Here is a 55,421-nt window from a genome sequence, read left to right as displayed (position 1 = left end):
CGAGGACACGAACGGAATAATCATCACGCCCATCACCAGGCCGGCGGCGAGGGCGCTTTCGCTCGAGGGATTGGACATGCCGGCGGCGAGCGCCAGGTCCCGGATCGCAGGCGCGACGGTCAACGCCGCGAAATAGCCGTAAACGACGGTCGGAACCCCGGCGAGGATTTCCAGCGCCGGCTTGACCCATGCGCGCAAGCTGGGCTTGGCATACTGGGTCAGATAGATCGCGCTCATCAGCCCGAGCGGGATGGCGACGACCATCGCGATGATCGCGCCGATGTAGATGGTGCCCCAGAACAGCGGGATCGCGCCGTAGCGGCTCGCATCGGGGTTCACCGCACTCGACATCGGATCAGGGCCCCAATGCGTTCCGAACAGGAAGTCGATCGGATTGACCATTCCGAAGAAGCGGATGGTTTCGAACACCAGGCTGACGAAGATCCCCAGCGTCGTCAGGATCGCGACGAGTGAGGCGAGCAGCAGGACGACCATGATCGTCCGTTCCACACGGGTGCGGGCGGTGAAGTCCGGCTTGATGCGCAGGAACGCCCATACGCCGCCGAGAAAGCCGAGAACGAGCACTGCGGCGATGCCGATGAACTGATAGCGCCCGATTGCCTCCCGATAAGGTTCGATCAGCGCGCGCGCCTCCTCGTTGAATACGCCGGGCGCCGTCCCCATCGCCACGGCGCGCGCTTCGGCCAGCATCGATTCGCGCTTGAAGCCGAACGCCGGAAGATCGGCCGCTGCCGGGGAGGCGAGCACGTGCTGGCTCACGAGATGCGGGCCGACGACGCTCCACAAGGCGATGAAGAGCACCATCGGAACCACGATCCACAGCGCCACGTACCAGCCGTGATAGCTGGGAAGGGCCGCCATCGCGCTCGCGCCGCTCGTCCGGCGGAAGGCCCAGGCGCGCGATCGTGCGGCGAGCCATCCGGCCAGCCCCAGTCCCAGCGCCAGAAGAAGAAGAATAGTGAGAGACACGCCTGTTGCGACCTAGCTCGGGAAGGCTTCGAACGGATACAAGCGCGCGGTCCACGAGCTTGCCACCGAGGCTTTGTTGAACTTTCGTGACAATTTCATGACACTTCCTCGGCAGTCTGGGCGACGGTCGGAATGCGCACGGTGATGGTCGTGCCTTGGCCAAGCTTGCTGGCGATGTCGAGGCGTCCGCGATGCCGTTCCACAATGTGCTTGACGATGGCGAGGCCGAGGCCGGTCCCGCCGGAAGCGCGGCTGCGGCCCGGATCGGTGCGATAGAACCTGCGTGTCAGGTGAGGGAGGTGCTCGGGCGCGATGCCTTCGCCGCGATCGGTGACGGTCAATTCGGCATCGCCCTCAGGCAGCCGATGCAGGGCGACCGTAACCCGTTCCTCAGGCGCACCGTACTTCAGGGCGTTGTCGACGAGATTGCGGATGAGCTGTTCGATCTGGCGCGCATCGCCCCTGATCTCGATATCGCCTTCGCAGTCGAGATCGAGGCGGTTCTGCCGCTCGGGCCCCGCGGCATCGCGCGCGGCGCTTTCGATCAGTTCGCGCAAGGGAAGGTGCTCCTGCGGCAGATCGTGCTTTTCCGCTTCCACGCGCGAAAGCGACATGAGGTCGTCGACGAGGTTCTTCAGACGCCGCGCCTCGCCAAGGACGGTGTCGAGAAACTTCGCGCGCGTTTCGGGCGGGGCCTTGCCGCCATCCTCGCGCAAAGTCTCGACATAACCGATGATCGAAGAGAGCGGCGTCCGCAGTTCGTGGCTGGCGTTGGCGACGAAATCGGTGTGCGCGCGGCTGATGTCGGCTTCAGCCGTCTGGTTGAGCAGCTCGATCACGCCGAGTTCCTCGCCGAGCCGCTGATAGTTGAGAATCCAGATGTCGCGCCGGCGGACGAGCCCCTGCACGGTCGCCTGCCCGCTCGCGTCCCGCTCGAGCAGCGCGACGGCCTCGGGATGGCGAAACGCGACCCGGATGTCCTGCCCCAGAATGTGAGCGCCGAGAAGATTACGCGCGGAGCGGTTGGCGATCGAGATCCGGCGGTTCTCGGTAACCAGCAGCGGCGTCCCCGCATGTTCGATGAACTGGCCCATGTCGTCGCGATTGAATGAGCCGTTGGTTGCCGATTCGAGCGGCGGCGGAGGGGATGCGACCGCGAGCCAGAGCGAGCCTGCCCAGACGAGAAGCACTGCCAATGCGAGCCACAGGGGCGCCCCGGCGATTGCCATACCCACCGCGGTGACCACGGCCAGCACGAGCGCGGCGACGGGGTAGGTGCGATCCTGCTCCATAGCGCGCGGGGCCTTAGCTGCGTGAAACCGCTCCGGCCAGAAAATTGCGCCAATGTTCGGGTGATACTTGGAACATGGTGACAGCCCCCTTCACGCGATCGCAGTTGCCGGACCGTAGCCCAGCACCAGTGCAAGGATGAACAGCGCCGACGCGAGGCCGGCCCCGATGGTTCGGACGGTATTCCAGACCGTCCATCGGCGCAGAAACTTCCGCCACAGGGCATCGCCGCTGCCGGCGGCGAGCTGACGGTTGAGCGGCACGTTGAACGCTATCGTCACGCCGAAGCAACCGATCAGGTAGAGCAGCGAGGCGGCAAGAACGAGCTGGCTCCCGAGGCTTTCAATCGAGAACAGCGACCGGACGGCGACCACGGCGGACAGCAGCGCCGTCCCCATGAAAAGGATCATGAAGCTGGGCGTATAGACCGCCACGTTGATCGCATTCATCGCATTGCTGCCCTGCTCATCGGGAATGCGGCCCAGCGCAGGCATGACGAACGAGGAGAAGGCGTAGAAGATGCCGGCAACGAGCGCGGAGGAGACGGCGCCCACGAAGAGCATGATCGGGTAACCCCAGGTCACGGCGGCTGACCTCCTCCCCGGCACAGGTCGAACTCAGCGCAAGACGGTAGAGGTTCGGGTGGCGCCTGTCATCCACCCGATCGAAAAGCCGCGGCAGAGCGCTCATGCCTCTGGCCTTCAAGCGGTATCCGTCGATTGAGCTGGTGACCCCTACGGGAATCGAACCCGTGTTTCAGCCGTGAGAGGGCCGCGTCCTGACCGCTAGACGAAGGGGCCATACCATGAAGCATGGCGCGCCACGGCGACATTTCGTCGGTGGTGACCCCTACGGGAATCGAACCCGTGTTTCAGCCGTGAAAGGGCCGCGTCCTAACCGCTAGACGAAGGGGCCGAACCGTCAGGTGCCGGTGGCGTGGCGGCGCACTTAGGGGTGCCGCGCGGCGCGGTCAACCCTGTGCGTTGCGTGAGAATGTCAGTCGGCCCAGGCCGCGTCCTCCAGATGAAGCTCCGCCTGCGGGCGAGCGCCCCAATCGTCGATCTTCGCACGGCCCGCCAGCCACAGGCGCCGCCCCTTCGCCCCGTGAAGCAGCGATTGGCCGAGATCGCTTTCCGCCATGCGGAAGCCGATCGCCTTGAACGAGCGCCCGTCGTCGCCATTGGCGATCACGCGGACATGATCGGTGCCGACGACATCCGCTTTGACCAGTCGGACCGGCCCGACCGCGAGCTTCGGCCCCGGCCACCCGACGCCGAACGGTCCCGCCCGGTCGAGCGTTTCCACCAGCTCCGGCGTCAGCCCGCCGGGCGCGAGGGAGAGATCGAGCGACAGGACTTGCTCGGCACAGGCGCGCTGCACCGCGCCAGCGAGGCGTTCGTCGAGCCAGTCGGCAAGCGAATCGAGCTTGTTCGCATCCAGCGTAAGGCCCGCGGCCATGGCATGCCCGCCGCCGGCGACGAGGAGCCCCGATTCGCGCGCCGCGATGATTGCCGCGCCGAGGTCCACGCCCGAGATGGACCGTCCGGAGCCTTTGCCCTGGCCGGTCTCGCCATCGAGGGCGATCACGATCGCGGGCCGGCCGGTCTTCTCTTTTATCCGTCCGGCGACGATCCCGATCACGCCCGGGTGCCAGCCTGAGCCCGCGAGGACGAGCACCGCGCGGTTGTGCTGGCGTGCGAGCTGCGCTTCCGCCGCCTCCTGCACCGCCATTTCAATCGCGCGCCGCTCTTCATTGAGCGTGGAGAGTTGCGCGGAAATCTCCCGCGCTTCATCGGGATCTTCGGTGGTCAGCAGGCGAACGCCGAGTGTCGATTCGCCGACCCGGCCGCCGGCGTTGATCCGCGGCCCGAGCGCAAAGCCCAGATCGCTGCACACCGGTGCCCGCGACAGGCGGCTCGCGTCGATCAGGGCCGACATGCCGACGTTCTGGCGCTTGGCCATGACTTTCAGACCCTGCGCCACGAACGCCCGGTTGAGCCCATGCAGGGCCGCGACGTCCGCCACGGTGCCGAGTGCCACCAAGTCGAGCAGGGCGCGAAGGTCGGGCTCCGGCCGCGCCGTGAAATATCCGCGCTCCCGCAGCGTGCGCACAACCGCGATCGCCAGCAGGAAAGCCACACCCACGGCCGCAAGGTGGCCATGCCGTGCGCCAAGATCGCTTTCGTCGAGCCGGTTCGGATTGACCAGCGCCGCGGCCTTGGGAAGCTCGGCCGCGCATTTGTGATGATCGACCACGATCACGTCCACGCCGGCATCGTGCGCCATGCTCAGCGCCTCGTGCGCCATCGCACCGCAATCGACCGTGACGATCAGGCTCGACCCTTCCTCGGCCAGCCTGACCAGCGCCTCACCGCTGGGGCCGTAGCCTTCGAGAAGGCGGTCGGGGATGTAGTGGCCGGCGTCGTGACCGAGCATGCGCAGTAGCCGGATCAGCAGTGCCGAACTGGTCGCGCCGTCCACGTCGTAGTCGCCGTAGATGGTGATCGTCTCGCCGCCGAGCACGGCCTGGGCGATGCGTTCCGCGGCCGCATCCATGTCGCGAAAGGCGGACGGATCGGGGAGGAACTCGCGCAAGGTAGGGGTCCGGTGCCGGTCCAGCTCATCGCGGGCGACGCCGCGCGACAGGAGGAGCTGCGCGACGATATCGTCCTCGATCGAGGCGGCGTTGTCTGCCAGCGCCATGTTCCCGCCACGCCAGCGCCAGGCCTTGCCGGAGAGCGACCGTTCGATGCCAAACACGCAGGAAAGCGATTGCGACCCCATGGGCTGCATCTACCGCAGCCGTTCCGCTTGCGCAAAGCACGCGGTTTGACAATCGACAGCTATCCGCGATGGTCGCCGGCATGAGCGAGGATGGAAAACGCCTGCTGATCGCCTGGCACAGCCGGACCGGGGCAAGCCGCGCCATGGCCAACGCTGCAGCCGAAGGGGCGGGGGAGGCGGCCTGGCTCCTGCGGGCGGGCGACGTCTCGCCTGACGACATCCTCGCGGCCTCGGCCTACCTCTTCGTGTGTCCCGAGAACCTCGCGAGCATGAGCGGCGAGATGAAGGAGATGTTCGACCGCTGCTATTATCCCGTGCTCGGCCGGATCGAGGGGCGGGCCTACGCGACCTTGATCGCCGCCGGCTCCGACGGGGAAGGCGCGCAGCGCCAGATCGACCGCATCGCTACCGGGTGGCGCCTGCGGCGGGTGGCCGATCCGGTGATCTTCTGTTTCGACGCGCAGACGCCCGAGACGATCATGGCTGAGAAGACCGTTTCCGCAGAGCGCCTGTCGCAGTGCCGCGACCTCGGCGCTGCCCTCGCTCAAGGTCTCGATCTCGGCATGTTCTAGCGGGGCATTGCGGTTCTCTCCAAAGCGGACGCATCTCTCGCCGCCTGCGACTCGACGGGCGATGCCTTTCGCGTCAGGATTTGCGCACTACCACCGAGGGACGCACCGATCGCGATCAGAACCGACATTACCGGGCGCGAAGCTCCGCCCGGCCTGCTGCTCATGTTCCGTGCCGGGGCGCGCCCCGACATCGCAGCGGTTCGCCGAGCGGTGGAGGCCATGGAAAAAGTGGCGATCAGCCACGCCGGTGATGAACAGGGTGCCGGCGCAGACGAGCATGGGCCCTGGCTCGAACTGCTGATCGACGGGATGACTTTCGATCTGAGCGGGATGGCGCCTGGGGCGGGTTACGTCGCGGCGGATCTGCGCAACCGCTACGAGGTTCCGGCCGATTTCGGCGAGGCACTGGGGGAAGGCCTCTGCCTATTGCCCGGGCCACATCTTGCGGGCGGCCGCGCTACGGTTCCCGTGGTCCGCGCGCAGGCCGCGCTCGGGGCTGAGCTCGTCCGCCGCCTGCCGGGGGCGCTGGTCGTATCCTGGACTCCCGCGCGAACGCTCGTGGGGCGGGAGTTCTATCTGTCGATGGTCGAAGCCTGGCTGGCGGGCGGTTCGTTCCCGGCACTCGGCCTGTGTGCATTCCGACAGATGCTCGGAGGCGCGGTCCAGTCCGAAGGGCTGGCGTTCTTTACCGGGCAGGAGCTCCATTTCGACAATGCGCAGTTCCCCGATCCCGCAGCGGCGGTGCAACTCGGCTTGCGACTGGTGAACGAGCTGGTCGGGGGCGGGCGCATTGCCGAAACCGTGTCGCTGACCGGCCCGGACGGTGCAGGCGTGACGCTCCGGCCTTCGGGAAACGGCCGGTTCCTCAGGGTCGAGCGTGGCTGATCGTGGGGCGCCCGGCTTCGGCGCTGTGCGCCGCAGCATCCGGACTTGCAGCGAGCTCGTCGCTCAGCGGGGGGGCAGATCGAGCGCGGGGGTCGGCGGCGCGGCTGCGCAATCCGGAAAGCGCGGTCGGAGAAGCGCTGATGCGGCTCGCCCTCCTGCAGCGCGGATTGCGGCGGCGGCTGCTCGATACGCACCGGAGGCTCAATCTCAATCGTCGCGATCCGATCGGGCAGGGTTCGACTTCACCGCGATGGATGCGATGGCGGAAGCCCTTTGGTCGGCGACTCAGCCGACGACTTTGGCCGTGAGTTCCTCCCGCGCTGCCTGATACTCGCGCTCGAGCCGCGCGACGCGGTCGGCGACGCTTTCGACCTCGTCGACCATGCCGACGCCCTGGCCGGAGCCCCAGATGTCCTTCCACGCCTTGGCCTTGCTGTTGCCGCCCGAGCCGAAGTTCATCTTGCTCAGATCGCTCACCGGCAGGTTCTCGGGATCGAGCCCGGCCGCAACGATCGAGCCGCGCAGATAGTTGCCGTGAACGCCGGTGAAGAGGTTGGTGTAGACGATGTCCGCCGCCCGGCTCTCGACGATGCTCTGCTTGTAGCGCTCGTCGGCATTCGCCTCTTTCGTGGCGATCCAGGGTGAGCCGATATAGGCGAAATCCGCGCCCATGGCCTGCGCTGCCAGCACCGAGCGGCCATGAGCGATCGAGCCGGAAAGCGCGACCAGCCCGTCGAACCACTGGCGAATCTCCTGCATCAGTGCGAAGGGCGATTGCACCCCGGCATGCCCGCCGGCACCGGCCGCGACCGGGATCAGGCCGTCGGCGCCTTTCTCGATCGCTTTCCGGGCAAAGCGGTCGTTGATCACGTCGTGCAGCGTGATCCCGCCCCAACCGCGCACCGCGGCGAAGATCTCCTCCCGCGCGCCGAGCGAGGTGATGACCAGCGGCACCTGCCACTTGGCGCAGACCTGCATGTCCTCCTCGAGGCGGTCGTTCGACTTGTGGACGATCTGGTTTACGGCGAAGGGTGCGGCCGGTCGATCGGGATTGTCGCGATTGTGCGCCGCGAGTTCCTCGGTGATCCGGTGCAGCCATTCGTCGAGCACGCCAGAGGGCCTGGCGTTGAGCGCGGGGAATGAGCCGACGATCCCTGCCTTGCACTGCGCGATCACCAGTTCGGGGCCGGATACGATGAACAGCGGCGATCCGATTACAGGCAGGCGCAGGCGGTCGAAAGGGGCGGGAAGGGGCATCCGGTTCTCCGTTGTCGATTGCAACTTATTGCGCCGGGCTATCCGGGTGCCGCCGCCTTGTCGAGATTGCCGTTACGTAAGGGTCAGTCGAGGATGTGCTCGATACCGTAGATGCGTGCCGCGGTGCCGGCGAAGAGGCAGCGCTTCTCGTCCTCGCTCGCGCCGGCGGCGAGCCGCTTGAAGGCGTTCCACAGCACCGGGTAGCTCGCGCCCCAGCGGTCAACCGGATAGTTGCTCTCGAACATAGCGCGATCGGCGCCGAACGCCTCGATGCAGGTGTCGATGTACGGTTTCCACAACGCAGCCAGCTCTTCGGAGCCACAGCCCTTGGCCGGGCCGTCCTCCGGCATGCCGCAGAAGGCCATCGCGAGGCCGCCGAGCTTCACGGTGACGTTCGGGCATTCCGCAATCGCGCGAATGCTGGTGCGCCAACGCTCGAAATGCGCGCCGAGCGTACCGCGATAGCAGGCGATGTTGAGCGGGGTGCCGCAGTGGTCGAGCACGATCGGCTGATCGGGAAAGGCGCGTGCCAGATCGAGGACGTCGCCGAGCTGAGGTTCGAGCACCCAGGCATCGAAGGTCAGCCCACGCTTGCCGAGCTCGGCGAAGCCCTTGCGGAAGGCCGCGTCGCGATAGAGGCCTTCGGGTGCGTGAAAGGGCGGGCCCAGCACATCAGGATCCGCGTCCCACGCCGCCTGATGACGAATGCCGACGAAGCGATGCGATGCGGCCTGGAGCGCATCGAGCACTTCCCCGGCCGTCGCGCCCAGCCGCAAGTCCGCATGGCCGACGATCGCGGCACAGGGGCGATAGGCACCATAGAGCCCGCTCGCGCCTTGCGCGGCGACACCATTGACGAACTCGACTTCCCCGACCGGCTTCAAGGCATCGTCGCGGCTCATGTCGTAGAACGCCCCGCATTCCATGAACACGGTGGCGACGACGTTATGGCCGCTTTGCGTATCCGCCTGGAGCTGGTCGAATGTGTAGTGGGCCGCGCCCGCGATCGCCTCGAGGAAGGCGTGGCGCGGCTCGGGGAAGGCCGGCAGGAGCGGGCGCAAGTCCCACAGGTGGTGATGCGGATCGACGATCGGCAGATCGGGTTCGATGATCTCTTCGGTCATGGCGGCTCCTCCCGGAGCGCCACGCTAACCGCGCCGCCGCTTGTGGCAAGCTAGATCGAAGCCGCCGAGTTCGCCGCGCTCAGCACAGCGCGCACGCTGGCGGTGGCTACGTCCTCGTCGATGCCGCAACCCCAGACGCGCTCGCCGGAGGGCAGGGCGCATTCGAGATAGGCGGCAGCGCGCGCATCGGAACCGGTCGAGAGTGCGTGCTCGGTGTAGTCGCACACTTCCAGCTCGACGCCGAACGCGTCCTTCAGTGTCGCGACGACCGAGGAGATCAGGCCGTTGCCGCGGCCGGAAACGGTCTGCGCCTTGCCGTCGACTTCGACCGTTCCCGCGAACACGCGCGTGCCGTCCGCCGCACGGCTCTCCTCGTAGTCGACGAGTTGGAAGCGCTTCGGCCGGACCTGCACGTGATAAGTGCGTTTGAAGACGTCCCAGATGTCGGCCGCGTTGAGTTCGCGCCCGAGCTCGTCCGCCATGCGCTGGACCTGCTTGGAGAAGTCCGCCTGCATCTTCTTGGGCAACTTGAGGCCCTGGTCCTGCTCGAGAACCCAGGCGAAGCCGCCCTTGCCGGACTGCGAGTTGACGCGGATCACCGCCTCGTAGTCGCGGCCGAGATCGGCGGGGTCGATCGGCAGGTAAGGCACGCGCCAGAACTCGTCGTTCTGCTTGCCGTGCGCTTCGAAGCCCTTCTTGATCGCGTCCTGATGGCTGCCGGAGAAGGCGGTGAACACCAGCTCCCCGCCATAGGGATGGCGCTGGTGGACCGGGATCTGGTTGCAGTACTCGACCGTCTCGATGATCCGGTCGATGTCGGAGAAGTCGAGCCCCGGATCGACGCCCTGCGTGTACATGTTGAGCGCCACGGTCACGAGGCAGCAGTTGCCGGTCCGCTCGCCGTTGCCGAACAGGCAGCCTTCGACGCGGTCCGCACCGGCCATGAGGCCGAGCTCCGCCGCCGCAACGCCGGTGCCGCGGTCGTTATGCGTGTGGAGGCTGATCACCGCGCTCTCGCGGCTCGGCAGATTGCGGCAGAAATATTCGATCTGGTCGGCGTAGATATTGGGCGTCGCCGCTTCGACCGTCGCCGGCAGGTTGAGGATGATCGGCCGCTCGGGCGTGGGCGCGAGCATTTCCATCACCGCCTCGCAGACCTCGATCGAGAAATCGAGCTCGGCGGTCGAGAAAGTCTCGGGGCTGTACTGGAAGTGCCATTCGGTCCCGGGGCGGCTCCCGGCCTCATCGCGCATGACTTTGGCGCCCGCGACGGCAATCGCCTTCACTTCCTCGCGGCTCATGCGGAACACGATGTCGCGCCAGGCAGGGCTGACCGCGTTGTAGAGATGGACGATCGCTGCCTGCGCACCCTCGAGGCTGGCGAAGCTGGTGCGGATCAGGTCCTCGCGGCTCTGCGTAAGGACCTGCACCATCACGTCGTCAGGAATGCGCCCGGAACGGACGAGGCCCTGAATGAAGTCGAATTCGGTCGCGCCCGCGCTGGGGAAGCCGACCTCGATCTCCTTCACCCCGATCTCGACCAGAAGGTCGAAGAAACGGTTCTTCTTCGCCGAATCCATCGGATCGACGATGGCCTGGTTGCCGTCGCGCAGGTCCGTCGAGAGCCAGCGCGGCGCGGCCTCGATGGTGTGCGCGGGCCATTGGCGGTTGGCCAGCGGCACCTGGGGGAAGGGGCGGTACTTGCGCGACGGTTCGCGGAGCATGGTCATTGTAGGAAATCTCGCAACGGAAGGTTCTGCTGTCTGGTGGCCTTGACCCCTTGGGCGCATCGCGCACCCACAAGGCACGCGTCAGATCACGCCCAAGGGCGAGTAAGTCGAAGCAGAATAAGTCCGTTGCGCGTCATGGCGATCCCAATGACCTAAAGTTGCCTCGATGGCAAGCGATCGAGGCCGGATTATTCCGCCGGCCGTTTCTCGAATGCCGCGGTGAACTCCAGTTCGACATCGTCGGACACCACCGGCACGCCGAAGCCGATCCCGAAATCCGAGCGCTTGATGACACCGTGTCCTTCGAAGCCGACCGTCTCGGCTTTCGTCATCGGGTTGGGGCCCGTGCCGGTGAAGCGCGCGTAGAGCTTCACTTCCTTCGTAACGCCGTTCAGCGTGAAGTCGCCGACCACATCGGCGGTCATGCCGCCGGGGCTGACTTGGACCGACTTCGAGACGAATCGCGCCGGTGCCGGCCCCGGCCCGAAGAAGTCGGGCGCGCCGCCGTCCTTGCCCGGCCGCAGCAGGTGATCGCGCAGCCCCTCGCTTGCTACGGTGACGTTAGCAACCGGGATCGTGACGTCGACCGACGACTGGCCCGGACTGGCGGGATCGAGCTGCAACGTTCCTTCGACATCGCCGAAGATGCCGAAATAGTCGTTGAAGCCGAAGTGGTTGACCCGCCACTGGACGAGGCTGTGCGCCGGATCGGCCACATATGTGCCGCCCGTCACCTTGCTCGGATCGACGACACCCGGCACCTCCGGCGGTGCATCCTGCGCGCCGAGCGTGGTCAGGGCCGAGAGGCCGAGCGTTGCCGCGCCGATTGCGGCGATCCAGGTCGTCTTCGTCATCTCGCGTCTCCAAATACTGTCGGCGCGAAGGATGCCGTCAGTTCTTCTCCTTGTCGACCAGCTTGTTCTTGCCGATCCAAGGCATCATCGCGCGCAGCCGCGCACCGGTCTGCTCGATCGGATGCGCCTCGGCCGCCTTGCGCGCGGCCTTCAACTCGGGCTGGCCGGCCCGGTTGTCGAGGACGAAATTCTTGACGAAACGGCCCGATTGAATGTCGGCAAGCACGCGCTTCATCTCGGCCTTGGTCTCCTCGGTGATGATCCGCGGGCCGGTGCTGATGTCGCCGTATTCGGCCGTGTTGCTGATCGAATAGCGCATGTTGGCGATCCCGCCTTCGTAGAGGAGGTCGACGATCAGCTTGGTTTCGTGGAGGCATTCGAAATAGGCCATCTCGGGCGCGTAACCGGCCTCTACCAGCGTCTCGAAGCCGGCCTGGATCAGGTGCGTGATACCGCCGCAAAGCACGGCCTGTTCACCGAACAGGTCGGTCTCGCACTCTTCCTTGAAGTTGGTCTCGATGATTCCGCTGCGCCCGCCGCCAACGCCGCTCGCGTAGGCGAGGGCGATATCGTGCGCGTTGCCGGTTGCGTCCTGGTGGACCGCGATCAGGCAGGGCACGCCGCCGCCGCGCTGATACTCGCTGCGCACGGTGTGACCCGGGCCCTTCGGCGCAATCATGATTACGTCGATGTCCTTCGGCGCTTCGATCAGGCCGAAGTGGATGTTGAGCCCGTGCGCGAAGGCGATCGCGCTACCGGGCTTCATGTTGCCGGCGAGATCGTTTTCCCAGATCGCGGCCTGATGCTCGTCGGGCGCGAGGATCATCAGCACGTCGGCCCACTTCGCGGCTTCGCTGTTCGACATGACGGTGAAGCCGGCGCTTTCCGCCTTCTTGGCGGTGGCCGAACCTTCGCGCAGCGCAATCGCGACGTCCTTCACGCCCGAATCGCGCAGGTTCTGCGCATGCGCGTGACCCTGGCTGCCGTAGCCGAGCACGGCGATCTTCTTGTTGGCGATCAGGTTCAGGTCGGCATCGGCGTCGTAGTAGACTTTCACGTCGGTTTCCTCGTTCTCTCGAATGTCGTCGTCCCAGCGCAAGCTGGGTCTGCTGTCCACATAGTCTCACTTGGCTGCGCCCGACCCCAGCTTGCGCCGGGGTGACGGCAAACGTCTAGGCTCCTTGCGCCCCGCGCATCATCCCCACGATCCCGGTGCGGCCGACTTCAACGAGGCCGAGCTCGCGCATCAGGCCGACGAAGCTGTCGACTTTCTCCGGCGTGCCGGTGATCTCGAAGATGAAGCTCTCGGTGGTCGTATCGACCGGGTGCGCGCGGAAGATGTCGGCGAGGCGCAGCGCCTCGACTCGCTTCTCGCCCGTGCCGGCAACCTTGACCAGCGCCAGCTCGCGCTCGACGTGCGGGCCTTCCTCGGTCAGGTCGACGACCTTGTGCACCGGCACCAGCCGGTCGAGCTGGGCGTGGATCTGGTCGATCACCTCGGGCGGACCGTTGGTGACGATGGTGATCCGGCTGACCGCGTGGTTCTCGGTGATGTCGGCCACGGTCAGGCTATCGATGTTGTACCCACGCGCGGTGAACAGCCCGGCGATCTTGGCGAGAATCCCGGCCTCGTTGTCGACGGTGATCGCCAGCACGTGGCGCTGCGATTCGGCTTCCTTGATCAGCATCACACCAGCGCCTTCGCTTCGTCGTCCATCGTGCCGCTGACACGATCGCCGTAGAGCAGCATGTCGGTGTGCGCCGCACCGCTCGGGATCATCGGGAAGCAATTCGCCCCCTTCGACACGCGGCAGTCGACCATGACCGGTCCGTCATGTTCGATCATCGCCTGGATGCCCGCGTCGAGGCCCGCGTCGTCTTCGATACGAATACCCTTCCAGCCGTAAGCTTCGGCGAGCCGAACGAAGTCGGGCAGGCTGTCGGAATATGAGTTCGAATAGCGGCTCTCGTAGGTCAGTTCCTGCCACTGGCGGACCATGCCCATGTACTCGTTGTTGAGGATGAAGATCTTGACCGGCAGGCGGTACTGGCTCGCAGTGCCGAGTTCCTGGATGTTCATCTGGATCGAGGCTTCGCCCGCGATATCGATCACCAGCGCATCCGGATTGCCGAGCTGCGCGCCGATCGCGGCGGGCAGGCCGTAGCCCATCGTGCCGAGGCCGCCGCTGGTGAGCCAGCGGTTGGGATCGGAGAAGCCGAAATACTGCGCGGCCCACATCTGATGCTGGCCGACTTCGGTCGAAATGATCGGATTGCGATCGCGGGTGAGGGCGAACAGACGCTCGATCGCCTTTTGCGGCATGATCTCGGTCTTGCTTGGCGGATAGGCGAGGCATTCGCAGGCGCGCCAACCCGCGATGCGTGCCTTCCATTCGCCGAGATCGCGCGCGCGGCGATCGCCCCAGGCCGCAGTCAGTTGACGCAGAACATGCGTGCAGTCGCCCAGAATGGCGAGGTCGACCGGCACCGTCTTGTTGATCGAGCTTCTGTCGATGTCGATGTGTATCTTCTTGGAATCGGGAGAAAACGCATCGAGACGCCCGGTCACGCGGTCGTCGAAACGGGCGCCGATGCAGACCATCAGGTCGCACCGGTTCATCGCCATGTTCGCCTCGTAGGTTCCGTGCATGCCGAGCATGCCCAGCCAGTCGGGATGATCGGACGGAAACGCGCCCAGCCCCATCAGCGTGCTGGTGACGGGCGCACCGGTCAGGTCCTGCAGACGGCGCAGCAGCGCGCTCGCTTCCGGGCCCGAGTTGATGACGCCGCCGCCGGTGTAGAAGATCGGGCGCTCGGCCGCGGCCAGCATCTCGATCGCCTGCGCGATCTCGTCCGCTTCGCCTTCCACCGGCGGCGCATAGCGCGACGAGGGCAGAGGAGCGGTGTCCTGATCGTCCCAGCTTGCGAGCGCGATCTGGACGTCCTTCGGAATGTCGATCACCACCGGGCCCGGGCGGCCGGTCGTGGCGATGCGGAAGGCTTCCTCGATCGTCGCACGGAGCTGTGTCGGGTCCTTCACCAGATAGTTGTGCTTGGTGCAGTGGCGCGTGATGCCGACCGTATCGGCTTCCTGGAACGCGTCCGTCCCGATCAGCGCCGTCGGCACCTGGCCGGTGATGACGACCATCGGAATCGAATCCATGAACGCGTCGGCAATGCCGGTCACCGCATTGGTCGCACCGGGGCCGGAGGTGACGAGCACCACGCCCGGCTTGCCGGTCGAGCGCGCATAGCCTTCGGCCGCGTGCGCCGCGCCGGCTTCGTGGCGGACAAGAATATGGCGGACGCGCGTATCGGCGAAGAGCTCATCGTAGATCGGTAGCACCGCGCCGCCGGGATAGCCGAAGACGAATTCGACACCCTCCCGCACCAGGCATTCGATCAGGATGGATGCGCCGCTGCGCTCCTCCGCCATTGTCCGACCCTTTCCTTCTCAACTTCGTCATACGCCGAAAAAAGATCGACCCGGCGCGGAGGGGGTATTCGCGCCGGGCCAAACTTTTCACTTCGGCCCGCCTATGCGACAGAATATGATATGTCAAGAGCTATTGGTGAAACAATGATGCGAATTGAGCCTCGATATCATTCCGAAGTGACTCGGTGCGCATCCATTCTTGCGGAGGCTGGCGACGGAACCAGGTGTACTGCCGCTTGGCGTAATTGCGCGTGGCCTGCTGCCCGGCGGCGATCATCTCCTCGCGAGAGAGCTCATTCGCCAGCCATGCGGCGATCTCGCGCACGCCGATCGCACGCATGACGGGCAGCATCGGATCGAGCCCGCGCGCCAGCAGCGCCTCGACTTCCTCTACCGCGCCCGATTCGATCATCGCCTCGAAGCGCCTGTCGCAGCGTTCGTAGAGCCACGAACGATCGGGCAGCAGGACCAGCGGATGGAGCGTGACCGCCCCCTCGATCCCGCCTTCGCGGAGCATCTGCCAGTGCGCGAGCGTGCGGCCCGTCGATCGGACGACTTCGAGCGCCCGGGCGACGCGCGTCGTATCGGCCGGAGCGAGCTGCGCTGCGCGTTCGGGATCGAGCGCCGACAGCTCTGCATGTGCTTCGCTCACCGGCATGGCACGGACGGCTTCGCGGACTTCGGGTGCGATCGGCGGCACGGGCGCGATCCCGTCGATCAGGGTGCGCAGGTAGAGCCCGGTCCCCCCGACCAGGATCGGCACGCCGTCTCGCGCGTGCATCTCGGTGATCTCGACTTTCGCGCGCGCGGCCCAGTCGGCTGCTGAGCAGGCTTCGGCCCCGTCCCACGCGCCGAACAGCCGATGCGGCACGCCGGCCATCTCTTCTTCGCAGGGCCGCGCGCTGAGCACGCGCAAGTCGCGATAGACCTGCGCGCTGTCGGCGTTGATCACCGCAGCCGGTCGCCCGCGCTCCCCCAGCGCATGCGCGAGGCGCACGGCGAGATCGCTCTTGCCGCTCGCGGTCGGCCCTGCGATGAGCGCCACCGGCGGCCGTTCGCGGCGGGATTTCGGAGAATTTGCGGTGCTCATCGCCCGGCTGATAGCAGACCCGGTACACCTTGAAACGCGCCTCGATCGCGCCACTGCTGCGCTCGAGCGCGAAGGGATGCGGGTGGCCGTAGCGCAGATGCTCGACTTCTGCAGTGACGTGCTGGAAATCGGATTGCCCGAAGGCGACGCAGCGGCACTCCGTGCGATTCTCGACGAGCATTTCACGCCTGCCGACCTACTCGTCTCGGCCCGCGAGATCGCCGTGCCCGACCTGTTCGTATCGGACATGGACTCGACTATGATCGGGCAGGAATGCATCGACGAGCTGGCCGACTTCGCCGGGTTCAAGGACCGTGTCGCGGCGATCACCGAGCGGGCGATGCAGGGGGAGCTCGACTTCGCCAGCGCGCTTGCCGAACGGGTCGGGCTGCTCGCCGGCCTTTCGGAAGAGACGATCACGACTTGCCTGACCGAGCGCATTCGGCCGATGGATGGCGCGAGAACGCTCGTCGCGACGCTGAAGGCGAAAGGCTGCCGCACCGTCCTGGTGACCGGCGGCTTCCATCATTTCGCCGACCCGGTGGCGGAGGACATCGGTTTCGAGCAAGTCGTCGGTAACCGGCTCGCGGTCGCCGATGGCAAGCTCACCGGCGCGCTCGCGGGCGCGATCACCGACAGTTCGGTGAAGGAGCGCGTGCTGCGCGAGGAGGCGGCGAAGATCGGCCCCGACGCGATCAGCCTTGCCGCCGGGGACGGAGCGAACGACATCCCGATGCTGCGCGCCGCGACCTGGGGTCTGGCCTACCGCGCCAAGCCGAAAGCGCGGAAGGCGGCGGACGGGTGGATCGATCGGGGGGATCTGACGGCAGTGTTGGAACTGCTCGGCATCCCGCATGAGGAATGGGTGAGCGGGTAGGGCGCGAACTGCTCCGCGTTCTGTGTGGGACTCACGATGGTGAGACCACCAGAACTAGCTTTCAATTTGCAACTGAAATGCTACATTGACAGGCGTGTCAGTAAAGGGCGACGCGATGACCGAAGTGCAGACCCTGCAGCATGCCGACCCGAACGCCGCCTGCGCGAGCGACGGCACGCTGTTCCGCAATCCGGTGCGGCCCGAGGTCAGGCGCGACGTCGGCAAGGCGCTTCATCACTTCCGCGAGCTGTTGAAGGACAAGGAGGACACCGAGCAGGTCTTCCACATCTATGAAGCCCTGCCGTCGGAGACCTTCCTGCCGCGGGCCCGTGCGCTGACACTGAGCGCAGAGGGCGAGGAATTGCGCGCGAACGAGCCTTTCCTGCCACCGATCCTCGACGACCACGATGCACTGCGGCGACTGCCCGCCGGCAGCGTGGCGCATGCCTATATCGAGTTTATGGAGCGCGAGGGGCTGACCGCTGCGGGCCTCGTCGCCGAATCGGACAAGATGGGCCGGCCGAAGTACGGTGATCTGATCGAGTGGTATGGTTTTCGCCAGCGCGATACGCACGACCTGATGCATGTCCTCACCGGCTACGGCCGCGATGCGCTGGGCGAGCAGTGCGTGCTGCTGTTCACCCACGGGCAGAGCCCGAGCCACGGGCATCTGCTGCTCGGCTACGCCGGCGCGCTCAACATCAAGAAGCAGGTCAAGAGCAAGGCGCCGGTCTACCGCGCGGTGCGCGAGGCGCATCGGATCGGCAAGGCCTGCCCCTCGATTGTCGAGATGTCGGTCCGTGAACTGCTCGCCATGGACCTGCAGGACGCGCGACAGAAGCTGCGGATCACCGAGCCGAAATGGTATCGCCACTGCCACGAGGTGTGGCGCAGCGAGGGTGTCGATCCCTATGATCTGCTCGGCAAGGAACTAACGGAGAAGCTTGCCGCATAGCGGACTTGTGTGTCCGCCTTCGTTGGAAGGCGGTGATCCGGTCTTACGATCGGCTTTTCAGCCAGGCGGCGAAACGAACGCCCGCCGCGGCAAGGGCGATGCTGCCGAAGATTGCCCCGATCCACATCGTGTCGGGATTGAATACGCGCCCAAGGTAGCTCTGGGCGAAGATCAGCCACAGATAGTGAATGCCGAAGCGGTGCAGCCGCTTCCACCAGCGCCCCATCGCGCGCTGCGCGGCGTTGCTCGAGGTCAGCGCCATTGCGTAGAGCAGGGCATAGGCCAAGCCGCCACCGACAAGCGTAACCGCCGATGGCGTCTCGCCGGCCAGCCGAAAGGCCATCGTCAACGAGATGAGATGGACAGTGTGGCTGCACGCGAAACCAAGGCCGATCCACCGCCGCCGCGCGAGCGCGGCCCGGGTGAAACCGTTCGGCGCAAGCTGGTGCAGCGGACGCGAGATGTAGGCAAGGATCAGCAACGGAAAGCCGACGCGCGCGGTGTAGCGGGTCGCAAGCTGCCATTGTTCCTGCGCGGTTTCGCCCCAGGCAAAGCCGGTCGCGACAGCAGCCAGCCCTGCCACCAGTCCGAACCACATCGGCCAGCGCGTGTGCATGCCCCGTTTCCCTCTGTTGCTGGTGCTACAGCCAGTTGATGATTTGCTCCATCGGCTTCTTCCTCAGCGCATGTTCGGGCATGGCAGCATCGGGCTTGCTCATACCCGCTGCGAGCGAGCCGTGATCCAGGCGATCGGAATGCCCACCAGGATGCAGTGCGAGAATAGCGCGTTGCCGACGCTCCATGCGATCTCGCTTACGCTATCTCCCGTATAAGCTTCCGGCGGCCACAGTTCGGGCCAGCGCAGCGGGCGGACGATCCAGTACATGATCACCCACAGCAGCAGGCCGTAGAGCAGCCCGGCCACGATCGGATGGCGCAGCACCGCGGAGAAATTCGGCGCGATCGCGACGTAGGCAGCCGCCATCGCCAGCATGATCGCGAAATGGGTCAGCAGCCCCAGCGACGCCCCGACTGCGCTCTCGTACATCCCGTCGCCAAACGGACCGCTGGCGACGAATTGCAGGACTCGCGTGGGTGTGGCACCCGCCATTCCGGCAAAGACGAAAGCCGAGATGATGTCGAGCGTCCCGGCGACGAGCCATGCGATGACAATCGTGCGCGCCATTCCAGGGCTCCCCTCCCGTTACCGCACCTAGCACACCCCTTTACGCATTCGGGTCGAGCTTGTCGAAGCCGGTTCTTCGGGTGTGGCAGCGGACCCTAACTCTCCATCCAGTCGCGGAAGAAGCTCTGATGCGCCTCGCGCAGATCGGCCAGCGAAACGCCCAGCAGCTTGTCGCCACCGACGGTGCCGAGGCGGCGGAAACCGATCATCGCGGTCTCGGCGTTCTCGGTGCCCTTGGCGAGTGCTTGGTTGAGCGCGTCGGTATCGGGCACGGTCACGACATAACGGCCCTGATCCTCACCGAACCACCACTGCGCCGCGGTGTAGGCGTCGTTGCCGCCGACCTCGGCGCCGATACCGCCCGCGAGCGCCATCTCCGCCAGCGCGACGGCGAGGCCGCCGTCGGAAACGTCGTGCACGGCGTTGACCAGCCCGTCGGCGATGAGCTGGCGCACAATCTCGCCCGCGTTGCGCTCGATGGTCAGGTCGGTGGGCGGCGTGCGACCTTCGTCGCGGCCGTGAATCTCGCGCAGCCACAGCGACTGGCCGAGATGCGAGCGCGTCGGGTCCGGTTTGGCCCAATATTCCGCCGCGACGAGGTAGATGACGTCGCCCTCGTTCTTGAACGGCATCGTCATCATGCGGCCGTAGTCCTCGATCACACCGACGCCGCCGATTGCCGGGGTCGGAAGAATCGCGCTGCCGCCGCCGGTCGCCTTGCTCTCGTTGTAGAGGCTGACGTTGCCGCTCACGATCGGGAAATCGAGCGCGCGGCAGGCGTCGCCCATGCCTTCGAGGCAGCCGGTGAACTGGGCCATGATCTCGGGCCGCTGCGGATTGGCGAAGTTGAGGCAGTTGGTCACCGCTAGCGGCCGCGCGCCGACCGCGCAGAGGTTGCGATAGGCTTCGGCGATCGCCTGTTTGCCGCCCTCGTAGGGGTCGGCGTAGCAATAGCGCGGCGTGCAGTCGGTGGTCATCGCCAGCGCCTTGCGAGTGCCGTGGACCCGGACCACGCCGGCGTCGCCGCCAGTCTGGAGCGTGTCGGCACCGACCTGGCTGTCGTATTGCTCGGCGATCCAGCGGCGCGAGGCGAGGTCGGGGCAGGCCATCAGCTTCAGCAGATCCGCGCCGACGTCTGCGCTCTCGGGTAGGTCGGCGAGCGGCTTGATCTGTGCCCAGGCCTTGTAGTCCTCGCGGTTCATCGCCGGGCGGTCGTAGAGCGGCGCGTCGGCGGCGAGCGGGCCGAGCGGGATGTCGCACACGACCTCGCCGTCGAACTCCAGCACCATGTGCTGCGTGTCGGTGACTTCGCCGATAACCGCGAAGTCGAGCTCCCACTTGCGGAAGATTTCCTCGGCCTGCTGCTCGCGGCCAGGTTTGAGGACCATGAGCATCCGCTCCTGGCTCTCGCTCAGCATCATTTCGTAGGGCGTCATGCCCTCTTCGCGGCAGGGCACCTGGTTCATGTCGAGCCGGATGCCGGCCTTGCCGTTGGTCGCCATTTCGACGCTGGAGGAGGTGAGGCCCGCAGCGCCCATGTCCTGGATCGCGACGATCGCGTCGGTCGCCATCAGCTCGAGGCAGGCTTCGATCAGCAGCTTTTCGGTGAACGGATCGCCGACCTGCACCGTGGGGCGTTTGGCGTCTGCGTCATCGCCGAAGTCCGCGCTCGCCATGGTCGCGCCGTGGATGCCGTCGCGTCCGGTCTTGGAGCCAACATAGACGATCGGATTGCCGACGCCCGTCGCGGCCGAGTAGAAAATCTTGTCGCTATCCGCGACGCCCACGGTCATCGCATTGACGAGGATGTTGCCGTCGTAGGCCGGATGGAAGTTCGTCTCCCCACCCACCGTTGGCACGCCCACGCAGTTGCCGTAGCCGCCGATGCCCGCGACGACGCCCTGTACCAGGTGCTTCATCTTCGGGTGGTCGGGCCGGCCGAAGCGCAGCGCGTTCATGTTTGCTACCGGCCGCGCGCCCATCGTGAACACGTCGCGCAGGATGCCGCCGACGCCGGTTGCCGCGCCTTGGTAGGGCTCGATGTAACTCGGGTGGTTATGGCTCTCCATCTTGAAGATCGCGGCCTGGCCGTCGCCGATGTCGATCACGCCCGCGTTTTCGCCGGGCCCGCAGATGACCCACGGTGCCTCGGTCGGCAGCTTCTTCAGATGGATGCGCGAGCTCTTGTACGAGCAGTGCTCGGACCACATGACGGAGAATATGCCGAGTTCGACGAGGTTCGGCTCGCGGCCCAGCGCGTGCAGGACGCGCTCGTATTCCTCGGGGCTGAGGCCGTGCTGCTCGACGACTTCGGGGGTGATCGCGGACATGGTGCGAGACTCGGGAGTAGCCATGCGCGCGCCCTTAGCCTTGGTATGCCCGCGCCGCCAGTCCTACATCCGCGGTGGCCCCCTGCGAAGGCAAGGGGCCTCAGGCCACCCGCGCTTCGATCGATAACACGAGGTCTCGGCCTTCGCCGGGACTCAGAAATGAATCCACATCATCCGCCTTCTCCCCCGCCTGTCGCCTTGACCAAGCGGGGAGTGCCCGCCAATGCTCCCGCGTCATGACCGAGGCTGCGCCTGAAATCGCCGAAATGTCCTTCGAAGATGCGCTCCGCGCGCTGGAAGAGATCGTAAGGAAGCTGGAGGGCGGCGAAGTGCCGCTCGACGATTCGATCACGCTCTACGAACGCGGCGAGCAGTTGCGCCGGCACTGCCAGGCGCGGCTCGATGCAGCGCAGGCACGGATCGAGAAGATCGTGACCGGGCCCGACGGCCAGCCGCGCGGAACGGCACCGTTCGGCGCGGACGGCTGACGTGCAACTGGTCGGCGATCGGACGGACATCATTTCCGGAAACCTTGCGCGGGTTCAGCGTGAGGTCGACGCCGCTTTCGAAGAGTTCCTGCCTGTCCCCGACGATACCCGCGCGCGCCTGATCGAAGCGATGCGCTACGCCGCAATCGGCGGCGGCAAGCGCGTTCGTCCGCTGCTGGTGACGGCAACAGCGAGCATGTACGGCGTGGCCCGCCAGACGGCGGTGAAGGCCGGATGCGCGGTCGAGGCGATCCACGTCTATTCGCTGATCCACGACGACTTGCCGTGCATGGACGACGACGATCTGCGCCACGGCAAACCGACGCTGCACAAAGCTTACGACGAAGCGACCGCAGTGCTGGCCGGCGATGCGCTCCACGCGCTCGCGTTCGAGATCCTCTCGATGCCCGAGACGGTGAGCGATCCGTTCGTTCGCGCAGAGCTGATCGCCACGCTGGCCGGTGCCAGCGGCATGGGCGGCATGGCGGGCGGGCAGATGATGGACATGGTCGCCGCTGAGAAGAACTACGATCTTCGCGCGATCACGCGGCTCCAGCAACTCAAGACGGGCGCCCTCCTGACTGCGGCCGTGGAGATGGGGGCGATCTTGGGCCGCGTTCCGGTCGATTCCCGGAACCATCTGCGCAACTACGCCCGCGATGTCGGCCTCGCCTTCCAGATCGCCGACGACCTGCTCGACCACGAGGGCGACGAGGCGAAGGCGGGCAAGGCGCTGCGCAAGGACGACGAGAAGGGCAAGCAGACTTTCGTGACGCTGATGGGCGCCGACAAGGCGCGCGATCAGGCACATGCGCTGGTCGAGCAGGCGGTCGGCCACCTCGCGCCGCACGGCCGCGAGGCCGATCTGCTGCGCGCGCTGGCACGGTTCATTGTGGAGAGAGACAGGTGAGTCCCAAGAACGATTCGGAGCGCATCGGCGTCTATCCGGGCACATTCGACCCGATCACGCTCGGGCATGCCGATATCATTCGGCGCGGGGCGAAGCTGGTCGACCGGTTGATCATCGGGGTGACGACCAATCCGTCGAAGAACCCGATGTTCTCACCCGAAGAGCGGATGGAGATGGTGCGGCGCGAGGTCGCCTCGCTCGGGCTCGGCAACGTCGACGTGGTCGGGTTCAATGCGCTGTTGATGAAGTTCGCACGGACGCAGGGCGCGAGCATGATCGTACGCGGCCTGCGGGCTGTGGCGGACTTCGAATACGAATACCAGATGGCCGGCATGAACCAGCAGCTTGACGACGAGATCGAGACGGTGTTCCTGATGGCCGACGTCTCCCTCCAACCGATCGCGTCGAAGCTGGTCAAGGAGATCGCGCTGTTCGGCGGCGACATCTCACCCTTCGTCAGCCCCGCCGTCTGTGACGAGGTAATCGCGCGGGTGGAGAAGATCGGGCGTCGGGGGGATTACTGACCGCTCCTTTGAAATATCCCGCTGCGCATCATTCATTGAACCGACAGTCCCCCGGCGCTAGACGCTGCCGCCGAAGCTGCCTGAAAGACGGAATACTCATGATCAGACGCCTGATTGCCGCCGGCGCCCTACTGTCGCTTATTGCCGCCCCCACCGTCGCCGCCGCACAGGACGACGATGCGCTGGAAGACTCCGCGGCTGCGATGGAGGAGGATGCCACTGCGCAAGCAGCGGCCGCGCCGGTCTACGCGCCGATCAATTACAACGTCGAGGAAGATCGGGAGAACATCCTTCTGCTCGACCTCTCGACCGGACAGCGCGTCGCGATCCGCCTGATGCCGAGCTGGGCCCCCAACCATGTGGAGCGGGTCAAAACGCTCGCCCGGCAGGGGTTCTACGACGGCGTGATCTTTCACCGCGTGATCGACGGCTTCATGGCGCAGACGGGCGACCCGACGGGAACGGGGCAGGGCGGTTCCCAGCTCCCCGATCTGGAGGAAGAATTCAATCCGATGCCGCACTTGCGCGGCACCGTCGCGATGGCCCGCGCCCAGTCGGAAGACAGCGCCAACAGCCAGTTTTTCATCGTCTTCTATCCACGCTTCAGCCTCGACAAGCGCTATACCAATTTCGGCCGCGTGATTGCGGGGATGGATGCGGTCGATGCGATCGAGCGGGGCGAGCCGCCGGCCAATCCGACCAGGATTCTCCAGGCCTCGATTGCCGCCGACAACAAGCCGCAGCGCATGCCGCAGCCGCAGTTGCCGCAGCCGCAGGAAATCACTGCCGATATGCTGAGCGCGCCGGTAGGGGAGAGCCCGCCGGTCAATGAGGACTCTCCGGCAGATCCGGTGGATCGGTAACATTTCAGGCATTTCCGCGGGGTGACGAACGCCCTTTGCGCGACTAAGCGCGCGCCATGCGTGTCGACCTCTTCGATTTCGATCTTCCTCAAGACCTGATCGCGTTGCGCCCGGCTGTGCCGCGGGATTCCGCGCGCATGCTGGTCGTGCCGGGCGAGGGCGCCTTCGCCGACCGGGTGGTGCGCGATTTGCCGGACCTTCTCGAACCGGGCGACGTGCTCGTGTTCAACGATACCCGCGTCATTCCCGCACAGCTCGAAGGACGCCGGGGCGAGGCGCGGATCGGCGCGACCCTGCACAAGCGGATGGACCTCAGGCGCTGGCAGGCCTTCGTGCGGAATGCCAAGCGGCTGCGCGAAGGAGACCGCGTCGAATTCGGCGCGGGCGTGACGGCCATCGCCGAGGCACGTCACGACGACGGCAGCTTCACGCTTGCATTCGAAGGCGACGAAGCCGTCGAAGTGCTGCTCGAACGCGCAGGCCGCATGCCGCTCCCGCCCTATATCGCCCAGCGCCGCGAGACCGACGAGCGCGACCGAACCGACTACCAGACGATGTTCGCCGCGCGCGACGGCGCTGTCGCGGCACCGACCGCGGCGCTCCATTTCACGCCCGACCTGCTTGCGCGTCTCGAACAGCGCGGCGTCGCCACCGAGACGCTGACGCTGCATGTGGGCGCGGGCACGTTCCTGCCGGTCAAAGCCGAGGATACCGACGAGCACCGGATGCATGCGGAATGGGGGCGCATCGACGCGGCGACTGCAGATCGGCTCAACGCCGCACGGCAAAGCAGCCGGCGTGTGATCGCCGTCGGCACCACCAGCTTGCGTCTGCTGGAGAGCGCGGTCGGGGAGGACGGTACGATCCACGCCTTCGAAGGCGACACGGCGATCTTCATTACCCCCGGCTACGCCTTCCGTGCGATCGACGGCCTGATGACCAACTTCCACCTCCCCAAGTCGACCCTGTTCATGCTGGTCAGCGCGCTGATGGGGCGGGAGCGGATGCAGGCGGCCTACGCGCATGCGATTGCGGAAAAGTATCGCTTCTACAGCTACGGGGATTCCTCGCTGCTGCTGCCCTGATTAACACTTGGCAAGTGCGGCCGTTGCGGCAATGTTCCGCAGCCCATGGAACCGATTCCCCAACCCATTCTCGACATCCGCGGGCTGACCAAGGTCTATCCCGGCGGCCTCAAGGCACTCGACAACGTCGATCTGGAGATCCGCAAGGGCGAGATCTTCGCGCTGCTCGGCCCCAACGGGGCGGGCAAGACCACGCTGATCGGCGCAGTCTGCGGCATGGTCCGTATCAGCTCCGGCACCATCAACGCGTTTGGCGAAGACCTGGCGCGCCACTGGCGCAGTGCGCGCCAGCGGATCGGGCTGGTTCCGCAGGAACTCGGCTTCGACATGTTCGACACGGTCGAGCGCCAGGTCGGCTATTCGCGCGGCCTGTTCGGCCGTGCGCCCGACGCGAAGCGGATCGAGGAAGTGCTGCGCTCGCTGAGCCTATGGGACAAGCGCGGCGAGGAAATCCGCAAGCTCTCGGGCGGGATGAAGCGCCGCGTGTTGATCGCGAAGGCGCTCGCGCACGATCCCGAGCTTCTGTTCCTCGACGAGCCCACCGCCGGCGTCGACGTCGAACTGCGGCGCGACATGTGGCGTCAGATCGGAGCGCTGCGGGAGCAGGGCGTCACGGTGATCCTCACCACGCACTATCTCGAGGAGGCCGAGGAGATGGCCGACCGTGTCGGCGTGATCGACAAGGGCCGCCTGCTACTGGTGGACGAGAAGGATGCGATGATGCGGCGGCTTGGCCGCACCGAGGCGCATTTCGCACTCGCCGCGCAACTGGCCGAAATCCCGTCTGCGCTTCGCGACTACCCGGTCACGCTCTCCGAGGATGGACGTACGCTGTGCTACCGCGGCGGCGACGGAACCGGGAAAGGCAAGGCGGAAGTCGCCGCGGTGGCGACCGCCCTGGTTCAAAACGGCGTCGTATTCACCGCGCTGGATCAGAAGGAATCGAGCCTGGAAGACATCTTCGTCGACCTGGTCGAGCGGCAGGGGCTGGCAGCATGATCAACTGGCGTTCGACTTTCGCAATCTACCGCAACGAGCTGTCGCGCTTCCGCCGCACGGTGTTCGGCTCGATCGTCTCGCCCGTGCTGACCACGAGCCTCTATTTCATCGTCTTCGGCGCTGCGATCGGCGGGCGGATCAACGAGGTCGGCGGGGTGGGCTACGGTGCGTTCATCGTACCCGGTCTGCTGATGCTGACGCTGCTGTCCGAGAGCACCAGCAACGCCAGCTTCGGCATCTACATGCCCAAGTTCACCGGCGCGATCTACGAGCTTCTCTCCGCGCCAGTGGGCGTCGCCGAGACCCTTCTCGGCTTCGTCGGCGCGGCGGCGACCAAGAGCCTGATCCTCGCCGCGATCATCCTCACCACCGCGATGCTGTTCGTCGACTACACGATCGCGCATCCGCTGTTCGCATTGGTCTATGTCATGCTCGTGGCGGCGAGCTTCTCGTTGCTTGGTTTCATCCTCGGCGTCTGGGCCGAAGGGTTCGAGAAGCTGCAGATGGTCCCGCTGCTGATCCTGACCCCGCTGACCTTCCTCGGCGGTACGTTCTACTCGATCGACATGCTGCCGAGCCCGTGGGACAAAATCGCGCTGGCCAACCCGATCGTCTATCTGGTCAATGGGTTGCGCTGGACGTTCTACGGCCAGTCCGACGTGTCGATCGGCGTCTCGCTCGGCCTGACTCTGGCATTCCTCGCAATCTGCGTGGTAGTCATCGCAGTGATCTTCCGCACGGGCTGGCGCCTCCGGTCATGACACGCTAACCCGATTTGGCGATGTTCCAACGATCCCCCTTTTGTGTCGCGGCGGGCGTCGCCGCTGTTGTTCTCGCGTCTTCGCCGGCTGCGGCCCAAACCGCAGCGGTGCAGAACGACGGGATGATGCTCCCGCCTGTTGAGTCCGATCCCTTGCCGGTGGGCGAAATCCAGCCCGTCGTCGAATCTGCACCCACTGCCGAGGAGGTTTCCAACATCCCCGGCGGCGTGCGCGCGATGATCAACGCCGCGATGAAGACCAACGACAAGAGCAAGATCGAAACCGTGCTTGCCCTCGCTCAGCAAGCCGCACCCCAGGGCGAGGAAGAGATCGAGGTAATCGAGACCGCCTGGCGAGCGGACGTTGCAGAGAAGACGAGACTTGCGCGCGAGGCAGAGACACGCAAGATTCGCGAGGCCGGCGTGTTCGAGCTGTGGAGCGGAGAGGGACAGCTCGGCGGCTTCCAGGCCAGCGGCAACAGCAACAACGTCGGCCTTTCCGCCGGGCTGAAGCTCAAACGCCAGGGGTTGGACTGGAGTCACTCGCTGCGCGCAACCGCCGACTACCAGCGTTCAAACGGCGTAACGAGCCGCGAACAGTTCCTGTTCGCCTACGAACCTCGCTACCAGGTCAAGGACGAGCTGTTCGTCTATGGTCTCGCCCAGTACGAGCGCAACAAGCTGCAAGGCTTTACCGGCCGTTACGCGATTTCCGGAGGGATCGGCTATCAGATCGCGAACAGCGGCGATCTCAAGCTATCGGTCAAGGCCGGTCCGGCACTGCGGGTGACGAATTTCACGGTCGAGGAGGACGAGACCCGTCTCGCCGCGCTGTTCGGATTCGATTTCGACTGGAAGATCGCCGAGCGGCTCTCGTTCACGCAGGATGCCAACATGGTGACCGAAACCGGTGGCCAGGCGACGGTCATCGTCGATTCGTCCCGCACGACACTCAATCTGGTTAGCGGGCTTGATGCGAAGGTCAGCGACCGACTGCGCTCGCGGATCACTTATGCGGTGGACTACGACAGCAAGCCGCCGGAAGGCAAAGTCTCGACCGACACGGTCACGCGCCTGACGCTCGTCTACGACTTCTGATGACCGGTCCCCGGTTCGATTTTCGGGTCGACGCCGTCGACGGCAAGGCGCGTACCGGCCGTATTGCGATGCGGCGGGGCGAAATCCGCACGCCCGCCTTCATGCCGGTTGGCACGGCGGCGACGGTCAAGGCGATGAAGCCGGAGACCGTGCGGGCGACGGGCGCCGACGTTATCCTCGGCAATACCTATCACCTGATGCTTCGTCCCGGCGCAGAGCGCGTCGCACGGCTCGGCGGTCTGCACACCTTCATGAACTGGCCGCGGCCGATCCTGACCGACAGCGGCGGTTATCAGGTCATGAGCCTTTCGGACCTGCGCAAGCTGACCGAACAAGGGGTAGAGTTCCGCAGCCATATCGACGGGTCGAAGCATATGCTCACGCCGGAACGGTCGATGGAAATCCAGCGCCTGCTCGGTTCCGACATCGTGATGGCATTCGACGAATGCCCGCGGGTCGATCGGCCTTACGACGAGATCGCCGCCTCGATGGAGCTTTCCATGCGCTGGGCGAAGCGGAGCCGCGATGCCTTCGACGCGGGCGGTGAACATGCCGCTGGGGCAGCGTTGTTCGGTATCCAGCAGGGTGCGCTCGACCCGGAACTGCGCCGCCGGTCGGCCGAGGCGCTGACCGAGATCGGCTTCGACGGATACGCCGTCGGCGGCCTGGCGGTGGGCGAGGGGCAGGAAGCGATGCTCGCCACACTCGACTTCGCGCCGGACATGCTACCTGCAGACAGGCCGCGCTATCTGATGGGTGTTGGCAAGCCGGACGATCTCGTTGGCGCGGTCGAGCGGGGGATCGACATGTTCGACTGTGTCCTGCCGACCCGCTCCGGCCGCAATGGGCAGGCGTTCACCTGGAATGGCCCGCTCAATCTGCGAAATGCACGGCATGCGGAGGATACCGACCCGCTCGACCCGCGCTGCACCTGCTCGGTCTGCGAGACCTACTCGCGCGCCTATCTTCATCACCTGCAGAAAGCGGGTGAAATCCTCGGGGCCATGCTCGTCACCGAGCACAACCTGGCATTCTACCAGCAACTGATGCAGGCCATGCGTGAAGCAATCGCGGAACGGCGCTTCGCGGCCTTCGCCGCCGCGTTCCGGCGAGACTATTTCGCCGACTGATCCGGAGCCTCGAGCGCTTCAAGGCTGGTGCCGGGATAGGCCACGAAGCGGCCGGTCATCCGTTCCAGGAAACCTGCGCCGATGGAGCTGGCGAAGAGCTGAGCCTGCTTGAGATCAGGGTACCACTTGCCCTTGCGGTGAGGAGTTATGAAACGGTACTTTGTCATAGCTCCAGGGAAATTCGCAAACCCGCGCCGGGTTCCTAAGCTTCTGTAATCTTGCGACGAATAGAAAAAAGGCGGCCCCGCGGGACCGCCTTTTTCTCGTTCGAAGCCGGAAGTCGGATCAGCGCGAGTAGAACTCGACGACCAGGTTCGGTTCCATGGTCACCGGGTAAGGGACCTCGTCCAGCGTGGGCACGCGGGTGTAGGTGATCTTGTCGGTGCCGTCAGGGGCCACGTAGTCGGGGATGTCGCGCTCGGCCAGGCTCTGCGCCTCGATCACCAGCGCCATTTCCTTGGCCTTGTCGCCCAGGCTGATGACGTCGCCGACGTTGATGCGCCGGCTCGCGATGTTGCACTTCACGCCGTTCACGCGAATGTGCCCGTGGCTGACGATCTGGCGCGCGGCGAAGATCGTCGGCGCGAACTTGGCGCGATAGACGACCATGTCCAGACGGCGCTCGAGCAGGCCGATCAGGTTCTGGCTGGTGTCGCCCTTCATGCTCGACGCTTCCTGATAGGTGCGCTTGAACTGCTTTTCGGTCACGTCGCCGTAGTAACCCTTCAACTTCTGCTTGGCGCGCAGCTGAAGGCCATAGTCGCTCATCTTGCCCTTGCGGCGCTGGCCGTGCTGGCCGGGGCCGTAAGAGCGCCTGTTGATCGGGGAATTCGGACGGCCCCAGATGTTTTCGCCCATCCGGCGGTCGAGTTTGTGCTTGGCGCTCTTGCGCTTCGACATGTGTCGTGTCCTTCGATTTGCTGTCGCCATCCCAGTGATGGCGCTTCAACCCGGCATCGCCCGCCTGACCCATTCGCCAGGCGCGGCCACCGCTTCACCGGGATGCGGGGCCAAATTCGCGAAGGCGCGCGTCTAGCAGGATTGCGCTACGCGTCAAGCACGCGATGGCGCTCGACAAAATCGGTCTCAGGGGGCAGGGCGCGCGCATGACCGAAGACTTCAAATTGCCCGATGAATGCGCCGATATGCGCGATGTGCGGATCGGTGTCGACGCGACTGACCGCGAACTGATGGCGCTGCTCGACCGGCGTTTCGGCTACATGCGCGCCGCGGCCCGGATCAAGCAATCCCGCGACACCGTGCGGGACGAGGAGCGCAAGGCTGCGGTTATCGCCGCGGTTGTCGCCGATGCGCAAACGCGGAACCTTCCTGGAGAGAAAATCGCGGAAATCTGGAATCTTCTGGTCGAAACCTCGATTGCGTACGAACTCGCGGAGTGGGACCGGCTGCGTAGTTAGGCGCCGTCCCGTCGAGGTTTGGACAGGCTCGACAACACCCCGCGCATGGTCCGTACCTCTAGGTGGTTCCAGCCTGGCTTGGTCAGCATCGTTCGGAGGGTCCGTCGCGTTGCCGCGGCTCGGCTTTCAGGTTGGAAGTAGCCGCGCGGTTCGAGCATCGCCTCGAGTTGCTCTATCATACTATCTAGCTCCTCCTGCGGCGCGGGCGGGAGGAGGTCTTCCCCGGTGGGCTGCACGAGCGCGCCGCCATCCCACTGCGTCTTCGACCACTCGTAGGCGCAGAGGATCACAGCCTGCGCCAGATTGAGCGATCCGAACTCGGGATTGATCGGCACCGTCACGATCGCGCGGGCGAGTGCGACGTCCTCGGTCTCGAGGCCCGAGCGCTCGGGCCCGAACACGATGGCGGACCGTCCCTGCGCGCGCGCGATTTCAGTCGCGGCTTCCTCGGGCGTCACGACCGGCTTGGTCACGCCGCGCTTGCGAACGGTGGTAGCGTAAACATGCGCACAGTCGGCGACCGCGTCTGCCAGAGTGTCGTGTACCGTGGCGTTCTCCAGCACCCCATTGGCACCGGCTGCCGCCGGGCCGGCGCTGGGGTTCGGCCATCCGTCGCGCGGGGCGACGAGCCGCATTTCGGTCAGTCCGAAATTGAGCATGGCCCGCGCGGCCTTGCCGATGTTCTCCCCCAGCTGGGGGCGGACGAGAACGATGACGGGCGCGGTGCTTTCCAATTCCAGCGATCTCCATATCCGTTCGTCGAGCGACTACGCGCGCGACGAACGGTAATAGTGCAGCGCACGCGTCCTAGTCGCCACCCGCATCCCGCACGGTACTGGCGAATTCCTCGAAGTCCTTGGCTTCGCTGAAATCGCGATAGACGCTGGCGAAGCGGATATAGGCGACGCTGTCGATCTGGCGCAGACCGTCCATAACCAGCTCGCCGATCCGGGCTGATGGCACTTCGGTGTCGCCTGCGGTCTCCACCTGGCGCTGGATACCGGAGATGAGCTGGTCGATCCGCTCCTGTTCGATGCCGCGCTTGCGGCAGGCGAGGGCTACCGAGTGCTCGAGCTTCGACCGGTCGAACGCTTCGCGCCGGTCGCCACTCTTCACGATGGTTACATCGCGCAACTGCACACGTTCGAACGTGGTGAACCGCGCGCCGCAGCTCGTGCACTGGCGGCGGCGGCGGATCGTGGTGCCGTCTTCGGTGGGGCGGCTGTCTTTTACTTGGCTGTCGTCATGCGCGCAGAAGGGGCATCGCATCGCGCATCACATTCCCGGATAGACGGGGAAGGCATCGCACAGCTCGTTGACCCGGCCGCGCACGCGCTCCTCAATCTGGGCATCGCCATCGGGCCCGTTCTTGGCAAGCCCGTCGACGACCTCGGCGATCAGCGCTCCGACTTTACGGAACTCCGCCGGGCCGAAGCCACGCGTCGTGCCCGCGGGAGTGCCGAGGCGCACGCCGCTGGTGACAAAGGGGCTGCGCGTGTCGAAGGGAATGCCGTTTTTGTTGCAGGTGAGCCAGGCCCGATCGAGACCCTTTTCGGCCGCCTTGCCGGTCACGTCCTTGGCCGTGAGGTCGACCAGCATCAGGTGGTTATCGGTTCCGCCCGACACGATCCGCAGGCCGTTCTCCTCCAGGCTGGCCGCGAGCGCCTTCGCATTCTCGACCACGCGGGCAGCGTAGCTCTTGAATTCGGGCCGCAGCGCTTCGCGGAACGCGACCGCCTTGGCCGCCACCACGTGCATCAACGGGCCGCCCTGCATACCGGGGAAGACCGCACTGTTGACCTTCTTCGCGATATCCTCGTCGTTCGTGAGGATCACGCCCGAGCGTGGGCCGCGCAGGCTCTTGTGCGTGGTGGTCGTCACCACGTGCGCGTGCGGGAAGGGGGAGGGGTGCGCACCGCCGGCGACGAGGCCGGAGAAGTGCGACATATCGACCAGCAAGTAGGCGCCCACAGCATCGGCGATCTCGCGGAACTTCGCGAAATCCCACTGGCGCGAATAGGCGGTGCCGCCGGCGATGATGAGCTTCGGCTTGTGTTCGTGCGCGAGCCGCTCGACCTGTTCCATGTCAAGCAGCTCGTCGTCCTTGCGCACACCGTAAGGCACGACATTGAACCACTTGCCGCTCATGTTCACGGGTGAGCCGTGGGTCAGGTGCCCGCCCGAGTTGAGATCGAGCCCCATGAAGGTGTCGCCGGGCTGGAGCAGCGCGAGAAACACAGCCTGGTTCATCTGGCTGCCGCTGTTGGGCTGAACGTTCGCGAAGTCGCAACCGAAGAGCTGCTTCGCGCGCTCGATCGCCAACGTTTCGACGACGTCGGCATAATCGCACCCGCCGTAGTAGCGCTTGCCCGGGTAGCCTTCGGCATACTTGTTGGTGAAGACGCTGCCAGTCGCCTCCAGCACGGCGCGGCTCGCGATGTTCTCGCTCGCGATCAGTTCGATCTTGTTGCGCTGGCGCTGGAGCTCGTTCTGGACGGCTTCGGCGATCTCGGGATCGGCTTCGGCGAGGGTGTCCTGCCAGAAACTGTGCATGATGTCGGCATTGGCGGCTTCCGCGGTGCTCATGAAATTCCTCAGCAGCTTGGGTTCGATAACTTGTCGACGCGGCGCTGATGACGGCCGCCGCCGAATTCGGTCTGGAGAAAGGCCGAGACACATGCCCGTGCCATCTCGATGCCGATCAGCCGTGCGCCGAGGGCGAGGCAGTTGGCATTGTTGTGTTCGCGTGCGAGGCTGGCGGAGAGCGGCTCCGACACCAGCGCGCAGCGCACGGCCGGGTTGCGGTTCACGGCGATCGATATGCCGATCCCGGATCCGCAGAGCGCAATTCCGCGCTCCGCGGTCCCTTCCGCGACGACGGCTGCGAGTTTGTAGCCGAAATCGGGATAGTCGACGCTGTCGTGGCTGTCGGGGCCGAGATCGGCCACTTCATGACCTTCTTCGATCAGCCACTCGCGCAGGGCGGCTTTCATCTCGATGGCGGCATGGTCGGAGGCAATGGCGATACGCATGGCGTCCCCATAGTGATTCGCGCGCCATGTCGCCACCGCAAACCCGCCTTGTCCCCGGCGGGGCGAGGGAGAGATCGGTTCCAGGAGGCCATTTTCGGCACCCACGACGCAAAAGCCCCGGCGCTGTTAGGCGTCGGGGCTCCTGATAGCTTCTCCTGAGAGAAACTTCATCCAGTCGATTTTTACATCGTCTGGACTCGAATAACGGCTGACACCGCAGCCGGTTCCCGAATCGAAGTTACTGATCCAGGAAGCTGCGCATCTTGCGACTGCGGCTCGGGTGCTTGAGCTTGCGCAGCGCCTTGGCCTCGATCTGACGGATGCGTTCGCGGGTGACCGAGAACTGCTGACCGACTTCCTCGAGCGTGTGATCGGTGTTCATGCCGATGCCGAAGCGCATGCGCAGCACGCGCTCCTCGCGCGGGGTCAGCGACGCCAGCACGCGGGTCACCGTTTCCTTGAGGTTCGCCTGTATTGCGGCATCCACCGGGATGATCGCGTTCTTGTCCTCGATGAAATCGCCGAGATGCGAATCCTCCTCGTCGCCGATCGGCGTTTCGAGGGAGATCGGCTCTTTGGCGATCTTCATCACCTTCCGAACCTTCTCGAGCGGCATCGAGAGGCGTTCGGCCATCTCCTCGGGCGTCGGCTCGCGGCCCTGCTCGTGGAGGAACTGCCGAGACGTGCGGACCAGCTTGTTGATCGTCTCGATCATGTGGACCGGGATGCGGATGGTGCGCGCCTGGTCGGCGATCGAGCGGGTGATCGCCTGGCGGATCCACCACGTCGCGTATGTGCTGAACTTGTAGCCGCGGCGGTACTCGAACTTGTCGACCGCCTTCATCAGGCCGATGTTGCCTTCCTGGATCAGGTCGAGGAACTGCAAGCCGCGGTTGGTGTACTTCTTGGCGATCGAGATCACGAGCCGCAGGTTCGCCTCGACCATTTCCTTCTTGGCGATGCGCGCTTCGCGCTCGCCCTTCTGGACCATGTTCACGATGCGGCGGAACTCTTCCAGGCTCATGCCCGTCTGGCTGGCGATGTCGGAGATCTCGGCACGGATACGCTCGACCGCGTCGGCTTCCTTCTCGGCGAAGGCGGCCCACTTCTTGTCCTTCTTCGTGCGCGCGGCCAGCCAGCTATCGTCCAGTTCGTTGCCGATATAGGCCTGGAGGAAGTCGGTGCGCTTGATCTTGTGCCGTTCGGCCAGGCGCAGCATCTGCCCGCCGAGCGCGGTCAGGCGGCGGTTGAAGGCGTAGAGATTGTCGACCAGGAACTCGATCTTGGTCGCGTGAAACTGCACACTCTCGACCTCGGCCGTGAGCTGTTCGCGCAGATCCTCGTACTTCTTTTCCTTGGCCGCCGGGAACTCCTCGCCGCGGCCGAGCACGTCGACACGCTCGTTCTGGAGCTTCTCGAACTTCTTGAACAGATCGGTGATGCGCGCGAAGCGTTCGAGCGCGTCCGGCTTGAGGGCAGCTTCCATCTGCGCGAGGGACATGGTGTTGTCTTCCTCGTCGTCCTCCTCGCGCCGGCGCGAGCTGCCGCCTTCGTCGTCGTCCTCGTCGCTGTCTTCCTCGTCCTCGACATCATCGTCGTCGCGGATCGACGGGCCGGCGGTCTCCTCGGAGATCTCGCCGTCGTCATCCTCGGCGCCTTCCTCCATCTTGTCGGCGGGCGGCTCCTTCGAGAGCATCGCGTCGAGATCGAGAATCTCGCGGAGCTGCATTTCCTCGTTGTTGAGCGCTTCCGACCACTGGATGATGGCGTGGAAGGTGATCGGGCTTTCGCACAGCCCGATGATCATCGTGTCGCGACCAGCCTCGATCCGCTTGGCGATGGCGATCTCGCCCTCGCGGCTGAGCAACTCGACCGCGCCCATCTCGCGCAGGTACATGCGCACCGGGTCGTCGGTACGGTCGGAGGTGGTGGTCTTCTTGGCTGCGGTCGGGGCGGCCTTCTTCGCCGCCTTGGGCTCGTCGCCGTCGTCGTCGCCGCCGATTTCCTCGACTTCGTCGCTCTCGGCCTCTGCCTCGCCCTCGGCTTCCTCGTCGTTCTCGACGATGTTGACGCCCATTTCCGAGATCGCCGACATCACGTCCTCGATCTGGTCGGTGCTCATCTGATCTTCGGGCAGCGCCTCGTTGAGCTCGTCTACGGTGACGTAACCGCGCTTCTTCGCCCGGGCGATGAGCTTCTTGATCGATGCTTCGTTGAGGTCGATCAGCGGTGCGTCGTCCTTCTCGGAATTCTTCGACGTGGTTGCCATGGAGGTGCGTTCAGTCCGTTTCTGCGCCGTTGGCGGGCCCTGTCTCCCGCCGACGCGTTGAATCAGTTTGGGCCGCCGAAGCAGCCCTTCGGCTTGCCATTTGCCCGAGTCGTCGCTCGAATTCCAGCTTTCGTTTGAGCAACCTCTGCTGCTCAGCGAACGCTCCTTCAGGGTCGGTCTCGAAACGCGCGGTCGCTGCGGCAAGCGCAGCCTCCAGCGCGGGTCTTTCGACCAGCAACGCTACGGCTTCGGCCAACTGTTCGCGCGCGTCTTGCGGATCGATGCCTTCACTGAGGAAGGCGAAACGGGTGTTATCCGGCGGCGCGACGGGACCGTCGAACGATGATATGGGGAAAATCTCTCCCGGTTCAAGCATTTCCACCGCTTCGAGTATTGCGTCGACCAGCGGCCCGGATTTCGCATCCATCTGCGCGAAGCGTCCGAGCTGTTCGGCATGGCGCAGCGCTTCCTCCGGAAAACGCACCAATCCGGCAATCACTGCGGAGACGAGCTGATCACGCGAGCCGTCTCGTGCGCCGCGCAGCCGCCGGGCGGCATCCGGCGAAAGTCGCGGCGCGACCGGTTTGCGCCAGTCGCCGCGCGTGCGCTCACGGCGCGGGAAGGCAAAGGCGGAGAAGCGCTCCAGCAGTTCGCGCTTGTAAAGCGCGCGGATGTCGGGATGCTCGATCTTCTCCACGTGATCGACCAGGCGTTGCTTGAGGCCGGCCTTGTCCTCAGGCGTGTTCAGCGGCTGTGCGGCGCGCTCGAATTCCCACAGCGTGTCGAGCAGGCTTGCGGGTTCGGCGACCAACTTCTCCATTGCCCCTTTGCCCTTCGCGCGCAGCAGGTCGTCGGGGTCGAGCCCGGCAGGCAGACGCACGATGGCCAGCGAATGGGCGGGACGGAGCAAGGGCAGGGCCCGCTCGATCGCGCGCATCGCGGCGCGCTGGCCCGCCGCGTCGCCGTCGAAACACAGGATCGGCGTCTCGACCATGCGCCAGAGCAGTTCGATCTGCCGCTCGGTCAGAGCGGTGCCGAGCGGGGCCACGGCATCCTCGAACCCGTGCGCCGCCAGCGCGATCACGTCCATGTAGCCTTCGACGACGATCATCCGCCCCGTCTGACGTGAGGCGGGCCCGGCGCGGTGCAGGTTGTAGAGCGTGCGCCCTTTGTCGAACAAAGGCGTGTCGGGCGAGTTCAGGTACTTGGGTGCATTGGTATCGGCCTCGAGGATGCGGCCGCCGAACGCGATCACTCGCCCGCGCGCATCGTGGATCGGCAGCATGAGGCGATTTCGGAACCGATCATAGGGATCGCGCTCCTCCACCGAGATCCGCAGACCTGCTTCGATCAGCAATTTTTCTTCGAAGCGCGACAGCGCCGCCTTGAGCGCCTGCCGCTCGTTGGGCGCGAAGCCGAAGCCGAAGCGTTCGATCGTCCGCGCATTGAACCCGCGCGACTGCAGGTATTCGCGCGCCCTGGCGCCGCCGGGTCCTTCGAGACTTGCGACGAACCAATCCTGCGCCGCCTGAGTCACATCGTGCAGCCCCGCGCGCTCTTCCGCCCGCTGCGCCGCACGCGGATCGGGTGCGGGGACCTCCAGTCCTGCCTCGGCTGCGAGTTCCTTCACCGCGTCCATGAAGGAAAGGCCGCGCTGGTCGGTCATCCAGCGGATCACGTCGCCATGCGCGCCGCAGCCGAAGCAGTGGTAGAACCCCTTCTCGTCGCTGACGGTGAAGCTCGGCGTCTTCTCGTTATGGAACGGACAGCACGCCTTCCACTCGCGCCCCGCGCGCTGGAGCTTGGTCGTGCGCATGATGACGCTCGAAAGCGTCACCCGCGCACGCAGTTCGTCCAGCCATTGGGGTGAGAGCATCTTACTCCCCTCCCGCTTGCGGGAGGGGCTGGGGGAGGGGATGTGTAGAGCCGTTCACCAGTCGCTGCCCTGTGGCTTGGACATATCGCGCGTGCCAAGTTCGGCGAGCGCACGCTCGATTTCCGAGACTACACCTTCGAGATTGTTCAGCACATCGTTGTTCCAGAAGCGGAGGACGCGGTAGCCGCGCGCCTCGATATAGCATGTTCTAGCCGAGTCGTAGGACGAGGCTGTGGCGTGCTGTCCGCCATCCACCTCTATGACCAGTCCCTTCGACCGAGCGGTGAAATCGCAGACGTAGGGGCCGATTGGGTACTGCCGGTTGAAGCGGACACCAGCGACTTGTTTGGAGCGCAAGCAGGACCAGAGCTTGGTTTCGGCGTCGGTGGGATTTACGCGCAGTTCGCGTGAGCGGGTGGTCGGTCGTTTGTAGCCCTTGTCCAAACAGGCCCTCCCCCAGCCCCTCCCGCAAGCGGGAGGGGAGCTTTACCTTAGCCCAGCGCTTCCTTCACCCAGCCGCTCGCCTTGCTCATATCGAGCACGGCGCCGTGGCGGGCTTTCAGTTCAGCCATCACGCGGCCCATGTCCTTGATCGAGGAGGCGCCGAGGCTGGTCTTGACGTCCTCGATGGCGGCGCGGGTGGCGGCCTCGTCCATCATCTGCGGCAGGAACTCCTCAATTACCGCAAGCTCGTCGCGTTCCTGCTGCGCGAGTTCCTCGCGGCCGCCTTCCTCATACATGTGGATCGATTCGCGGCGCTGCTTGGCCATCTTTTGCAGCACTTCGGTGACGAGATCGTTGTCGTTCACGTCCTTGGCGGACGTGCGCATTTCGATATCGCGGTCCTTGATCCGGGCGGAGATCAGGCGAAGCGCGGCGGTGCGCGGCTTGTCGCCACCCTTCATTGCCTGGACCGTGGCCTGCTTGATGTCGTCGCGGATCATGAGTGCTCTTTCTGTGGAAGGGTTTTGCCAGGCAGGGCATTTAACCCGATAAATCGCAATTGGACAGGTTGACGGGCACGCCACCGGGGCCTAGCGGCAACGACTTAGCGACATCGCCGGAAACACCTGACTCGGAGCGCCACATGGCAGACCCCGCAAACTCTCGCGCGCAACCCAGCGGCGCGACGGGAGTCCTCGTGCTGGCCGACGGAACGGTCATCTGGGGCCGGGGCTTCGGCGTTGCTGGCAGTGCCGTCGGCGAAGTGTGCTTCAACACCGCGATGACCGGCTATCAGGAGGTGATGACCGATCCGTCTTACGCCGGGCAGATCGTCACCTTCACGTTCCCGCACATCGGCAACGTCGGCGCGAATCCCGAAGACATCGAGTCGAAGGTGGAAGGCGCTGTCGGCTGCGTGGTGCGCGAAGAGGTCACGCCGCATTCGAGCTTCCGCGCGCGTGAGCAGTTCGGCGAGTGGCTTGCTGCGATGGGGAAGATCGGCCTCTCAGGCGTCGATACCCGTGCGCTCACTCGCCGCATCCGCCTCAACGGTGCGCCCAATGCGGTGATCGCGCACGACCCGGAGGGTAAGTTCGACATTCCCGCGCTGCTCAAGCGTGCGCAGGAATGGCCGGGGCTGGAGGGCATGGACCTCGCCCAGCGCGTCAGCCGCGAGAAGCAGGAAAGCTGGGAAGGGGGCTACTGGCGCCTCGGCACCGGCTACGGCCGCGCATCGCGCGATGCGAAGCCGCACGTGGTCGCCATCGACTACGGCAGCAAGGACAACATCTTCCGCAATCTGGTGAAGGCCGGCGCGCGGGTGACTGTGGTTCCGGCGAAGACTTCGTTCGACGAGATCCTCGCGCTTCAGCCCGACGGCGTGTTCCTCTCCAACGGCCCCGGCGATCCGGCCGCAACCGGAGAGTACGCGGTGCCGACGATCAAGGCGCTGCTGGGGCGCGACATGCCGATCTTCGGCATCTGCCTCGGCCACCAGATGCTAGGCCTCGCGGCCGGCGCGAAGACAGCCAAGATGCACCAGGGCCACCGCGGCGCGAACCACCCGGTCAAGCGACTGGAGGATGGCGTGGTCGAGATCACCAGCATGAACCACGGCTTCGCGGTCGATAATGCGACGCTGCCAGAGGGCGTCGAGGAAACCCATGTCTCCCTGTTCGACGGCTCCAACTGCGGCATCGCGATCCGCGGGAAGAAGGCGTTCGGCGTGCAATATCACCCCGAGGCGAGCCCGGGGCCGCAGGATAGCTTTTACCTGTTCGAGAAGTTCGTGGGGATGTTGGCGTGAGTAGAATGGACATCTACGTGTTTGCTTCGAGCACGCTCACGAATATCTGGGCGGGCGTGGGCGCACAGACATGGGCAGTCGCTCCCTCTGACGCGGGATCTCCTCAGGAAAAGGGACGAATCACTAAGGCTTCAAAGATGCCGGTTGGCGCCCAAGGGATTCTCTACTCCAGTGCTGATCGCACTCTGACGGTGCCCTTTATTGTGCGGTCGAAACCCGATCCAGATCAGGAGATCACCCATATCTGGCCAGAGCGCTGGGTCTTACCATTCCGGATTGCACCACTCGGAAGTCCTCATAAGCGCATGTCGATTGAAGATGCCAAAGACTTGTTGCCAGCATTCAAGGTCAGTCCGCAGCCTGCTTTTAATCATGTGTTTCGCGTGCGCGCAGACTTTGCATTTCAAACTTCGCAGATAGGTTTGGAGGACTGGACGCGTCTCATCGAGGAACTTGCCGAATAATGCCCAAACGCACTGACATCTCCTCGATCCTCGTTATCGGCGCCGGGCCGATCGTTATCGGTCAAGCCTGCGAGTTCGATTATTCGGGCACGCAGGCGATCAAGGCGTTGAAGGAGGAGGGCTACCGGGTGGTCCTCGTCAACTCCAATCCCGCGACGATCATGACCGATCCCGAGTTCGCCGACGCGACTTACGTCGAGCCGATCACGCCCAAGATCGTCGAGAAGATCATCGCCAAGGAGCGGCCCGACGCGCTGCTGCCCACGATGGGCGGGCAGACCGCGCTGAACTGCGCGCTGGCGCTGTTCAACGACGGCACGCTGGAGAAGTACGGCGTCCAGATGATTGGCGCCGACGCCGACGCGATCGACAAGGCGGAGAATCGCCAGCGCTTCCGCGAGGCGATGGACAAGATCGGGCTCGAATCTGCGCGCAGCGGTGTGGCCAACACGCTCGATGAGGCGTTCGCAGTTCTTGAGACGACCGGCCTGCCGGCGATCATTCGTCCGAGCTTCACACTCGGCGGTACGGGCGGCGGCATCGCCTACAACAAGGCGGAGTTCGAGCGGATCGTGCGCGAGGGGCTCGACGCCTCGCCGACCACCGAAGTGCTGATCGAAGAATCGCTGCTCGGGTGGAAGGAATATGAGATGGAAGTCGTGCGCGACCGCGCCGACAACGCCATCATCATCTGCTCGATCGAGAACATCGATCCGATGGGCGTCCATACGGGCGATTCGATCACGGTCGCCCCCGCGCTGACGCTGACCGACAAGGAATACCAGATCATGCGCAGCGCCAGCATCGCGGTGCTGCGCGAGATCGGTGTTGAAACCGGCGGCTCGAACGTCCAGTTCGCGGTCAACCCGAAGGACGGGCGCCTGATCGTGATCGAGATGAACCCGCGCGTGTCGCGTTCGTCTGCGCTTGCCTCGAAAGCGACCGGCTTTCCAATTGCGCGCGTCGCGGCCAAGCTCGCGGTGGGCTATACGCTCGACGAGATCACCAACGAGATCACCGGCGCGACGCCGGCCAGTTTCGAGCCAACGATCGATTACGTCGTCACCAAGATCCCGCGCTTCGCGTTCGAGAAGTTCAAGGGCGCGAAGACCGAGCTGTCGACCGCGATGAAATCGGTTGGCGAGGTCATGGCGATCGGCCGCAACTTCCAGGAGTCGGTGCAGAAGGCGCTTCGCGGGCTCGAAACAGGGCTCGACGGGTTCAACCGCGTTCTGGAATTGGAAGGTGCGGGCCGCGAGGCGATCACCACCGCGCTCAGTCGCCGTACCGACGACCGTCTGCTCAAGACCGCACAGGCGATGCGCGAAGGCTTCACGGTCGAGGATATCCACGCGATCACCGGCTACGATCCGTGGTTCCTGCGCCAGATCGCCGATATCGTCGCGGCCGAACGGGAGGTGAGCGAGAACGGCCTTCCGAACGATGCAGCCGGACTGCGGCGCTTGAAGGCGATGGGCTTTTCCGATCGCCGCCTCGCCACGCTCGCGGTGCGTTCGGTCGGTGTCGCCGGCGGGCTGGCGGAAACCCAGGCGCGCAATTCAGGGCTGCTGCACGATGCCCTGCGCGCGATGGCCGGCGCGACGAGCGAGGAAGAGGTGCGCAAGCTGCGCCGCAAGCTCGGCGTGCAACCCGTCTTCAAACGCATCGATTCCTGTGCTGCGGAGTTCGAGGCGGTCACCCCCTACATGTACTCGACTTATGAGGCGCCGAGCTTCGGTGAGCCCCAGGACGAGGCCATGCCGAGCGACCGGCGCAAGATTGTCATCCTCGGCGGCGGGCCGAACCGGATCGGGCAGGGCATCGAGTTCGATTACTGCTGCGTTCACGCCTGCTTCGCGCTGGCCGAGGCCGGGTTCGAGACGATCATGGTCAACTGCAACCCGGAAACGGTAAGCACCGACTACGACACGTCCGATCGCCTCTATTTCGAGCCGCTAACCGCCGAGGACGTGCTGGAGATCCTGCGCGTCGAGCAACAGGCGGGCGAACTCGTCGGCGTGATCGTCCAGTTCGGCGGGCAGACTCCGCTCAAGCTGGCGCAGGCGCTGGAGGATGAGGGCATTCCGATCCTCGGCACCAGCCCCGACGCGATCGATCTGGCGGAAGACCGGGAGCGTTTCGCCAAGCTGGTCAACAAGCTCAAGCTCAAGCAGCCGATGAACGGCATTGCGAAGAGCCGCGACGAGGCCGCCGCGGTCGCGGCGCGGATCGGCTATCCGGTGCTCCTGCGCCCGAGCTACGTACTCGGCGGGCGGGCGATGGAGATCGTCGATTCCGAAGCCCAGCTCGACAACTACATCGCCACCGCCGTGCACGTTTCGGGCGACAGCCCGGTGCTGGTCGATCAGTATTTGCGCGATGCGATCGAATGCGACGTCGACGCGCTCTGCGACGGCGAGGAAGTGCGTGTCGCCGGCGTGATGCAGCATATCGAGGAAGCCGGCGTGCACTCGGGCGACAGCGCCTCCACGCTGCCGCCCTATTCGCTGCCTGTCGAGATCGTCGAGGAAATGGAGCGTCAGACCGAAGCCCTCGCGCTCGCACTGGGCGTCCACGGGCTGATGAACGTGCAGTTCGCGGTCAAGGACGGTGAGATCTATCTGATCGAGGTCAACCCGCGTGCGAGCCGTACGGTGCCTTTCGTCGCCAAGGCGATCGGGCAGCCGGTCGCCAAGATCGCCGCGCGGGTGATGGCAGGCGAGCCGCTTTCGGCTTTCCCCTCGTTCAGACGCGAGCTCGACTACATGGCCGTCAAGGAGGCGGTGTTCCCATTCACTCGTTTCCCGGGGGCAGACCCGGTGTTGACACCGGAGATGCGATCGACGGGCGAAGTCATGGGAATCGATCGCGATTTCCCGGCCGCCTTCTTCAAGTCGCAGCTCGGCGCAGGGGTGGCGCTGCCGGACGGCGGCGTGATGTTCGTGTCGGTCAAGGACAGCGATAAGGCGATGATCCTGCCTGCTGTGCAGGCGCTGATCGAGCAGGGTTTCAAAGTGATCGCGACCGCCGGCACACAGACCTATCTGGCCGAGCATGGCCTGCCGGTGGAGCGTGTCAACAAAGTCGCGCAGGGGCAGCCGCACATCGTCGACCGGATGATCGACGGGGAGATCGCGCTGGTCTTCAACACCACCGAGGGCTGGCAAAGCCTGATCGACTCCAAATCGATCCGCGCCACTGCACTGGAAATGAAGATTCCCTACTACACCACCGCGGCGGCTTCGGTCGCTGCGGCGAGGGCGATTCGGGCGGTCAAGGCGAGCCAGCTTGAAGTGCGCCCGTTGCAAGCTTATTATAGCTGAAACAACTGCGGTTCCCTCTTCCGGACAATTCACCGTTCAATCGCCGCCTCCCGAGGGAGGAGCGGAACGGCGAGTTGCCGTTGCGGGACCGCCTGGAGGAAAGACGCGATGGCTACGATGGAAAAGGTTCCGATGCTGGCGGAGGGTTATGAGCGGCTGACGGCCGATCTCAAGACTCTGCGTGCGGAACGTCCGAAGATCGTCGACGCGATCGAGGAAGCACGCGCACACGGCGACCTTTCGGAGAATGCCGAATATCATGCCGCGAAGGAGCGGCAGGGCCAGGTCGAAGCGCAGATCGCGGATATCGAGGATCGGGTCAGCCGCGCGCAGATCATCGATCCCTCGACGCTGTCGGGCGACAAGATCGTATTCGGCGCCACCGTCACTCTGCTCGACGACAATGACAAGCCGGTGAAATACCAGATCGTCGGTCAGACGGAGGCCGACGCGAACAAGGGGCGGATATCCTACAATTCGCCGCTTGGCCGTGCGCTGATCGGCAAGAGCGTGGGTGACGAGATCGAAGTCACCGTTCCCTCGGGCGACAAGTTCTACCTCGTCGACAAGATCGAATTCATCTGAGTGCAAAGCTGAGCCCCCGCGCAAGCGGGGGCTGCAGCCGCCTCACACCTCCGGCGTCAACAGCCGGTGAAGATGGACGACGACGTACTTCATTTCCGCGTCGTCGACCGTACGCTGGGCGTTCGAGCGCCAGGCTTCGACCGCGTCTTCGTAGTCGCTGAACACACCCACCACGTGAATGCTTTCCGGGTCCTGGAACTCCAGGCTCCGCGGATCCTTGACGCGGCCGCCCATTACGAGGTGCAGCCGCTGCTTGGCTTCGGTTTCTTCCATATCTGATCTCGGGTCTTGGGGAGGACGGCGCGGGCATTAAAGCAAACGGCGCGGCAGGCAAGCCCGCCGCGCCGCATGCGTTACCCGAAGGACCCGATCAGTGCGCCATTCGCGCTCGCAGATCGCGAACCTTGCGGCCGGTCTTCTTGCTCACTTCGCGCGTCAGACGCCGCGCGCCTTCGCTGGCGGCGCTGCCTTGCAGGCTCGCCTGCCTGCGCAGATCGTGCGCGCTGTCGCCGATCGCGTCGCCCAGATCCTCGAGCCGGTCGCCGCTTGCACGGGCGGCAGTGCCCAGACTGTCGATAAGGCTGGCACCGTAGGCGAGACCGATCTCGGCTGCCATCGCGGCGAGCGCAGAACCGCGCCTAGTCGCCTGTTTGCGCATCCGTCGTCCCGGTCCGGGAACCATGCTGGCGACGATCACGCCGATCGCCACCCCGCCGACCACCGTCGCCACAGGATGATCCTTAACGAATGCGGTCGCCGTATCGCGCGCCTCGCGTGCATAATCGCCGACCGTGCGGTTAGCGTGGCGTTGCTGACCCGCCTCGATCCGGTTTTTCAGTTCTTCGCGTTTTTGCTTGTCGGCCATCGGTTCGTCTCCGCTGGAATGGATTGTCTTGGATCGAACGGGCTCAATCGCGCTCGGGTTCCTCGGATTCTTCGTCCTCGCCGTCCTCGTCGTCGAACAGTGCGAGGAGCGGGTTGCGCGTCAGCCAGAGCACCACTGCAGCGAGCAGCGTGAACAGCACACCGCGGTTGTTCCCGGCCACTTCGGCGGCTTCGTCGAGCACGTCGCTCGCCCCTTCGGCAACCCGGTCGAGGAAGCGCGCACCGATGCCCTTGGTGGTGAGATCGACGCGAAGATGAGCGATGTCGGCCTTGACCAGCGCAAAAGCCGCGTCACGCAACGCGCGATCTTCGATCATCTTGCGCTGGGGATCGCTCATTGCCCATCGTCCGTGAAGCTGTTGCCGGCATCCCTGAAATGGGCCAGCGCCTTGCGCGCGAGAACGATCCCGGAGATCAGCAGCACGCCCGTAACGAGCGCGGTGGCACCCCAGATGGTCAGGATGGGCGCGAGCGCGATCACCGCGCCGACGACAAGCCCGATCAACGCTGTGTGGATGAGCGCGAAGGCGACCAGTCCGTGGATGATGCCGTTCTTGCCTTCGTGCGCGGCATAGATCGCGCGGCTCTTCTGGTAGGCTTTCTCAGCCTCCAGATAGGTCTTCCCATCGTCCAGCAGCGCCACGAGATCGTCGGTCAACGAAGAGCCCGAGCGGGGAGATTCTCCGCCGGGTTCCTCGTCGCCGTCCTGCGCGTACGGCAGGGGCTCGTCTTGCATGGATGCCACCGCGGGGTGCGGAAGATCAGTCGCGGCTGCCGCGGAACATCCGCGCCAGCATGAAACCCGCGACCGCGGCCAGGCCGACCGCAAGCCCCGGGCTCTTGCGAACCATCTCGCGCGCGTCCTCGCTCAGATCGTCGACGCTCTTGCTGTCGAGCTTGACCGAGGCTTCCTCCAGGCTGCGGGACGCCTTGCGCGCATAGTCGCCGTACTGCGCGCCGAATTTCTCGTCGATCGCAGTGGCATTCTCCGAGACCATCCTGCTGAGCGAGGAAAGCGCCTCGCTAGCCTTGGCCTTGCCTTCGGTCGCGAGTTCCTTGCTCTTGCCCTTGGCCTGCCGGCCATAGGTTTTCGCCTCTTCCACCCAGTCCTCGGAACGGCCCTTGGCCTGATCGCGGTAAGCGACGGCACGGTCGGCAGCTTCGGCCTTGAGCGCCGCAGCGCCGGCTTTGGCTTCCTCGAGTGCGGAATTGAAGCGTGACTTCGCTTCCGTGCGATGATCGGTCGTCGTTCCGGCGCCTGCGGGCGCGGCCGCCGCGGTTGCCGTGGCCGGGGCGGCCGGCTTGGCCGCCGTCTTCCTGGTGGTTTTCTTCTTGCTCGTGCTGGAGGTCGTCGCGTCAGCCATGTCTCGTTCCTTAGCCCTCAATTGGTTCGTTATCCACCACCGCCGGACGGCGGTTTCAAGGTTCTGTGTCGCAACGTAACTTGCGTGGCATTGTTCCGGCGCATAGAGGGCGCCTAGCTTCCGATATGGGAGTGTCATAGCCCATTACAACACCACGCAACTCCGGAGCGCAGCATGACCGCCATCATCGACCTTCACGGCCGCGAAATCCTCGACAGCCGCGGCAATCCGACGGTTGAAGTCGACGTGCTGCTCGAGGACGGCAGCTTCGGCCGCGCGGCGGTGCCGTCGGGCGCCTCGACCGGCGCGCACGAAGCGGTCGAACTGCGAGACGGCGACAAGACGCGCTACCTCGGGAAAGGGGTGACCAAGGCAGTCGACGCGGTCGACGGCGAGATCACGGACGCGCTGCTCGGCCTCGATGCCGAAGATCAGCGCGACATCGACCTTGCGATGATCACCCTGGATGGCACTGCCAACAAGGCGCGTCTTGGCGCCAATGCGATTCTGGGCGTCAGCCTGGCGGTGGCGAAGGCGGCGGCGAATGCGCGCGGGCTGCCGCTCTACAGCTACATCGGCGGCGTCTCCGCCCATGTCCTGCCGGTTCCGATGATGAATATCATCAACGGCGGCGAGCATGCCGACAACCCGATCGACATCCAGGAATTCATGATCATGCCGGTGGGTGCGGAAACGCTCGCCGATGGCGTGCGCTGGGGCGCGGAGGTATTCCACACGCTCAAGAAGGGACTGGCAGAGAAAGGCCTGTCCACTGCCGTCGGCGATGAGGGCGGCTTCGCGCCCGATCTCGCGAGCACCCGCGACGCGCTCGACTTCATCATGCAGTCGATCGAGCGGGCCGGTTTCAAGCCCGGCGGCGACATCGCGCTCGCACTCGACTGTGCTTCGACCGAATTCTTCGCCAGCGGCCGTTACGATCTGGCGGGCGAGGAGCTTTCCCTCACACCTGACGAAATGGCCGAGTACCTGGCGAAGCTCTGCGCCGACTATCCGATCCGCTCGATCGAGGACGGCATGAGCGAGGACGACTTCGAAGGCTGGAAGGCGCTGACCGAGCTTGTCGGCAACAAAGTCCAGCTCGTCGGCGACGACCTGTTCGTGACCAATCCCGAGCGGCTGCGCATGGGTATCGGCAAAGGCCTCGCCAACTCGCTGCTGGTGAAGGTCAATCAGATCGGCACGCTGACCGAGACGCTGGAGGCGGTCGATATTGCCAACCGCGCCGGGTACACCGCAGTGATGAGCCACCGTTCGGGCGAGACCGAAGACGCGACCATCGCCGACCTCGCTGTCGCCACGAACTGCGGGCAGATCAAAACCGGCTCGCTCGCGCGCTCGGACCGGCTCGCGAAGTACAACCAGCTCATCCGCATCGAAGAAGAGCTCGGCGACAGCGCGCTTTATGCGGGCGAGGGGTGCTTCGGGAAGCTTGCATCGGGCGGCTGACGCGGCCTAGCCGTTTTCGGCTTCGGCCTCGCGCTCGGCTTGCTCTTCGAGCTCCTCAAGCTTTTCGATCTTCTTCCGGTTCTTCGGGCTGAGAAGATACTGCCAGACACCCCAGAGGTTGATGAGCAGGAGGATCGCGTTCATCGCGGCGATCGGCAGAGCGTCGCTGGTAAGGCCGGAGACGATCCAGGTCACTGCGACCGCGCAGAACAGGACGAAGCCCCATCCGGTGGCCTTGCGGCCGAGGTCGGCGGCGATCAAACCGGCAGCGATCATTGTGCCGATCGCGGCGATCCATTCGAGCGAGCCGTTCATCCAAGCCCGAGCGCTCAGGCAGGGAGAAGGTTCCTGAGCTTAGCTCGAGAAGGATTCCGTCAGTCGCGCGACCTGATCCTCGCTTAGCTGCACCCGGGTGAACTCGAGCAGATCGCGCAACTGCTCGATCGTGCGTGCGCTTGCGATCGGCGCCGGAATGCCGGGCTGGCGGACCAGCCAGGCGAGGGCGATCGCAGGCAGGCTGGCGCCGGTTTCCGCAGCGATCTCGTCCATGACGCGGAGCACTGGCCGTCCTTTTTCGGCGTAAGCTCTCACACTGCGCGACCGCGCGCCTCGCTCGAAATCCTCAGGCGTGCGGTACTTGCCGCTCAGATAGCCCGCAGCGAGACCGTAGAACGGCAGCATGGCAATGCCCCGTGCGGTGCATAACGCCTGCAGGTCTTCATCGTACTTGTCGCGGGAGACGAGGTTGTATTCGTTCTGCAGCACGGTGAACGCCGCTCGGCCCGACGCGTCCGCGGCCTCGACCGCGGCGGAGAGGCGCGCCGCATCGAAATTGGAGGCACCGATCTCGCGCACTTTCCCGCTCTCGATCGTGCCGTTGAACGCTTCGACGATCTGCTCCACCGGTAGCTCGGGATAATCCTTGTGAGCGTAGTAAAGATCGAGATAATCGGTCCGCAGCCGTTCCAGCGACGCATCGAGCGAGCGCAGCACGCGCGCCGGCTCATAGAGCTCCTTGCCGCCCAGCATGCCGGTCTTGGTGTGGATCAGCATCTCGCCGCGGACGCCGCGCGATTCGAGCCACGCGCCGATCACCCGTTCGGATTCGCCACCCCTGTGCCCCTCGACCCAGGCGGAATAGACGTCTGCGGTGTCGATCATTCGACCGCCGGCTTGGTAGAACGCATCAAGCACGGCGAAGCTCTCGTCGTCCGAGGCGGTCCAGCCAAAGACGTTCCCGCCCAGCACCAACGGAATGCCGCCGATAGCCGGATGCACGCTCACGCGAACTTCTCCTGAAGTGCGAGCAGCGCAAGTGCGGCCTTCGCCGCTTCGCCGCCCTTGTCCTTCTGCCTCTTGTCCGCGCGGACAAGGGCCTGCTGCTCGTTCTCGACCGTCAGGATGCCGTTGCCGATGGCGATTCCGTCCATCGTCAGTGCCATGATCCCGCGCGCGCTCTCGCCCGCGACGATCTCGAAATGGTAGGTCTCGCCGCGAATGACTACGCCGATGCCGACAAACCCGTCATAGCGGCCGCTTTCCGCCGCGAGGGCGATTGCGCCGGGAATTTCCAGCGCGCCCGGGACGGTCAGCACTTCCGCTTCGTGCCCCGCCGCCTCGATCGCGCTCCGCGCGCCGTCGATCAGCATGTCGTTGAGGTGGTCGTAGAACCGGGCTTCGACGATCAGGAAGCGCGCCATGTCTTTCTCCGCTGGCAATGAACCAGCGCGGGCGTAGCCACGCGATCGCTGGAGGGGAAGGGGACAAAAAGAAAGCCCCACCCGAAGGCGGGGCTCGAAGGTGAGAGCCTGTGCGAGCACGGGCCCTTCGGGTCGCGCATCGCTTCTGCCGGATCGGCGACGACTAACCTATCCCAAGAAATGTTGGGGCGGACGTGCAACGGCGATACCGTCTCCGGTTCGCTGCTGGAACGCGAAGCGATCAATCTCGGAAGGAAAGGGGAAAGGCAGCTAAGCCTCTGAAAAGGTGGTGGACGCACTAGGGCTCGAACCTAGGACCCGCTGATTAAGAGTCAGCTGCTCTACCAACTGAGCTATGCGTCCACATCCCGTCAGACCGACGGGCCGGCTGCTGCCGCCCGACTCGGGAGGCGCTGCATATAGCGATCTCCGCGCGCATGAAAAGAGCCGATTTTCGCTCTAGCTCAATTGGCTGCGCGGAGCGCGGCTGTTCCAGCGGTTGACCATCATGAGCGTGCCGATGCAGATCATGTTCGTCATCATCGACGATCCGCCATGGCTCATGAAAGGCAGGGGGATCCCGACGACCGGAGCGAGGCCCATCACCATCATCAGGTTGATCGCGACGTAGAAGAACATCGTCGCCACCATACCCGACGCGAGCAGGCGGGCGAAGCGATCGTGCGACTTGCGCGCCACGCTTAGGCCCCAGCGCATAATCAGGCCGTAGATCAGGATCACGGCGAGGCCGCCAAGGAGGCCCCATTCCTCCGCCATGGTGGCAAAGACGAAGTCGGTGTGCGGTTCGGGCAAGTAGTTGAGGTGGCTCTGCGAACCTTCGTTGAACCCCTTGCCGAACAGTCCGCCCGATCCGATCGCGATCTTCGACTGCGTGATGTGGTAGCCCGCGCCGAGCGGATCGCTCTCCGGATCGAGAAACGTCGTCACGCGGCGTTGCTGATAGTCATGCAGCCCGAAGAAAAAGGCGATGGGAGCCGCCACCAGGGCGCCGATACCGGCCGTGATGAACCAGCGCAGCGGCAGGCCTGCAAGAAACATCACCGTGGCGCCGCCGAAGCCGATGGCCAACGCGGTGCCCAGATCCGGCTGCAGCAGAACGAGCCCCATCGGTATGGCGATCAGCACGCCCGCAGGTACGAGCGCGCGCCACGACATGGTCATGCTCGGAGGAAGACCGCTGTAGAACCGGGCGAGGACGAGGATGATTGCGGGCTTCATCAGCTCCGAAGGCTGAAGTTGAACCACCCCGAGATCGAGCCAGCGCTGGCTGCCGCCGCCGACGAAGCCGATCGCCTCCACCGCCACCAGAAGGATCAAGAGGACGGCATAGAGCGGATAGGCTGCGAAACGCACGAACTCGCGCCCGAACAGCGTCATGACCCAGGCCATAACGAGGAAGATGAGAAAGCGTAGAAGATGCGAGGTGGCGAAGGGCTCCCAACTCCCCCCGGCTGCCGAGAACAGCACCATGGCGCCGAAGCCGACCAGGGCGATAAGCGGAAGCAGCATTGCCCATGGCTGACGTGCGATGGGAGCAGGGATTACCGAGTTCATTCGGCCAGATCCGATCGATTGACGGCCGCGTCCGTGGCCTCGGCCACCGGGATCATCGCTGCGGCGCGCGCCTCCGCGTCGACACGGGCGAAGATCTCCTCATCGCGCCGCGGAGCAGGCGGCACCGTCTCGCCCGTCTGAGCGGCATAGGCCGCGTAGCGGGCTGCAAGGCGTTCCTGCGCATTGCCGCCCCACTGCTTCTCCAGCGCATGCAGGGATTCCACGCCTTTGCGCGGATCGAACAGGAACGTCATCACGTCGCGCGCAATCGGGTAGGCCGCGCTCGAACCTCCGCCGTGCTCGATTACCACAGCCCCGGCATAGCGGGGATTGTCGTAGGGCGCGAAAAAGATGAACAGGCCGTGATCGCGATACTTCCATGGGCCCGAACGGCCATCGGACCGGGAAAGCGACACCACCTGCGCGGTGCCGGTCTTGCCGGCCATAAGCACGTCATCGAGCGGCAACCGCGCCCGGCCGGCAGTGCCGGGTCCGTTGATCACGTCGCTCATCGCCTTGCGCACCAGCGCAACGTGCTCCGGGGCGAAGTCTGCCGGAGGAAAATGGCCTTTGGACTCGCCGAACAGCAGATGCGGTTCGACGTGCCGCCCGCTCGCCAAGCGCGATGCCATGACCGCGAGCTGGAGCGGGTTCGCCAGCATGTAGCCCTGGCCAATGGTGGCATTGACCGTGTCGTAGGCCTGCCACTCCCTGCCGTACTTCTCCAGTTTCCATGCCGGATCCGGCACCGTGCCGTAGAACTGACTGAGCACCGGCAGGTCGAATTCCTGCCCCATGCCGCAGCGGTGTGCCATCGCCGCGATCGGATCCATCCCGATGCGCTGCGCCAGGTGGTAGAAATAGACGTCGCAGCTCTGGTAAATGCCCTTGGCCATGTTCACCTGGCCATGGCCGCGGCGCTGCCAGCAGTGGAACACGCGGTTGCCCACCCGCAAACCGCCCCCGCAATAGACGGTCTCTTCGGGATCGACGCCCTCGCGCAAGAGCGCCATCGACACCATCGGCTTCACGGTCGAACCGGGCGGGTAGAGTCCCTTCAGCACCTTGTTGCGCAGCGGAACTCGCTCGTCGTCGCGCAGCATGGCATATTCGACGCGGCCGATGCCGTCGGAGAAGCTGTTCGGGTCGAAGCTGGGCATGGAGGCCATGCACAGCACGTCGCCCGTTCGGCAATCCATCACCACGACGGAGCCGGATTCCAGTCCGATGCGGCGCGCCGCATAGTCCTGCAGCGGGCCGTCGATGGTCAGTTTGATGGGCTTGCCCTGAATGTCGTCGCGCGTTTCGAGATCGCGCACGATGCGACCGGTGGCGGTCACCTCCACGCGCCGCGCGCCGGGGACACCGCGGAGCCGCTGTTCGAACTGCTTTTCCAGCCCGTCCTTGCCGATCTTGTACCCGGGCGTGATCAGCAGCGGATTGCGGTCCTTCTCGTACTCTTCGGCCGAGGCCGGTCCGACATAACCGATCAGGTGCCCGACTGCGGGACCGGTGGGATAATAGCGCGAATAGCCGCGCTGAGGCACCACGCCCGGAAGGTTGGGCAGGCGAACGCTCAGGGCCGCGAATTGTTCGTAGGAAAGACCGCTGGCAACTTCGACGGGCCGGAATCCCCGTGTCTGCTCGATCTGCTCGCGCAAGTCGGCCATGGCGGCCTGGTCGAGGTTCAGCACCTCCTGCAGAACCGCCATCTGCTGCTCGGGGTGGTTCATCCGCTCCGGTATCACGTCGACACGGAAGTCGGCGCGGTTGGATGCGAGCGGCGCACCGTTGCGATCGATGATCCACCCGCGGCGAGGCGGGATCAGCGACAGGTTGACGCGGTTGCTTTCCGCCTCCGTCTCGTACTTCTCGTTCTCGGCAATCGCTAGATAGCTCATCCGGCCCGCCAGCAGCAGGCCGATGCTCGCACCGAAACCAGCCACCACGAAGCTGCGCCGGTCGTACGTGTTATCGAGCGTGGCGGAGGTGATCTGGACGTGCGGAGCTTTGCGGAACAGCGGTTTCCTGCGGAACATCAGCCGAGAATCCGAACGCGCAGCAGCCTGAACCGATCAAGGGTGGAGATCATTCGCGCGATAATGGGATAGAGCATCAGCGACAGCAAGACCTGGGGCATGAGGGCGGCGAAGAGGGGCGGACCCAGCGAGGCGCCCGACAGGCACGCTGCCGCGACGATGCTGCAGGTGACTATACCCACGGCGATCAACCAGTCCTGAACGAAACTGCGCCAGGGAAAACGGGTTTCGATCGCCTCGACCACGATCATCGCCAGCGACCACAGCAGGATTCCGCTGCCGAACGGCTGACCGCTGAAGAGGTCGTTGAACATGCCGAGCGGGAAGCCGGCCCAGACTGGCAGCAGCCCGGGCCGCACGAGCCGCCAGGCAAGCATCGTCATCAGCCCAACCGGCGGCACGATCGGTGCGGCCGTTGCGATTGGAAACACGGGGAGCAGGCTGGCCAGCAGGATTGTCGCCCAAGGGACCGTATAAGCGAGAAGCGGCGAATGCGCGCGATTGATCCGCGAACCGTAAGCGTCCCGCCGTGATCTCGGATCGGCCCGTTCCATCAGGTATTATCTGCTTCCGAGACGGATTGCTCGATCGGGGTCTCCGCGGCCCGGATAGCCTCGGGCTGCCAGATTTCCTCGACGGCCACATAATCGGTGGCCGCAGGATCGCTGATGATCCGCGCGAGCGCGCCGTCTTCGGTCTTTTCGGCAACGATGGCGACCGCAGTGCCTGGCCGGTAATATCCTCCGGCGCCGCTGGTCACGAAGATATCGCCCTTCTTGAGCGGGTTGATGCCGAGATTGATCAGGCGAATGCGCAGCATGCTATCGCCGCGGCCTTCGGCGTAGGCGACGACATTGTCGTCGACGAGCCGAACGGGCAGGATACTCTGGCTATCGGTGAGGAGGAGCACGCGCGAGCTCTGCCGCCCGACTTCGAGGACCCGGCCGACCACGCCGCGCGGGCTGCGCACCGGCATGCCGACCTTCACTCCGTCCACACTGCCGGCGCCGAGATAGGCGAAGCGCCGCGAACTGGCGGAGCTCGATCCGATAAGCCGCGCCACGGCAACCGGTTTCGTTTCTTCCTGCTCGATGCCGAGCAGCGCCTTGAGACGCTCGTTCTCGCGCTTGATCGCCTCGGCTTCGGCGAGGCGGATGCGGGCGAGTTCGACCTCCTGCTTCAGCTCGGCATTCTGGCTTCCCGCGCGCAGATAGCCGCGAATTGCCTCGATCAGGTTCTGGCTTTCGGCCCGAACTTCCGCGCTGGCTTCTGCGGCGGGGGCCACTGCGTCCTGCGCAACGCTGCGCGGGCCGTTGAAGCTGGCGGGCCGCCAGAGCGAGAGAGCGAGCAGGATGGCGCCGATCAGCGCACCGACCCCGGCAATCACGTAGCCGGTGAAAACCCCGTATTGCGCCCTGCGCGAATAGCTCGAGCGCCGTGACGAAGGCGGCGCCATATCTCTCCCCTCAAGCGGTCATCAGCACGCCGCGATAGATCGGATCTTCCATCGCCCGGCCGGTGCCGATGGCGACGCAGGACAGCGGATCTTCCGCGATGCTGACCGGAAGACCGGTTTCTTCGCGCAGGTGCTCATCGAGCCCCTGGATCAGCGCGCCGCCGCCCGTGAGGACGATACCCTGGTCGACGATATCGGCGGCCAATTCGGGCGCTGTGTTCTCGAGCGCGATGCGCACGCCTTCGACAATCGCGCCGATAGGCTCGGCGAGGGCTTCGGCGACATGCGCCTGGTTGATGGTGATTTCCTTGGGCACGCCGTTCACGAGGTCGCGGCCCTTGAGCGTGATGATATCGCCGACGCCGTCCTCGGGCACGGTGGCGATGCCGTAATCCTTCTTGATCCGCTCCGCCGTTGCTTCGCCGATCAGCAGATTGTGATGGCGGCGGACGTAGGAGACGATCGCCTCGTCCATCTTGTCGCCCCCGGTGCGGACCGAC

The 55,421-nt window shown here is 65.1% G+C and carries 57 protein-coding genes and 3 tRNA genes (2 of these 60 cut by a window edge); 19 read left to right on the top strand and 41 right to left on the bottom strand.

Annotated elements, in window-relative coordinates:
- The 6 genes from pstC to recJ form a co-directional block, all read right to left on the bottom strand.
- Window positions 1–990 carry the 5' portion of a phosphate ABC transporter permease subunit PstC gene (pstC, locus tag D2V04_RS05775; protein WP_119512322.1) on the bottom strand. 396 nt of this gene lie to the left of the window's left edge, so the window shows 990 of its 1,386 coding nt (coding positions 1–990); it begins with the start codon at window positions 988–990; its stop codon lies beyond the left edge, outside the window.
- Window positions 991–1,085: 95 nt separating this feature from the next.
- Window positions 1,086–2,282: an ATP-binding protein gene (locus D2V04_RS05770; RefSeq protein ID WP_119512321.1), complete on the bottom strand. Its 1,197-nt coding sequence runs from the start codon at window positions 2,280–2,282 to the stop codon at window positions 1,086–1,088.
- Window positions 2,283–2,372: 90 nt separating this feature from the next.
- Window positions 2,373–2,864: an anthrone oxygenase family protein gene (locus D2V04_RS05765; RefSeq protein ID WP_228766277.1), complete on the bottom strand. Its 492-nt coding sequence runs from the start codon at window positions 2,862–2,864 to the stop codon at window positions 2,373–2,375.
- Window positions 2,865–3,005: 141 nt separating this feature from the next.
- Window positions 3,006–3,080, bottom strand: a tRNA-Glu gene (locus D2V04_RS05760).
- 40 nt (window positions 3,081–3,120) lie between these two features.
- A tRNA-Glu gene (locus tag D2V04_RS05755) sits at window positions 3,121–3,195 on the bottom strand.
- Window positions 3,196–3,276: 81 nt separating this feature from the next.
- On the bottom strand, window positions 3,277–5,064 hold the full coding sequence (gene recJ, locus D2V04_RS05750; protein WP_119512320.1) for a single-stranded-DNA-specific exonuclease RecJ: 1,788 nt from the start codon (window positions 5,062–5,064) through the stop codon (window positions 3,277–3,279).
- A gap of 80 nt (window positions 5,065–5,144) precedes the next feature.
- Between recJ and D2V04_RS05745 the strand changes: the two genes are divergently transcribed.
- Complete coding sequence (locus D2V04_RS05745; protein ID WP_119512609.1) at window positions 5,145–5,636, top strand: flavodoxin family protein; 492 nt, start codon at window positions 5,145–5,147, stop codon at window positions 5,634–5,636.
- Between the two features lie 162 nt (window positions 5,637–5,798).
- Window positions 5,799–6,521, top strand: coding sequence for a hypothetical protein (locus D2V04_RS05740; protein ID WP_119512319.1), 723 nt, complete (start codon window positions 5,799–5,801; stop codon window positions 6,519–6,521).
- A gap of 285 nt (window positions 6,522–6,806) precedes the next feature.
- Here the strand turns inward: D2V04_RS05740 and D2V04_RS05735 are convergent, their stop codons facing one another.
- The 8 genes from D2V04_RS05735 to miaA form a co-directional block, all read right to left on the bottom strand.
- Window positions 6,807–7,778, bottom strand: a complete 972-nt coding sequence (locus D2V04_RS05735) for an NAD(P)H-dependent flavin oxidoreductase (RefSeq protein ID WP_119512318.1) — start codon at window positions 7,776–7,778, stop codon at window positions 6,807–6,809.
- 83 nt (window positions 7,779–7,861) lie between these two features.
- Window positions 7,862–8,902, bottom strand: a complete 1,041-nt coding sequence (locus D2V04_RS05730) for an amidohydrolase family protein (RefSeq protein ID WP_119512317.1) — start codon at window positions 8,900–8,902, stop codon at window positions 7,862–7,864.
- Window positions 8,903–8,952: 50 nt separating this feature from the next.
- On the bottom strand, window positions 8,953–10,632 hold the full coding sequence (leuA, locus tag D2V04_RS05725) for a 2-isopropylmalate synthase (protein WP_119512316.1): 1,680 nt from the start codon (window positions 10,630–10,632) through the stop codon (window positions 8,953–8,955).
- A gap of 188 nt (window positions 10,633–10,820) precedes the next feature.
- Window positions 10,821–11,486: a YceI family protein gene (locus D2V04_RS05720; RefSeq protein ID WP_119512315.1), complete on the bottom strand. Its 666-nt coding sequence runs from the start codon at window positions 11,484–11,486 to the stop codon at window positions 10,821–10,823.
- A gap of 37 nt (window positions 11,487–11,523) precedes the next feature.
- Window positions 11,524–12,543, bottom strand: coding sequence for a ketol-acid reductoisomerase (gene ilvC, locus D2V04_RS05715; protein ID WP_119512608.1), 1,020 nt, complete (start codon window positions 12,541–12,543; stop codon window positions 11,524–11,526).
- A 115-nt stretch (window positions 12,544–12,658) separates the two neighbouring features.
- Complete coding sequence (ilvN, locus tag D2V04_RS05710) at window positions 12,659–13,174, bottom strand: acetolactate synthase small subunit (protein WP_119512314.1); 516 nt, start codon at window positions 13,172–13,174, stop codon at window positions 12,659–12,661.
- Window positions 13,174–14,922, bottom strand: a complete 1,749-nt coding sequence (gene ilvB, locus D2V04_RS05705; protein ID WP_119512313.1) for a biosynthetic-type acetolactate synthase large subunit — start codon at window positions 14,920–14,922, stop codon at window positions 13,174–13,176. Before ilvB ends, ilvN begins: the two co-directional genes overlap by 1 nt.
- A 130-nt stretch (window positions 14,923–15,052) precedes the next feature.
- Entirely contained in the window at window positions 15,053–16,012 is a 960-nt protein-coding gene (miaA, locus tag D2V04_RS05700; RefSeq protein ID WP_119512312.1) for a tRNA (adenosine(37)-N6)-dimethylallyltransferase MiaA, read from the bottom strand.
- Between miaA and serB the strand changes: the two genes are divergently transcribed.
- Window positions 15,957–16,889 carry a phosphoserine phosphatase SerB gene (gene serB / locus D2V04_RS05695; protein ID WP_182849673.1) on the top strand — a complete coding sequence of 311 codons (933 nt, stop codon included), beginning with the start codon at window positions 15,957–15,959 and terminating at the stop codon, window positions 16,887–16,889. The genes miaA and serB overlap by 56 nt on opposite strands.
- Before the next feature lie 115 nt (window positions 16,890–17,004).
- Window positions 17,005–17,844, top strand: coding sequence for a Coq4 family protein (locus tag D2V04_RS05690; RefSeq protein WP_119512607.1), 840 nt, complete (start codon window positions 17,005–17,007; stop codon window positions 17,842–17,844).
- A 43-nt stretch (window positions 17,845–17,887) separates the two neighbouring features.
- Here the strand turns inward: D2V04_RS05690 and D2V04_RS05685 are convergent, their stop codons facing one another.
- From D2V04_RS05685 to purL, 3 genes are all read right to left on the bottom strand, one after another.
- Window positions 17,888–18,460 carry a hypothetical protein gene (locus D2V04_RS05685; RefSeq protein ID WP_147391775.1) on the bottom strand — a complete coding sequence of 191 codons (573 nt, stop codon included), beginning with the start codon at window positions 18,458–18,460 and terminating at the stop codon, window positions 17,888–17,890.
- A 99-nt stretch (window positions 18,461–18,559) separates the two neighbouring features.
- A complete protein-coding gene (locus D2V04_RS05680) occupies window positions 18,560–19,030 on the bottom strand; it encodes a hypothetical protein (protein WP_119512309.1) in 471 nt (156 codons plus the stop codon).
- Between the two features lie 95 nt (window positions 19,031–19,125).
- On the bottom strand, window positions 19,126–21,360 hold the full coding sequence (gene purL / locus D2V04_RS05675; protein WP_119512308.1) for a phosphoribosylformylglycinamidine synthase subunit PurL: 2,235 nt from the start codon (window positions 21,358–21,360) through the stop codon (window positions 19,126–19,128).
- 236 nt (window positions 21,361–21,596) lie between these two features.
- Between purL and D2V04_RS05670 the strand changes: the two genes are divergently transcribed.
- The 9 genes from D2V04_RS05670 (at window position 21,597) to tgt (ending at window position 29,217) form a co-directional block, all read left to right on the top strand.
- Entirely contained in the window at window positions 21,597–21,848 is a 252-nt protein-coding gene (locus D2V04_RS05670; RefSeq protein ID WP_119512307.1) for an exodeoxyribonuclease VII small subunit, read from the top strand.
- Window positions 21,849–21,855: 7 nt separating this feature from the next.
- Window positions 21,856–22,758 carry a polyprenyl synthetase family protein gene (locus D2V04_RS05665; RefSeq protein WP_407672075.1) on the top strand — a complete coding sequence of 301 codons (903 nt, stop codon included), beginning with the start codon at window positions 21,856–21,858 and terminating at the stop codon, window positions 22,756–22,758.
- Complete coding sequence (gene coaD / locus D2V04_RS05660) at window positions 22,755–23,282, top strand: pantetheine-phosphate adenylyltransferase (protein ID WP_119512306.1); 528 nt, start codon at window positions 22,755–22,757, stop codon at window positions 23,280–23,282. Before D2V04_RS05665 ends, coaD begins: the two co-directional genes overlap by 4 nt.
- 98 nt (window positions 23,283–23,380) lie before the next feature.
- Entirely contained in the window at window positions 23,381–24,145 is a 765-nt protein-coding gene (locus tag D2V04_RS05655; protein WP_119512305.1) for a peptidylprolyl isomerase, read from the top strand.
- 56 nt (window positions 24,146–24,201) lie between these two features.
- A complete protein-coding gene (gene queA, locus D2V04_RS05650) occupies window positions 24,202–25,230 on the top strand; it encodes a tRNA preQ1(34) S-adenosylmethionine ribosyltransferase-isomerase QueA (RefSeq protein ID WP_119512304.1) in 1,029 nt (342 codons plus the stop codon).
- A gap of 45 nt (window positions 25,231–25,275) precedes the next feature.
- Window positions 25,276–26,229 carry an ABC transporter ATP-binding protein gene (locus tag D2V04_RS05645; protein ID WP_119512303.1) on the top strand — a complete coding sequence of 318 codons (954 nt, stop codon included), beginning with the start codon at window positions 25,276–25,278 and terminating at the stop codon, window positions 26,227–26,229.
- Window positions 26,226–26,990, top strand: a complete 765-nt coding sequence (locus D2V04_RS05640; protein ID WP_119512302.1) for an ABC transporter permease — start codon at window positions 26,226–26,228, stop codon at window positions 26,988–26,990. Before D2V04_RS05645 ends, D2V04_RS05640 begins: the two co-directional genes overlap by 4 nt.
- 125 nt (window positions 26,991–27,115) lie before the next feature.
- On the top strand, window positions 27,116–28,087 hold the full coding sequence (locus tag D2V04_RS05635; protein WP_119512605.1) for a DUF481 domain-containing protein: 972 nt from the start codon (window positions 27,116–27,118) through the stop codon (window positions 28,085–28,087).
- Window positions 28,087–29,217 carry a tRNA guanosine(34) transglycosylase Tgt gene (gene tgt, locus D2V04_RS05630; RefSeq protein WP_119512301.1) on the top strand — a complete coding sequence of 377 codons (1,131 nt, stop codon included), beginning with the start codon at window positions 28,087–28,089 and terminating at the stop codon, window positions 29,215–29,217. Before D2V04_RS05635 ends, tgt begins: the two co-directional genes overlap by 1 nt.
- Here tgt and D2V04_RS05625 read toward each other — a convergent pair.
- Window positions 29,202–29,384, bottom strand: coding sequence for a hypothetical protein (locus tag D2V04_RS05625; protein WP_119512300.1), 183 nt, complete (start codon window positions 29,382–29,384; stop codon window positions 29,202–29,204). The genes tgt and D2V04_RS05625 overlap by 16 nt on opposite strands.
- A gap of 118 nt (window positions 29,385–29,502) precedes the next feature.
- Window positions 29,503–30,117: a 30S ribosomal protein S4 gene (rpsD, locus tag D2V04_RS05620; protein WP_119512299.1), complete on the bottom strand. Its 615-nt coding sequence runs from the start codon at window positions 30,115–30,117 to the stop codon at window positions 29,503–29,505.
- A 206-nt stretch (window positions 30,118–30,323) separates the two neighbouring features.
- On the opposite strand from rpsD, the gene D2V04_RS05615 reads away from it, so the two are divergent.
- Window positions 30,324–30,635, top strand: coding sequence for a chorismate mutase (locus D2V04_RS05615; protein WP_119512604.1), 312 nt, complete (start codon window positions 30,324–30,326; stop codon window positions 30,633–30,635).
- Here D2V04_RS05615 and D2V04_RS05610 read toward each other — a convergent pair.
- The 8 genes from D2V04_RS05610 to D2V04_RS05575 all read right to left on the bottom strand — a co-directional run bounded on the left by D2V04_RS05610 (window position 30,632) and on the right by D2V04_RS05575 (window position 38,756).
- Window positions 30,632–31,375, bottom strand: coding sequence for an RNA methyltransferase (locus D2V04_RS05610; protein ID WP_407672073.1), 744 nt, complete (start codon window positions 31,373–31,375; stop codon window positions 30,632–30,634). The genes D2V04_RS05615 and D2V04_RS05610 overlap by 4 nt on opposite strands.
- A gap of 67 nt (window positions 31,376–31,442) precedes the next feature.
- Window positions 31,443–31,904, bottom strand: a complete 462-nt coding sequence (gene nrdR / locus D2V04_RS05605) for a transcriptional regulator NrdR (RefSeq protein ID WP_119512297.1) — start codon at window positions 31,902–31,904, stop codon at window positions 31,443–31,445.
- Between the two features lie 6 nt (window positions 31,905–31,910).
- Window positions 31,911–33,221 carry a serine hydroxymethyltransferase gene (gene glyA, locus D2V04_RS05600; RefSeq protein WP_119512296.1) on the bottom strand — a complete coding sequence of 437 codons (1,311 nt, stop codon included), beginning with the start codon at window positions 33,219–33,221 and terminating at the stop codon, window positions 31,911–31,913.
- A gap of 8 nt (window positions 33,222–33,229) precedes the next feature.
- Window positions 33,230–33,667 (bottom strand): ribose 5-phosphate isomerase B, encoded by a 438-nt coding sequence (rpiB, locus tag D2V04_RS05595; protein ID WP_119512603.1) that lies wholly within the window; start codon window positions 33,665–33,667, stop codon window positions 33,230–33,232.
- Window positions 33,668–33,905: 238 nt separating this feature from the next.
- The gene (gene rpoD, locus D2V04_RS05590) at window positions 33,906–35,936 is read right to left on the bottom strand and encodes an RNA polymerase sigma factor RpoD (RefSeq protein WP_119512295.1); all 2,031 of its coding nucleotides are present in this window, start codon (window positions 35,934–35,936) and stop codon (window positions 33,906–33,908) included.
- Between the two features lie 10 nt (window positions 35,937–35,946).
- Window positions 35,947–37,812, bottom strand: a complete 1,866-nt coding sequence (dnaG, locus tag D2V04_RS05585; protein WP_119512294.1) for a DNA primase — start codon at window positions 37,810–37,812, stop codon at window positions 35,947–35,949.
- Window positions 37,813–37,866: 54 nt separating this feature from the next.
- Complete coding sequence (locus D2V04_RS05580; RefSeq protein WP_119512293.1) at window positions 37,867–38,256, bottom strand: endonuclease domain-containing protein; 390 nt, start codon at window positions 38,254–38,256, stop codon at window positions 37,867–37,869.
- A 47-nt stretch (window positions 38,257–38,303) separates the two neighbouring features.
- Entirely contained in the window at window positions 38,304–38,756 is a 453-nt protein-coding gene (locus D2V04_RS05575; RefSeq protein ID WP_119512292.1) for a GatB/YqeY domain-containing protein, read from the bottom strand.
- A gap of 143 nt (window positions 38,757–38,899) precedes the next feature.
- Here D2V04_RS05575 and carA point away from each other — a divergent pair, with 143 nt between their 5' ends.
- The 4 genes from carA (at window position 38,900) to greA (ending at window position 44,435) form a co-directional block, all read left to right on the top strand.
- Window positions 38,900–40,063: a glutamine-hydrolyzing carbamoyl-phosphate synthase small subunit gene (gene carA, locus D2V04_RS05570; RefSeq protein ID WP_119512291.1), complete on the top strand. Its 1,164-nt coding sequence runs from the start codon at window positions 38,900–38,902 to the stop codon at window positions 40,061–40,063.
- Between the two features lie 5 nt (window positions 40,064–40,068).
- Window positions 40,069–40,527, top strand: a complete 459-nt coding sequence (locus D2V04_RS17740; RefSeq protein ID WP_147391774.1) for a hypothetical protein — start codon at window positions 40,069–40,071, stop codon at window positions 40,525–40,527.
- On the top strand, window positions 40,527–43,850 hold the full coding sequence (carB, locus tag D2V04_RS05565; RefSeq protein WP_119512290.1) for a carbamoyl-phosphate synthase large subunit: 3,324 nt from the start codon (window positions 40,527–40,529) through the stop codon (window positions 43,848–43,850). The genes D2V04_RS17740 and carB overlap by 1 nt, the downstream gene beginning before the upstream one ends.
- Window positions 43,851–43,958: 108 nt before the next feature.
- Window positions 43,959–44,435, top strand: a complete 477-nt coding sequence (gene greA / locus D2V04_RS05560; protein WP_119512289.1) for a transcription elongation factor GreA — start codon at window positions 43,959–43,961, stop codon at window positions 44,433–44,435.
- A 42-nt stretch (window positions 44,436–44,477) separates the two neighbouring features.
- On the opposite strand, the gene D2V04_RS05555 is transcribed toward greA, so the two are convergent.
- The 5 genes from D2V04_RS05555 to D2V04_RS05535 all read right to left on the bottom strand — a co-directional run bounded on the left by D2V04_RS05555 (window position 44,478) and on the right by D2V04_RS05535 (window position 46,684).
- Window positions 44,478–44,708, bottom strand: a complete 231-nt coding sequence (locus tag D2V04_RS05555) for a DUF4170 domain-containing protein (RefSeq protein ID WP_119512288.1) — start codon at window positions 44,706–44,708, stop codon at window positions 44,478–44,480.
- Between the two features lie 97 nt (window positions 44,709–44,805).
- Window positions 44,806–45,300: a hypothetical protein gene (locus D2V04_RS05550; RefSeq protein WP_119512287.1), complete on the bottom strand. Its 495-nt coding sequence runs from the start codon at window positions 45,298–45,300 to the stop codon at window positions 44,806–44,808.
- A gap of 43 nt (window positions 45,301–45,343) precedes the next feature.
- Window positions 45,344–45,658, bottom strand: coding sequence for a hypothetical protein (locus D2V04_RS05545; protein WP_119512286.1), 315 nt, complete (start codon window positions 45,656–45,658; stop codon window positions 45,344–45,346).
- Entirely contained in the window at window positions 45,655–46,056 is a 402-nt protein-coding gene (locus tag D2V04_RS05540; protein WP_119512285.1) for a phage holin family protein, read from the bottom strand. The genes D2V04_RS05545 and D2V04_RS05540 overlap by 4 nt, the downstream gene beginning before the upstream one ends.
- 25 nt (window positions 46,057–46,081) lie before the next feature.
- The gene (locus D2V04_RS05535) at window positions 46,082–46,684 is read right to left on the bottom strand and encodes a hypothetical protein (RefSeq protein WP_119512284.1); all 603 of its coding nucleotides are present in this window, start codon (window positions 46,682–46,684) and stop codon (window positions 46,082–46,084) included.
- A gap of 174 nt (window positions 46,685–46,858) precedes the next feature.
- On the opposite strand from D2V04_RS05535, the gene eno reads away from it, so the two are divergent.
- The gene (eno, locus tag D2V04_RS05530) at window positions 46,859–48,151 is read left to right on the top strand and encodes a phosphopyruvate hydratase (protein WP_119512283.1); all 1,293 of its coding nucleotides are present in this window, start codon (window positions 46,859–46,861) and stop codon (window positions 48,149–48,151) included.
- A 6-nt stretch (window positions 48,152–48,157) separates the two neighbouring features.
- On the opposite strand, the gene D2V04_RS05525 is transcribed toward eno, so the two are convergent.
- The 9 genes from D2V04_RS05525 to D2V04_RS05485 all read right to left on the bottom strand — a co-directional run.
- Entirely contained in the window at window positions 48,158–48,466 is a 309-nt protein-coding gene (locus tag D2V04_RS05525) for a hypothetical protein (RefSeq protein WP_119512282.1), read from the bottom strand.
- Between the two features lie 39 nt (window positions 48,467–48,505).
- A complete protein-coding gene (locus D2V04_RS05520; RefSeq protein WP_119512281.1) occupies window positions 48,506–49,435 on the bottom strand; it encodes an aldo/keto reductase in 930 nt (309 codons plus the stop codon).
- The gene (gene ribH / locus D2V04_RS05515; RefSeq protein WP_119512280.1) at window positions 49,432–49,851 is read right to left on the bottom strand and encodes a 6,7-dimethyl-8-ribityllumazine synthase; all 420 of its coding nucleotides are present in this window, start codon (window positions 49,849–49,851) and stop codon (window positions 49,432–49,434) included. The genes D2V04_RS05520 and ribH overlap by 4 nt, the downstream gene beginning before the upstream one ends.
- Window positions 49,852–50,138: 287 nt before the next feature.
- Window positions 50,139–50,214, bottom strand: a tRNA-Lys gene (locus tag D2V04_RS05510).
- Between the two features lie 96 nt (window positions 50,215–50,310).
- Window positions 50,311–51,426: a rod shape-determining protein RodA gene (gene rodA, locus D2V04_RS05505; protein ID WP_119512279.1), complete on the bottom strand. Its 1,116-nt coding sequence runs from the start codon at window positions 51,424–51,426 to the stop codon at window positions 50,311–50,313.
- Window positions 51,423–53,465, bottom strand: coding sequence for a penicillin-binding protein 2 (mrdA, locus tag D2V04_RS05500; protein WP_119512278.1), 2,043 nt, complete (start codon window positions 53,463–53,465; stop codon window positions 51,423–51,425). The genes rodA and mrdA overlap by 4 nt, the downstream gene beginning before the upstream one ends.
- Window positions 53,465–54,019, bottom strand: a complete 555-nt coding sequence (gene mreD / locus D2V04_RS05495; protein WP_119512277.1) for a rod shape-determining protein MreD — start codon at window positions 54,017–54,019, stop codon at window positions 53,465–53,467. Before mreD ends, mrdA begins: the two co-directional genes overlap by 1 nt.
- Window positions 54,019–54,921, bottom strand: a complete 903-nt coding sequence (gene mreC, locus D2V04_RS05490; protein ID WP_119512276.1) for a rod shape-determining protein MreC — start codon at window positions 54,919–54,921, stop codon at window positions 54,019–54,021. Before mreC ends, mreD begins: the two co-directional genes overlap by 1 nt.
- A gap of 10 nt (window positions 54,922–54,931) precedes the next feature.
- Window positions 54,932–55,421, bottom strand: the 3' portion of a protein-coding gene (locus D2V04_RS05485; RefSeq protein WP_119512275.1) for a rod shape-determining protein. It continues 554 nt past the right edge of the window; 490 of the gene's 1,044 nt are visible here — the last part of the coding sequence; its start codon lies beyond the right edge, outside the window; its stop codon occupies window positions 54,932–54,934.

It is taken from the genome of Pelagerythrobacter aerophilus (genome assembly GCF_003581645.1).
GTDB classification, from domain to species: domain Bacteria; phylum Pseudomonadota; class Alphaproteobacteria; order Sphingomonadales; family Sphingomonadaceae; genus Pelagerythrobacter; species Pelagerythrobacter aerophilus.
Note: the sequence above shows the minus strand (reverse complement) of the source record. Positions and strands in the feature narration are given on the sequence as shown.

Bases quoted from the DNA above. Each gene is read 5' to 3' on its own strand.
- D2V04_RS05635 (WP_119512605.1), top strand. From the start codon at position 27,116: ATGCTCCCGCCTGTTGAGTCCGATCCCTTGCCGGTGGGCGAAATCCAG.
- eno (WP_119512283.1), top strand. From the start codon at position 46,859: ATGACCGCCATCATCGACCTTCACGGCCGCGAAATCCTCGACAGCCGC.
- D2V04_RS05575 (WP_119512292.1), bottom strand. From the start codon at position 38,756: ATGATCCGCGACGACATCAAGCAGGCCACGGTCCAGGCAATGAAGGGT.
- ilvB (WP_119512313.1), bottom strand. From the start codon at position 14,922: ATGGCGGAGGAGCGCAGCGGCGCATCCATCCTGATCGAATGCCTGGTG.
- dnaG (WP_119512294.1), bottom strand. From the start codon at position 37,812: ATGCTCTCACCCCAATGGCTGGACGAACTGCGTGCGCGGGTGACGCTT.
- D2V04_RS05555 (WP_119512288.1), bottom strand. From the start codon at position 44,708: ATGGAAGAAACCGAAGCCAAGCAGCGGCTGCACCTCGTAATGGGCGGC.
- rodA (WP_119512279.1), bottom strand. From the start codon at position 51,426: ATGAACTCGGTAATCCCTGCTCCCATCGCACGTCAGCCATGGGCAATG.
- D2V04_RS05730 (WP_119512317.1), bottom strand. From the start codon at position 8,902: ATGACCGAAGAGATCATCGAACCCGATCTGCCGATCGTCGATCCGCAT.
- rpsD (WP_119512299.1), bottom strand. From the start codon at position 30,117: ATGTCGAAGCGCAAGAGCGCCAAGCACAAACTCGACCGCCGGATGGGC.
- carA (WP_119512291.1), top strand. From the start codon at position 38,900: ATGGCAGACCCCGCAAACTCTCGCGCGCAACCCAGCGGCGCGACGGGA.
- D2V04_RS05545 (WP_119512286.1), bottom strand. From the start codon at position 45,658: ATGAGCGATCCCCAGCGCAAGATGATCGAAGATCGCGCGTTGCGTGAC.
- D2V04_RS05685 (WP_147391775.1), bottom strand. From the start codon at position 18,460: ATGCACACGCGCTGGCCGATGTGGTTCGGACTGGTGGCAGGGCTGGCT.
- D2V04_RS05645 (WP_119512303.1), top strand. From the start codon at position 25,276: ATGGAACCGATTCCCCAACCCATTCTCGACATCCGCGGGCTGACCAAG.
- ribH (WP_119512280.1), bottom strand. From the start codon at position 49,851: ATGGCGCGCTTCCTGATCGTCGAAGCCCGGTTCTACGACCACCTCAAC.
- recJ (WP_119512320.1), bottom strand. From the start codon at position 5,064: ATGGGGTCGCAATCGCTTTCCTGCGTGTTTGGCATCGAACGGTCGCTC.
- mreD (WP_119512277.1), bottom strand. From the start codon at position 54,019: ATGGAACGGGCCGATCCGAGATCACGGCGGGACGCTTACGGTTCGCGG.
- rpiB (WP_119512603.1), bottom strand. From the start codon at position 33,667: ATGCGTATCGCCATTGCCTCCGACCATGCCGCCATCGAGATGAAAGCC.
- rpoD (WP_119512295.1), bottom strand. From the start codon at position 35,936: ATGGCAACCACGTCGAAGAATTCCGAGAAGGACGACGCACCGCTGATC.
- glyA (WP_119512296.1), bottom strand. From the start codon at position 33,221: ATGAGCACCGCGGAAGCCGCCAATGCCGACATCATGCACAGTTTCTGG.
- carB (WP_119512290.1), top strand. From the start codon at position 40,527: ATGCCCAAACGCACTGACATCTCCTCGATCCTCGTTATCGGCGCCGGG.
- mrdA (WP_119512278.1), bottom strand. From the start codon at position 53,465: ATGTTCCGCAGGAAACCGCTGTTCCGCAAAGCTCCGCACGTCCAGATC.
- D2V04_RS05550 (WP_119512287.1), bottom strand. From the start codon at position 45,300: ATGGCCGACAAGCAAAAACGCGAAGAACTGAAAAACCGGATCGAGGCG.
- D2V04_RS05745 (WP_119512609.1), top strand. From the start codon at position 5,145: ATGAGCGAGGATGGAAAACGCCTGCTGATCGCCTGGCACAGCCGGACC.
- queA (WP_119512304.1), top strand. From the start codon at position 24,202: ATGCGTGTCGACCTCTTCGATTTCGATCTTCCTCAAGACCTGATCGCG.
- serB (WP_182849673.1), top strand. From the start codon at position 15,957: ATGAGCGCCACCGGCGGCCGTTCGCGGCGGGATTTCGGAGAATTTGCG.
- D2V04_RS17740 (WP_147391774.1), top strand. From the start codon at position 40,069: ATGGACATCTACGTGTTTGCTTCGAGCACGCTCACGAATATCTGGGCG.
- miaA (WP_119512312.1), bottom strand. From the start codon at position 16,012: ATGAGCACCGCAAATTCTCCGAAATCCCGCCGCGAACGGCCGCCGGTG.
- D2V04_RS05680 (WP_119512309.1), bottom strand. From the start codon at position 19,030: ATGGCGCGCACGATTGTCATCGCATGGCTCGTCGCCGGGACGCTCGAC.
- D2V04_RS05770 (WP_119512321.1), bottom strand. From the start codon at position 2,282: ATGGAGCAGGATCGCACCTACCCCGTCGCCGCGCTCGTGCTGGCCGTG.
- D2V04_RS05540 (WP_119512285.1), bottom strand. From the start codon at position 46,056: ATGCAAGACGAGCCCCTGCCGTACGCGCAGGACGGCGACGAGGAACCC.
- greA (WP_119512289.1), top strand. From the start codon at position 43,959: ATGGCTACGATGGAAAAGGTTCCGATGCTGGCGGAGGGTTATGAGCGG.
- ilvN (WP_119512314.1), bottom strand. From the start codon at position 13,174: ATGCTGATCAAGGAAGCCGAATCGCAGCGCCACGTGCTGGCGATCACC.
- leuA (WP_119512316.1), bottom strand. From the start codon at position 10,632: ATGACCATGCTCCGCGAACCGTCGCGCAAGTACCGCCCCTTCCCCCAG.
- D2V04_RS05690 (WP_119512607.1), top strand. From the start codon at position 17,005: ATGACCGAAGTGCAGACCCTGCAGCATGCCGACCCGAACGCCGCCTGC.
- D2V04_RS05740 (WP_119512319.1), top strand. From the start codon at position 5,799: ATGTTCCGTGCCGGGGCGCGCCCCGACATCGCAGCGGTTCGCCGAGCG.
- D2V04_RS05720 (WP_119512315.1), bottom strand. From the start codon at position 11,486: ATGACGAAGACGACCTGGATCGCCGCAATCGGCGCGGCAACGCTCGGC.
- D2V04_RS05535 (WP_119512284.1), bottom strand. From the start codon at position 46,684: ATGGCTGACGCGACGACCTCCAGCACGAGCAAGAAGAAAACCACCAGG.
- purL (WP_119512308.1), bottom strand. From the start codon at position 21,360: ATGTCCGCGATCACCCCCGAAGTCGTCGAGCAGCACGGCCTCAGCCCC.
- mreC (WP_119512276.1), bottom strand. From the start codon at position 54,921: ATGGCGCCGCCTTCGTCACGGCGCTCGAGCTATTCGCGCAGGGCGCAA.
- D2V04_RS05640 (WP_119512302.1), top strand. From the start codon at position 26,226: ATGATCAACTGGCGTTCGACTTTCGCAATCTACCGCAACGAGCTGTCG.
- tgt (WP_119512301.1), top strand. From the start codon at position 28,087: ATGACCGGTCCCCGGTTCGATTTTCGGGTCGACGCCGTCGACGGCAAG.
- nrdR (WP_119512297.1), bottom strand. From the start codon at position 31,904: ATGCGATGCCCCTTCTGCGCGCATGACGACAGCCAAGTAAAAGACAGC.
- D2V04_RS05615 (WP_119512604.1), top strand. From the start codon at position 30,324: ATGACCGAAGACTTCAAATTGCCCGATGAATGCGCCGATATGCGCGAT.
- D2V04_RS05525 (WP_119512282.1), bottom strand. From the start codon at position 48,466: ATGAACGGCTCGCTCGAATGGATCGCCGCGATCGGCACAATGATCGCT.
- D2V04_RS05655 (WP_119512305.1), top strand. From the start codon at position 23,381: ATGATCAGACGCCTGATTGCCGCCGGCGCCCTACTGTCGCTTATTGCC.
- D2V04_RS05625 (WP_119512300.1), bottom strand. From the start codon at position 29,384: ATGACAAAGTACCGTTTCATAACTCCTCACCGCAAGGGCAAGTGGTAC.
- D2V04_RS05735 (WP_119512318.1), bottom strand. From the start codon at position 7,778: ATGCCCCTTCCCGCCCCTTTCGACCGCCTGCGCCTGCCTGTAATCGGA.
- D2V04_RS05670 (WP_119512307.1), top strand. From the start codon at position 21,597: ATGACCGAGGCTGCGCCTGAAATCGCCGAAATGTCCTTCGAAGATGCG.